The organism is Mycobacterium sp. NGS59, assembly GCF_059812345.1.
On sequence record NZ_JCALCN010000030.1, the window covers coordinates 1 to 46,435 of the forward strand.

Sequence of the window (46,435 nt, forward strand, 5' to 3'; positions counted from 1 at the left end):
ATGCCCCACACCCGTAAACCAAATTCAGACGCGTGACACTAGCTAGCCCTGCTCGACCACGTTGTTGCCGCCGCTCTTGCTGATCTTCGGCGAGCCGGAGTGGTAGGTGATCTTGTTGTTCAGGCCGGATGCGTCGATGGTGTCGGCCGTGTCTACGGTGACGATGTTCTGCAAGCCGGACACCGTGACCGTCGCGCAGTGACCGGTCAGGGTCACCGTGTTGGAGATGCCGCTGACGGTGACGGTGTTGCCATTGCAGGTCACGGTGCGGTTCTCGTTGATGCCCGAGACCACCACCTCCTGGCCGGCCGGTGCGGTCGCCGAAGGTGACGGCGCCGAACTCGGCGCGCGGGTCTTACCGGTTTGCGGTGCCGTGGCGCCGCCGGTGGCGGCGGTCGCCGACGTGGTAGGCGTGACGGCGGTTTCGGTGTCGGAGAACTGGCGGGCGACGTAGGCGGCGATGCCACCCACCAGCACCAGCACGCCGACGATGGCGACGGCGGCCAGAATCCAGAACCACCGGAACCCCGATGACGATCGGGGCGTCGCACCGGGGTAGGGGGTGGGGTAGCCATAGGGCGGGGGCCCACCGGGCCCCATCGATGCGTTGACCGGGGGCGGCACCGGCCCCGGCGGCGGCGGCGGCGGATAGCTGTAGCCGCCGCCGCTGTCAGAGCCCAGTTCGGATGCGCGCGCCGCGTCTGCCAGCGGCTGCTCCAGCTCGCGGATCCGGGCTTCCGGGTCGTCCTGCGGGTTCATGGGCAGATGTTCCCATATCCACAGCACGGGCGAATAGGCTCGCGTCCGTGCCCGCATTGCCGAATCGTCAGGTCCTGTTGCGCCGCCGTCCCGCTGGGCTCGTCCAGCCCGACGACACCGAACTGGTCACCCGTCCGGCGCCGGCGCCCGCGGCCGGGGAGGCACTGCTGCGCACCACCTACGTGGGCCTGGACGCTGCCGTCCGGACCTGGCTCGACGACCAGCCCAGCTACCTGCCGCCGGTGCAGATCGGCGAAGTCATCCGGGCCGCCGGAATCGGGGAGGTCGTCGAATCCCGTTGCGACGCATACGCTGTCGGCGACATCGTCACGACACTGACCGGCTTCCAGGAATACGTCATCATCCGCGATGACGTGTTCAGCACACCGATCCCGGGCGAGGACGACCAACTGGCCATCATGTCGGTGTACGGCCCCACCGGGGCCACCGCCTACTTCGGCATGACCGACATCGGCCGACCGCAGCCGGGGGAGACGGTGGTGGTCTCGGCCGCGGCGGGCGCGACCGGATCGGTGGCGGGACAGATCGCCAAGATCGCCGGGGCCCGGGTGGTGGGCATCGCCGGGGGCCCGGCCAAATGCCGAGCGGTGGTGGAGGACTTCGGTTTCGACGCCTGCATCGACTACAAGAACGACGACCTGGCGGCCGCGCTGAAGCAACACTGCCCGCGCCGGGTGGACGTCTATTTCGACAATGTCGGCGGACCGATCCTGGACGCGGCGCTCGGGCGGCTGGCACCCAAGGCCCGGGTCGTGCTGTGCGGGGTCATCTCCAGCTACCTCACGGGGGAGCACCCGGGACCGGCCAACTACGTCAACCTGCTGTCCAAGACCGCGCTGATGCAAGGGTTCAACGCACTGGACCAGTGGGGTCGCTTCGACGAGGCCTTCGCCAACCTGCGCAGCTGGGAAGCTCAGGGACGGCTGCGGCACCGCCAGACCATCTTCGACGGCATCGAATCGTGCGTCGACGCCCTCAACGGACTATTCACCGGGGCGAACATCGGCAAGACCCTGGTCAAGGTCAGCGATCCCGGCTGAGTCGCGCGGCACACGTCGCCAGACTCCGCGCAGCACCGGGCGGGCTGCTATCGTCCCTTGCCATGCCACAGATGGACCGTCGCCGCATGATCATGATGGCGGGATTCGGCGCGCTGGCAGCCGCGATCCCGACCCCCCCGGCGGGTGCAAGCCCGTCCCGACCGGCCGCTCCGGTCCCCGCGCCGGCCGCCCCGGCCGCGGGCGCGTCCGGCGCGTTCATCTGGCACGACGAGTTCGACGGTCCGGCCGGCTCGGCCCCCGACCCGTCCAAGTGGGCCATTTCCAATCACCGCACGCCGATCCGTAATCCGGTCGGCTTCGACCAGTCGCAGTTCTGGGGTCAGTACCGCGACAGTCGGCAGAACGTCTTCCTGGACGGCAACTCCAACCTGGTGCTGCGCGCCACGCGCGACGGCGGCGGGGTCTTCGGCGGGCTGGTCCACGGTCTGTGGCGGGGCGGCGTCGGCACCACCTGGGAAGCCCGGATCAAGATGAACTGCCTGGGGCCGGGCATGTGGCCCGCCTGGTGGTTGTCCAACGACGATCCGGGCCGCAGCGGTGAGATCGACCTGATCGAGTGGTACGGCAACGGCACCTGGCCGTCGGGCACCACAGTGCACGCCAACCCGGACGGGACGGCGTTCGAGACGCACCCGATCGGTGTGGACGGCGCCTGGCACAACTGGCGCGTCCGCTGGGACGTCACCGGCATGTACTTCTGGGTCGACTACACCGACGGCGCGCCGCCCTACTTCTCGGTGCCGGCCACCGGCATCGAGAACCTCGACGAGCCCTTCAAGGAATGGCCGTTCAACGACCCCGGCTACACCGTGTTCCCGGTGCTGAACCTGGCGGTCGGCGGATCCGGTGGCGGTGACCCCGCGGCCGGCAACTACCCGTCGGACATGCTCGTCGACTGGGTGCGCGTCTTCTAGTTACTCAGATACAGGTTCCACAGCCCGTCAGCGCCCTGGCGGCAATCCCAATGCGTGTAGGCGCCGTCGTTGTGCGTGATCTCGACGTGCGGGCCGTCGGCCTGGCACGCGGCCAGCGTCGAATAGGTGCCCTCTACCTGCACTTCGTCGGCGTTGGCAAGGCCGACCGCGGTGGTCATCAGCCCGCCTGCTGCCGCGAGGATGCCGGCGGCGACAACGGTCTTCATGGGAATCCCCTTCCGGACTTGTTGCTCCGATGAATTGCCCGAGCAGGGTCTGACGAAACCTGGGCCGGGATTTCGTTCGAACGTATGATCGACAAATGGGTCGCCTGGCGTCGATCGGATACAACGGGCAACCGCTGCGCGGCCCGTTCCGCGTGGTGCGTCCGCCCGTCGCGGTGCTGGTCGACCTGACCGCGCTGTTCCCGCGCGAACCACACCGGTCCGGCCGCTACCACCCCAGCGGTTTGCAGCTGCACAAGGTGGTGGAGGGCACGCTGAGCTGCTGGGGTATCTGCGAGCAGGGCGACTGGTGGGGGCTGGTGACCTATCCGGTGCAGTTCGGGGCCAGGCAGAAGGCGGTGACGCACTGGGTGCCGGCCTGGACCCTGCGCCGGAAAGGCGAACGGACGTGATCGTCCGGGTGGATGACCATCGAAACCTCGTCGCTGAGTCCGCATCCCGGCGATCCGAGCCGAATGCGCTGACGCGTTAAGGTTGGCCTGGTGAACCTGCGGCCGACGCGACCACTGCACAGCATCAAACAGATCACCCGCGGGCTGGGGGCGCTGGATCGCGAACTGTTCGAGGCCATCGCGGAGACTCCGACGCCGCTGCTGGACACGGCGATGCCGCCGTTGACCCGGGCGGCCGACCATTCCAAGCTGTGGTTTGCCATCGCCGCAGTCCTGCTCGCGACTGGAAAGCATTCGGCGCGGCGCGGCGCGGTGCGGGGACTGGTGACGCTCGGAGTGGCCAGTCTGTTCACCAACCAGGGCGCCAAGCGGATTCGGCAGCGCCCACGTCCGCGTTACGAGTCGGTCCCGCTGATCAGACGGCCGCGCCGCCGGCCGACCTCGAACTCGCTGCCGTCCGGGCACTCCGCCAGCGCCGCCGCGTTCGCGGTCGGTGTGGGTCTGGAAAATCCGCCGCTGGGCTTCGGTTTGGCCGTGCTGGCGGGTCTGGTCGGACTGTCGCGGGTGGCCACCGGCGCCCACTATCCCGGCGACGTCGTGATCGGCTTCGGCATCGGGGCCGGCATCGCCGTCGCGGGCAGTCGCCTGGTGCCGCCGATCGTCGAGACCTCGCTGCCGAAAACCGAACCGCTGTGGGTTCCGGTGCCGGAGCGGCCGGACGGCTCGGGCATCGTGCTGGTGGTCAACCCGGCCTCGGGCAGCGGCACCGGGGCCCGCGTCCTCGAACAGGTTCGTGCCGAACTGCCGCAGACCGAGATCGTCGAACTGGTGCCCGGTGAAGACCCGATACCGGTGCTGCGCGACGCCGCCGCACGTGCCGAGGTACTCGGTGTCGCCGGCGGCGACGGCACGGTGTCCGCGGCGGCGGCCGTCGCCGTCGCAGCGCAGCTGCCACTGGCGGTCTTTCCCGCCGGCACGTTCAACCACTTCGCGAAGGACATCGGCTGCGACACGGTGACCAAGACCGTGCAGGCGGTCCGTCGCGGCAGCGTCGCGGCGGTGGACCTGATGTGCCTCAACGAAAGCCACATGGTGGTCAACACCGCCAGCATCGGCGCTTACCCCGCGTTCGTGCGCAGGCGCGAAAAGCTGGAGCGGCGCATCGGCAAGCCGCTGGCCGGGTTCTACGCCATGCTGAGCACGCTGCGCAACGAACAGCCGGTGCGCATCCGCTACGACAACAAGACGCTGCAGACATCGCTGTTCTTCGTCGGCAATTCCCTTTATCTGCCAACGGGATTCGCGCCGGCCCGGCGGACCAGGATGGACGACGGACTGATCGACGTGCGCATTCTGGAAACCGGCCGGCGGCTGGCGCGCACCAGGATCGTGGCGGCCCTCGCGCTGGGACGGTTGCAACGCAGCCCGCTGTACCACGAGATGCAGGTGCCGCAGTTCACCTTCACCGCCGTGGACGGGCCGACGGTGATCGCCCACGACGGCGAGGTCGGCGACAAGTACGACGAGGCCACGTTCATGTCGAAATATCGGGCGCTTCCGGTTTATCGGCCGGGTGACTGACGCTCATGTCGACACCGTCGTTCACGCCGGCCGCAGGCGACCCGAAGTACACCAGGTATTACGACACGGTCATCGCGCTACTGACCCGTGAGCAGCGTTGGCGCTCGGCCGCGATCGCGCAACTCGGTCTGCAGTCCGGTCAGCTTGTTGTCGATATCGGCTGTGGCACAGCATCTTTGGCGATCAGAGTGAAGCAGGCGCAGCCGGACGCGCGGGTGATCGGGGTGGACCCCGACGCGCAGATCCTGGACATTGCGCGGGACAAGGTGCGCAAGGCCGGTGTGGACGTGGAATTCGTGCACGCCATGGGCGACCAGGCGGCCGAACGCGTCGGGCCGGGCAGCGCCGACAGAGCGGTGTCCAGTCTGGTGCTGCATCAATGCCCGGTGCCGATGAAGAAGGCGATCATCGCCAACATGTTCGCGCTGCTGCGGCCCGGCGGCGAACTCGTCATCGCCGACTACGGATGGCAGCGCAGCGCGCTGATGCGGTTTCTGTTCCGGGGCGTGCAACGCGTCGACGGCAAGGCCGATACCCAGCCCAACGCAGACGGCATCCTGCCGGAGTTGATCGGGCAGGCCGGCTTCGTGGACGTCGCCGAGAAAGCGGTTATTCCGACGGTGACGGGATCCTTCTCGATCTACCACGCGCGTCGGCCGGATTGAATGATCCGGCTATTCAAAACAGCCGAAATGCGCAAAGATCGTCCTAGCTGAACGCATATGTCGGGGGTGCGGCTCACGCGTTTCCAGCAACCGTGCGAAAGGACCCGCCCATGAAAACGATGCTGCGACTCGCCACACCCGCGCTGGCCGTCCTGGCCGTGGTCTGGGCGCCATCGGCGGCGGCCGACCCCAACAGCTTCCTCGACGAGCTGCAGGTCAACAACGTCCACCTGCCGAACAAGACTCCGGCCCAGACGATTGCCGCGGGCAACCAGGTGTGCAGCGACCTGCGCGGTGGTGCTTCGGTGCTGGACGAGATGACCAAGGTCGAACAGCGGTACGGCTTCAGCCAGGGAACGTTGTTCGTCAGCGCCTCGACGACCAACCTCTGCCCCGACTTCGCCAACCACTGATTCAGCGATGCGCTGTGGGCAACAACTGCAGCAAGACGCTGGCCGTGCTCTGCGCGCTGGTGTTGGTGTGCGCGGGGTGCAGTAAGGGCGGCAGCAACCAACCCGCCGCTTCCAGCCCGGGTTCGAGTGCCCAGCCGAGCGGCGGCAAACCCGGTGCCGGGGGACCGTTGTTCGACGGGAACCAGCCGTTCACCAACAACGTCAGCGGAGCCAAGGTCTCCGCGCGCAGTGCCGCCATCATCGCCGCGCTCAGCAACATGGGTGGTTGGGGCAACGACAACGTTTTCCAGGTCGACTTCTCCATTCCGCTGTTCTTCGCCGACAAGAACTCACCACGCATGCAGGTGGTCGCCGACGACAGTTACTGCGACGGCGGGCCGGACTGCGACAAGGTTCCGGCCAAGATGCCGGTGCCGGCCGGCGCCCATTTCGAGGGTTCGTCGGATTTGAGTTGCGACGTGACCGGCAGCACCGACGGCCAGAGCGACTGCCACCTGTTGGTCGCCGAACAGTGACGAGCACAAGCTGTACGAGATCTATCTGGGCGGCAAGAAGGGCGATTCGATAACCGCGCACGCCTTCTTCGTGTGGGATTTGAAAAAGAAGTACCCGGAGACGCTGCGGGGTGACCAGTGCACCAGTGCCGACGCCGCCGGGTTCCCGATCGCTGCGCTGCTGCCCACCGCCGACGAAGTCGCCGCGGGTGCGGTCAACCACCCGCTGCGATTCATCCTGCCCAATCCCCGGATGAAGGCGAAGGTGTACGTGCGTCCGGCGACGCACGCCGGCGGCCCGGACAGCGAGGACCCGAACGCTCCTCCCTACGGGGTGCGGTTCCGGCTCAAGGCCGACTTCGACGAGTCACCGTTCTCGGCCTCGGAGAAGGTGATCATCAAGGCGCTCAAGACATATGGGATGCTGCTGGCCGACGGCGGGCAGATACCCCTGACGTTCGCCGACGATTCCAACAACACCGCCAAATGGGAAAGCCTCGGGATCACCGCCCAGTCGTTCAGCAAGGTCGGGGTGGACAGTTTCGAGGTGGTGGAGTCGGGCCCGGAGGTTCCGCTGACCTACGAATGCGTGCGTAATCCCTGAAGCTGCCGAATCGAGTACCGCGCTACTCAGTCGATCCCGGATGCCGGACCGCACGCTGATGCGGTGTCCGACGTTCTGAGCGAGCGTGAGCAAGCGCTGCGCAAACTCCCGCTGCCGTACTCGCTGGCCCTGCGGCTGCGCGACGCCGGTGTCGCGCGGGAAGTGATCTGCGAATACGTCGGTGTCGAAAACGGTTCCCTCGACGGTGTCTATCGGCTGGCTGAGGCGAAACTCATTGCCCTGCAACAGTAGCGGCGCGAGGTTCAGAATCGGCTTCCGTCAGTTGCGTAGCGGGCTACGCTATCGGCGTGCGTCTTTCGTGGCCGCTGATCGGACGGTCGCAGGAATTGGCGGTCATCGAAGCCGCCATTTCCGACGCCACGGCGTCCGGAATCATCGTCTGGGGCACCGCCGGCGTCGGAAAGAGCCGGGTGGCGCATGAAGCACTCGCCGCGGCGGCCGCCGAAGGGTATGAGATCCGTTGGGCGGTCGGCAGCGCATCCGCGCGATCGCTTCCGTTGGGGGCCTTCGCTTCGTGGGTGAGTCTGCCGGATCCCGACCACAGCCAGCTGGTGCATCTGGTCCGCAACGTGATCGAGTCGCTGACCGCCGGAGCGCCCCGCACACCGGTGGCGGTCGCCGTCGACGACGCGCATCTGCTCGACGACTTGTCGGCGTTCGTCCTGCACCAGATCGTCGAACGTCGCGCGGCGAAAGTCCTACTGACCATCCGCAGTGGCGAGCCGGTTCCCGTTGCGGTGCAGGACGTGTGGCGCGGTGCCGCATTCGAACGGCTCGACCTGCAACCCCTCTCGGCCGACGAGGTCGCCACGCTGTTGTCGGCAACACTGGACGGTCCGGTGGATCCCGCTGCCGCGCAACGCATTTGGAAACTAACCCGCGGCAATGCGCTGTATCTGCGCAACATCGTCGAGCAAGAGGTGTCCGACGGACGGTTTGCTATACGGCACGGTTACTGGCGCTGGACTGGTGAACCCGTCGTGCCGCCCAGCTTGGCCGAACTGATCGAGTCGCGGATGGGCACCCTCCCGGGCGCGGTCGGCGAGGTGGTGGACGCGCTTGCGGTGGGGGAGCCGATCGAGCTGGCGTCCTTGTCGCGGATCACCGACCCGGTGGCCGTCGAGGAAGCCGACGTGCGCGGCTTGATCACGCTGGCCACGGTCGACGGCGGCGTGCAGGTCCGGCTGGCCCACCCGCTGTATGGCGAGCTGCGCCGCAAACGGGCCGCGCCCACCAGATTGCGCCGACTGCGGGGCCGGGTCGCCGAAGAGTTGGCCGCGTCCCCGGAACGCGACGAGGCGCGAATGGTGGTGCGGCGCGCGGTATTGAGCGTCGACTCCGACCTTCCGGCAGACCCGGGCTTGCTGCTCACCGCGGCCGAGGGCGCCATGTTCCTGGCCGATGCTCCGCTGGCCGACCGGCTGGCCGAAGCGGCGATCCAGGCGGGCGCGGGAGTGCAGGCCTACCACATCCGCTCGTTCGCGCTGGCGTGGCAAGGCCGCGGCGAGGAGGCCGACGCGGTGGTGGCCGCCACTCCGACCGAGGGCTTCAGCGTGGCCGACCACGTGTACCTGCTCGGGCATCGAGGCTTCAGCAAGCTGTGGGCACTCGCCGATCCCGACGGCGCGAAGCGACATTTCGACGAAGCCGCCGGGATGGCGACGGCGGACACGCGCAGCTGGTCCGACGCCTACCTGACCGTTTATTGGGCGTCGATGGCGCAGCCTGCGAAGGCCCGGGAGTTCGGCGCCGGCCTGGATCTCGAGCAACTGCCCGGAATCATGAGCTCGGCAGCGGCGTGGGCGCTCGCCGTGGCGCACGGGGACGCGGGGTGCGCTGCGGAGGCCAGCCGGGCGGCTGAAATCGGTTATGCCTATGCAGAGCGCGTGGGCACGGCCGCGCACATGCGGCTCCTGATCGTCGACCGGCATGTCGGCGCGCTGCTGCAGTGTGGCCGGTTGACTGAGGCGGGTTCGCTGGCCGAGCAGGCGCGCCGGCAGACGACCGACGTTCCCGGTGTCGCCCAGCAACTCAGCATGGGGATCCGGGGCCGGGTCGCCGCCGCGTCGGGCCGACTGGACGAAGCAAGGGCGCTGCTGGGGACCGTGGTCGAGTTGTTCATGGGCGATTCCAACGGATTTCGCTACCGCTACCTCGTTCCGCTCACCACGGCGCTGGCCATGTCCGGCCGGACCGACGAAGCGGCCGCCGCGCTCGACGCAGTCGAAACCGAACACCACCGAAGTTACGGCTTCGTCGAGTATGAACGAGAACTCGCCCGCGCCTGGCTGGCTGCCGCCCAGGGTGTCGTCAGTGACGCGATCAAGATCGCCTTGTCTGCCGCCGAAAAGACGTGTGCGAGAGGTCAATTCGGCTCCGAGGTGGTGTGCCTGCAGACCGCGGCGCAGTTCGGCGACGGCTCGGTCGCGGTCCGGTTGGGGGAGCTGGAAACGATCGTCGAGGGTCCCCGGGTAGCGGTGGCCGCCAGGTTCGCTGCCGCGTTGAATGCGGGTGACGCGGCCGGATTAACCTCGGTGTCTGAGGAGTTCGAAAAGATGGGCGACCTGGTGGCCGCGACGGATGCGGCTGCCCATGCGGCAATCACCTACCGCCACAAGGGGTTACGAGGATCGGCGCTGGGTTGCTCGACGCGGGCCGACGCGCTGGCCCAGCGCTGCGGCGGGGCGTCGACGCCCGCGCTACGGCAGGCCAGCACGCGCGTTCCGTTCACCGTGCGGGAGCATGAGATCGTGACGCTGCTGGGCGAGGGCCTGTCCAGCCGTGCGGTGGCCGAACGTCTGACGCTGTCGGTGCGCACCGTCGAGGGCCACATCTATCGAGCCATGGCCAAGACCGGCGTCTCCAGTCGCGAGGAACTCGCGGCCCTGCTACGACGCTGACGTCAGGACTCGTCGAGATATGCGTCGGCCCACGCGCCGATGATGCGTCCGGCCCGGCGAGCTTGGCCGCGGGCGGTGAGCAGATGATCGGAGCCCTCCAGGGAAACGAAGCTGCGCGGGTGACGGGCCAATCGGAAGATCTCGCTGGCGTTTTCGATGTCGACGGTGTTGTCGGTGGGTGAGTGCAGGATCAGCAGCGGCAGGCGCAGGCTCTTGATCCTGTCGTGCAGATGGGCCGCGCGGACGTCCTCGACGAACGCTCGTTTGAGGGTCAGTGTGCGCCCGCCCACCATCCATTCGGCTCTGCCCTCGGACAGACAGCGGTCCACCACCGCGTCGTAGTGCTTCTCCACGTGGCTGGGGTCCACCGGCGCGGCTACCGTTACGACCGCGCGGACACCGGGCACCTGGTGTGCCGCGGCGAGTACCGCGGCGCCGCCCCACGAGTGCCCTACCAGGATGTCGGCAGGCGTGCCGCGGTCCGCCATGAACTCGCAGGCCTTGACGATGTCGTCGACCTTGACGGTGAACGACCCGTCTCCCCAGTCGCCTTCGGAGCCATTGAGTCCCAGCGCGTCGAAGCGCAACATGCCGATCCCGTCGGAGGCCAGTTGCTTGCAGATGCGAGCCGCCGCCGGTGATTCCTTGCCCAGGGTGAAGCCGTGGGCGAACACACCCCAGCCGCGCGATTCCTGTTCCGGCGGGTCGACGATCCCGGCCAGGTTCGGGCCCGTGGAACTCTCGAAGGTGACGCGTTCGCCCATCGTCTATCGCCTGTGGTCGTACCGTGCTCGTGACAACGCGCGGCGTCAGTGCGTGGCCGCGCTGAGTGCGAAGAAACCCCGCAGCGCCTCGGCGATCTGGGCCCGGACGGGGGCTCCGGACACCACCATGTCGACCATCGTCAGCGACAGATGCGTGTGCCCCCTCGCCCGCACGAGCTCGGTCGGAACCCCGGCTGCCGCAAGGGCTTCCGCGTACGCGATACCTTCGTCGCGCAGCGGGTCGAACTCCGCCGCCACCACGACCGCCGGTGGCAGCGCCGACAGATCCGGGGTGCGCAACGGGGCGATCCTCGGGTCGGTGCGGACGTCCGGGTCGGCGTACTGGTCGAAGAACCAGGCCATCAGCGGGGCGGTCAGACCGTAGCCCTCGGCGTTCTCGAGGTAAGACGGTCGGGTCTGGTCGGAATCGGTGACCGGAGTGAGCAGGGCCTGCCCGAGAATGGTCGGCCGGGCCGCCTCCCTGGCGAATTGGCAGACCACGGCGGCGATTCCGGCGCCCGCGCTCCAGCCGCCGACGACGAGCTGGCCGGGAATGCCGCCGAGTTCTTCGGCGTGCTCGGCGATCCATTGCGCAGCGGCCCAGCCGTCTTCGAATGCCGCCGGGAATCGGTGTTCGGGGGCATGTCGGTAGTCCACTGACACGATGAGCGTGTCGCTGCGCACGCACAGGTCGCGGCACAGCGGCTCGTCGGATGCCGCGTCGCCGAGAACCCAACCGCCGCCGTGGAAATAGACGACGACGGGATGCGGACCCGGACTCGCGGGCCGGTACAACCGGTAGTTCAGCGGGCCGGCAGCGCCGGGTAGCGTTCCGTCGACTATTGCGCCGACGTCGGGGCCGGGTGGGCGCGCGAGGTTGGTCTCGTCCATGAAGGCCCGTATCCCGTCGACGCCGAGCGACTCCAACGGCGGCAGGTCCAACAACGCCATCTGCTCCAGCACCATCTGGACGTCGGGCTGCAAGCGGCGGATTATGCCGTCGTTGCATTGCGAACCGTCCTGGCCGGACAACCGGAAACCCAGGTAGTCGCGAGCCACCAACTCGTCGCACGCCACCCGGTAGAAGTCGACCCCGGCGGCGTAGGCCATGAACACCCGCGGCTTGCCGGGGATGTTGGCGCCGACGTACCACGAATTCGCTTGCGGGAACAGTGTTATGGCTGCCGCATCGGCCACGTGCTGCATCCAGCCGGCCTCGGCGAGCACGGTGGGTTCGATCCGGTCGAAGCCGCGGTTGCGCAGATACGTCAGCGTGTCGGCGACGAAGTCGACGTGTTGCTCGATCGACACCGCCATGTTCGACAGCACCGAGGGGCTGTTGGGGCCGGCGATCAGGAAGAAGTTCGGGAACCCTTCGGTGGTCAGCCCCAGGTACGTGTCCGGACCGTTCGACCATTTTGTCTTCAGCTCGAGTCCGTCGCGGCCGACGATGTCGATCGCCGCGACCGCGCCGGTGATGGCGTCGAAGCCGGTGGCGAACACGATCGCGTCGAATTCGAAAGACTCACCGGCGGTGTCGATCCCGGTGCTCGACACGCCCAGCAGCGGCTGCTGCTGCAGGTTGACCAGCCGCACATGGGGCAGGTTGAACGTGGCGTAGTAGCCGGTGTCCAGGCACAGTCGTTTGGCGCCGACGGGATAGGTGGTGGGGCACAACGTATCCGCCGTCTGTGGATCGTGCACGATGCCGCGGATCTTGGCGCGGACGAAGTCGGCGAAGTCGGCGTTGGCCAGCGGGTTGCTCATGGTGTCGGCGTAGAGATTGAGCACCTCCAGCAATTCGCCGCGCCGCCAACACTCTTCGTATCGTCGCTGCCTTTCCTCGAGGGGCACCGAGAACCACGGGGTGATGGTGCGTTCCACCGGCACCCCGCCGAACGAGTACCGGGCCGCCTGCCGGTAGGCACCGTCGTCGGCGAGCGCGGCCAGCTTGTCCGGTGCGATCGGACCGTTGTGCGCGGGGATCGAAAAGCACGGCGTCCGTTGGAATACCGTGAGCTGCGCGGCCTGCGCCGCGATCAGCGGGATCGACTGAATCCCCGACGACCCGGTGCCGATCACCCCGACACGTTTACCGGTGAAGTCGACCGGCTCATGTGGCCAGCGACTGGTGAAATACACCTCACCGGCGAAGTTCTCGATGCCGCGGATGTCGAGCTCTTTCGGCACCGACAGGCAGCCGGTCGCCATGATCAGGTAGCGGCAGGTGATTTCGCGGCCGTCGTCGGTGCGCACATGATACCCGGGCAGATCGTCGTCCCAGTGCGCGTGGGTGACCCGGGTGCCGAATTGCATGTCGCGACGAAGGTCGTGCTTGTCTGCGACGTGGTTCAGATACCGCAGGATCTCGGGCTGGGTGGCGTACTTCTCCGACCACTGCCAGTCCCGCGACCACTCCGGATCGAAGCTGAACATGTAGTCCAGGCTCGGTATGTCGACGCGGGCCCCCGGGTAGCGATTCCAATACCAGGTGCCGCCGATATCGTCGCCCGCCTCAAAGATGCGCATCGAATGGTCCGCGCACCGCAAGCGATACGCGGCGTACAGGCCCGCGAAGCCGGCGCCCACGACGACGACGTCCACATCGGTGTGGTGTACATCACTCATGCGCCCATCATTGGCCACTGGGGCGCGTTTTGGTAGAGCGCTCAGAACCCTCTGCCGACAATGCCGGCATTACGCGCCGCGCCCAGCCAATCCGGGAACTCCGTCATGACCTTGTCGTAGAACGCTTCGTCGCTCAGTGCCCGCACCTGCTCGACGGCGAAGAACCCGGCGTTGTCGATCTCGCGGCCGGTCAGTTCGTCGAGTTTGTGCAGGAACGGGAAGTCGCTTTCCCGCCCGATCGCCATGAACTGGATGAACATCGGCAACCCGGACGCGCGCAGGACGGCGTCCGCGGCGTTCTTACGGTCGCTGTTGCCGCCGTCGGTGATGAAGGCGACGTAGGTGGGCAGCCGGGCGCCGCGCTCCAGATTGCCGGCGATCTGCTCGATCGGCGGGGCGTACTTCGTCATGCCCCAGATGCCCTTGCGGTTGATGGCGCGGTCGGTCCAGCCTTCGCGGTTGGCCAGGGTGACGGGTTCACCTTCGTGCACGCGGTGATCGAACAGGAGGGTGTCGACGGTGCCGTTGTCGTCGAAAAGCAGTGCGAGAGCGAGGAACCGGTCGATGAGTTCCTGGTAGCTGCCGTTGCTGAACAACGGGCGCGACGAGCCGGAGACGTCGAGCACCAGGATCACCTCGGCGCGCTCGCCGAGGAATCCCCGCTTTTCCAGGGAGACGGTGGCGGCGTCGAATTTCTTCAGCAGTACCGGCGACTTGTCCGAGACGGCCTTGCGCAGGTTGATCTGTCGCTGCTTGTTCATGTCGATCGTCGGCGGCGCTTGCGGCGTTTGGGGCGCTTGGGGCGCGGGCGGCGGCGTGGCCGGTTTGTCGTCGACGGAGATCCCGAACTCGGTCGCGATGCCGGCCAGCCCCGTGTCGTAGCCCTGGCCGACCGCGCGGAACTTCCACGCGCCCTGCCGGCGGTACAACTCGCCGAAGATCAGTCCGGTCTCGGTGGTCAGCCCAGAGATCGAATAGCTCGCCACCGGTGTGCCGCCGGATGACACCTTGATCGACAGTCCGGGCAGTTGCGCGAATGACTGACGCTTGGCGGCGGCGTCGTGAATGGAGGCCACGAACGCGATGCGGTCGACGACGTCGGGGACGGCCGGTGCGTTGACCACCAGGCGGTCCCCGCCCGTCTGGATCGAACCGGTGTGCCGCACCGACCCGTCACGCGAGGTGGGCTGGTTGTAGAAGATGAGATCGGTGTCGTCGCGCACCTTTCCCGCCGTGGTCAGCAGCAGCGCGCTGGCGTCGGCATCGACTCCGGCGACGGCCTGCCAACTGACTTCGACGGTCAGCTCGGCAGTGGGTACCGGTGCGTTGGCGCCCTTGGTCAACTCGGCCATGACCCTCCGATTCGTCCGATCGTGGCTACAGCGTAAACGGGCGTGCGTAGGGTCGGCTGGTGCACAGGACCATCGACTGGGACGGCGATGCGGTCACGATCATCGACCAGACCGCGCTGCCGGTTGATTACCGCCTGTTGCGGCTGCGCACGGTCGACGAGCTGATCGACGCGATCCGTCGCCTGGCCGTGCGCGGAGCGCCGGCGCTGGGGGCGGCGGGCGCGCTCGGCGTGGTGCTCGCGGTCTGCGAGGGCGGCGACGTCCGGGCTGCGGCTCATCGAGTTGCGGCGGCCCGACCGACCGCGGTGAACCTCAGCTGGGGAGTGGCACGTGCGCTGGAGCGGCTGGACCAGGGTGCCGAAGCCGTGCTCGCCGAAGCCCTGGAAATTCTCGACGAGGACGAGCGGCTGAACCGGACCGCATCCGCTTGCGCCGCCGAGATCGTCCTGGAGTTGTGCGGTCGCCGGCCGCTGCGGTTGCTGAGTCATTGCAATGCCGGCCATCTCGCCACCGTGGCGTGGGGCAGCGCGCTGGGCGTCGTCTGGCATCTGCACGAGCGCGGACTGGTGGAGTCGGTGCTGGTCGACGAGACCCGACCACTGCTGCAGGGCGCCCGGCTCACCGCCTGGGAGCTGGCCCAGGCGGGTGTGCCGTACCGGGTGCAACCGGACGGCGCGGCCGCGGCGGCGATGGCGCGTGGCCTCGTCGACTGCGTGCTCGTCGGCGCCGACCGGATCGCGTCGAATGGCGACGTCGCCAACAAAATCGGCACCTACGGCTTGGCCATCGCGGCGCGTCACCACGATGTGCCTGTCGTCGTCGTGGCACCCTCGTCCACGATCGACGGGTCGCTTGGCACGGGTGCCGAAATCGCCATCGAGGAACGCGCGCCTGACGAACTGCGGACCTTTGCCGGGTCTGCCGTCACTCCGTTGGATGCCGCGGTGTTCAACCCCGCCTTCGACGTGACGCCGTTTGGATTGATCAGCGCGGTGGTCACCGAGCGCGGGCGCTACGCCCCGCCCTCGCTTTGACTGTGAAGCCTGGGCGTTGCGGGTGAAGCCTGGGCGTTGCGGGTGAAGCCTGGGCGAGGAATCGTCGATTTTTTCGCCCTGCGCTCACCGGCGAAGCCGTGGATTCACAATCAAAGCCGACGTTTCACACCGACGGGTCGATGTCAGCCCTCAATCTCGGCGAAACCCCACGATGTCGTGCTCTGAAGCGAGATCATGTATCTAGCCGCATATTGATCGCGGCGATTCCCCGGGGGGGCATGGCCTGAGCGCCATGGCGCACTGGGAGGTGTCCAATATGTCGTTTCTATTCGCAGCGCCAGAGGCGCTGGCAACGGCAGCAGCGAATCTGGCCGATATCGAATCGGCGTTGAACGCCGCCAACGTTGCCGCGAGAGCGCAGACGACGGCGGTACTGGCGGCGGGCGCCGACGAGATCTCAGCAGTAATCGCGACGCTGTTTTCCGGGCACGGCCAGGGATATCAGGCGATCAGCGCCCGGGCGGCGGCGTTTCATGATCAATTCGTGCAGACCTTGACTACCGGTGCGGCCTCGTATGCCAGTGCTGAAGCCACCGCCGCCACACCCCTGCAACCTGTCCTCACCGCGATCAATGCGCCCTTCCTGGCGCTGACCGGGCGTCCCCTGATCGGCAACGGAATCAACGGAGCCCCGGGCAGTGGGGCCAACGGCGGAGCCGGCGGAATCCTGATCGGCAGCGGCGGCAACGGCGGGTCCGGCGGGGCCGGTCAAAACGGAGGTGCCGGCGGCGCCGCGGGGCTGCTGGGCACCGGTGGGGCAGGCGGGGCGGGCGGTCCGGGCACCACCAACGGCGGCACCGGTGGAGCCGGTGGGCTCTTGTTCGGCGCTGGTGGCAGCGGTGGCGCCGGCGGATTCAACGCCGCGGGCTCCGGCGGCAACGGCGGCGCGGGCGGGGCAGGCGGGTTGTTCAGCTCGGGCGGCGCCGGTGGCGCGGGTGGCAGCGGTAACGGCGTCGGAGGCAACGGTGGGGCGGGCGGAGTCGGTGGCACCGCGGGGCTGTTCGGCAGCGGCGGGACTGGCGGGATGGGCGGGTACACCGAGACCGCCGTCGCGGGCCCGGGCGGTGCCGGCGGTGCCGGCGGGTTCGTCGGTAGCGGCGGTACCGGCGGCTTCGGCGGTGCGGGCGCCAAAGCCGGTGCAATCAACGGTGATGGCGGGGCCGGTGGCCACGGGGGCACCTTCGGCGGTGACGGCGGGACCGGCGGCACCGGCGGAGGCGGCGGCGCGATCAACGGTAGTGGCGGGGCCGGTGGGGCGGCCGGCATGTTCTTCGGCGATGGCGGGGACGGCGGCGCCGGTGGCGGTGGGGGCTTGTTTGCCGGTGACGGTGGGGCCGGTGGCGCGGCCGGCTTATTCGCCGGAGCCGGCGGCACGGGCGGTGCCGGCGGCACATCAGCCGCCATCGGCGGGAAGGGCGGGGCCGGCGGCCGCGCCGGCATGCTCATCGGAACCGGCGGCAGCGGTGGCGGCGGTGGTGCCGCCTCGAACGCCGCGATCGGCGGGGACGGTGGGGCCGGCGGCCAGGCGGGATTGCTCTTCGGCGAGGGCGGCGCCGGCGGCGCCGGCGGTACCAGCGCGATTATCGGTGGGAAGGGCGGGGCTGGTGGCACGGCCGGGCTGATCGGCAACGGCGGCCACGGTGGTGACGGCGGGATGAACGTCACCATCAACCCGAGCGGCGTCGGCGGCGACGGTGGTCAGGGTGGCAACGCCCTGCTGATCGGCAATGGCGGTGACGGCGGCAGCGGCGGCACCAGCGTCAACCCGGGCAAAGCCGGAAAGGCCGGCGCCGGCGGCACCGGCGGGGTGCTCGGTTTGGACGGATCGCCCGGGGTTCCGTAGTCCGATCCTGAGCTACTGCTGGTCTGCCGATGAATTTGCCTTCCGGTCGGAGTCTTACCAACCGGAAGGGAGGCACTCAATGCAGGTACAGCATGTGCTGGCGGTCGTTCCGGTGACCGACATCGAAGCGGCAACGCACTGGTACTCCGGCTTCTTCGGTGCGCCGCCTAGCAACAACCCGATGCCGACACTGGCCGAGTGGCGGTCGACCAGCACGGGCTGGATCCAGGTTTTCGCCGACGCGGAGAAGGCCGGCAGGACGGCGGTCAACCTCGCCGTCGAGGATTTGGATGCGGCGGTCGGTGATCTCGCCGAGCGCGGATACGCGCCGGGGGAGATCCAGGACGTGAACAAGGGAGTGCGGCTGTCGGCGCTGATCGACCCGGATGGCAACACGATCACCTTGATCAGCGGTTTTCGCGAAGTTTATTAACCGGCTATCGACCGAATATCACCGCGAGTTGACGCACGGCGGCGCGGCGACCCTCGACGGTCAGGGCTCCGGACGAGACCAAGTCGGCGAAATGAGCTGGATTCGTCGCTGCCGCAAGGGCTTCCACCGGGCCGCTCAAGGTGACGTCCGGCTCTGCCGTCGTAGGTTCGACGGTGTTCTCGTCGATGTGCAACGTGGTCGATCCCTCCGGCGTCGTCAGTTGCAGCACCAGGTCGACGCCGGGTCGTTCGGCTCGCACGTACGCCCGCACCGCCCTGGCGAGCCATTCGGGACGCACCTGATCGCCGGGATTGCGAGTGTGGAGCAGACGACGGCCCCATCGGGCGAACGCATTGACCACGTCCTCGAGCGCACGGCCCTCGTCGGTCAATTCGTAGACCTTCGCCGCGGCCGGTGGCGGCAGGTCGCGACGCGCGACCAAGCCGTTGTTTTCCAGATCCCGCAGCCGTGCCGCCAGCATGTCGGTCGCGATCGGTGACAGCCCATGCAGCAGATCGACATAACGGCGCGGACCGTCGAGCAGCTCCCGCACCACGAGCAATGTCCAGCGATCGCCAACCAGGTCAAGGCTTTTCGCCAGCGCGCAATGCTGACCGTACGACTTGGCTGCCACGCCATGACGGTATCAGATACTTGACTATTCCAAGTCGTCACTTTGATTTGCCAAGTGAGAGGCGTAGCTTCGGAGTGTCGGAAGGAACCACTATGACCGTCCTCGTCGATATCGACGCACGCCCGTCGCTGGAGCACTTGCTCGACATTCGCATCGAATTCGACCCGGTGCAGATCTTCCCGACGCCGGTCGGTACCCGATTCACCTACGTGGTCCGGCGTGGGCGCTGCGTGGGTCCCCGCATCGCCGGCGACATCTTGCCGGGCGGCGGCGACTGGATACTGTTCGGCACCGACCGGGTGGCACGACTGGATGTTCGGGCCACGCTGCGGACGGACGACGGGGCGCACATCCACGTCACCAACACCGGCCGGGTGCACATGAGTCGTGCGGCGGCCGACCGATTCACGGCGGGCGAGCTGATCCGGCACGACGAGATGATCGCCCGATCCAGCCCCCTGTTCGACACCGACGATCCCCGCTACCGGTGGCTCAACGCAATTCACACGGTGGCGATCAACGAGGTGTCGCTTTCTGAGGTCCGCTACCGGGTTTTCGCGGTCCGATGAGCGCGTTGCGCGCCCTCTACCGGCGCTACCTACTGGCCTGGGAGTCCCGCGACGTCGACGCGATCGTCGCGCTCCATGCCGCAGACACCATGTTCTGGCTGCATCACGGCCGAGGCCCGGTGACCGGTCGTGTCGCCGTGCATGACGAGTTCACGGCCATGTTCGCCGCACTCCCCGGCTTCGGGTTCGACGTCCACCGAACCCAATTCGGTTCTCGGCATTGGGTTTTGGATTGGACGCTGACGTGCTTGTTGCCGGAGGACGACGGACCCGGTCGGGCGGTCAGCTGGGACTGCATCGATCTGGTGACCGTGACCGACGATTGGCAGGTAGCGCGTAAAGACACATTCGTCGACGGTGTCGCCTTCGGGCGCCTGGTCAGCGCGCGAAAAACGTTTGTTGAGGATCGGGCTGCTTCCGCGCTGGTGGACACGAACCGTAGCGGCCACTAGAGATACCTTGAGAAGATGAGTGCTGTCGGCATCGTCCTCGTAGCACTCGCGATCGCCGTCGGAATCATCGGCATCGTGGTGCCGGTATTGCCGGGCACGTTGCTGGTGCTCGGTGCGATCGTGGTGTGGGCCGTCGTGGAGAACAACATCACCGCGTGGGTGACGCTCGGCGTGGTGGTCGTCCTGCTTGGTGCGGCGACATTTATCAAGTACACCTGGCCGGTGAAGCGGATGCGTGCCGCCGACGTGCGCACGCTGAGTTTGGCGGCGGGCGCGGGGCTGGGCCTCATTGGTTTCTTCGTGATCCCGGTGATCGGCCTGGCGATCGGCTTCGTGCTGGGCGTCTACGCGGCGGAGCTGGCCGCCCGCGGAGACCAGCGGCTGGCATGGGCTTCGACGAAGCACGCCGTGAAAGGTGTCGCGTTGTCGATGGGTGTCGAGCTCGCCGGCGCACTGCTCGCCACCGTTGCGTGGGCGTTCGGGATGGGCCTAACCCAGTTGGCATCGTGATTCATCTCGGCAACCGGAATGGACGTTCGTTGGCACAAAGTGAGCCCGTTCTAGCAATTCGGTATCGCACCACGTGCCGAGGCCAACCCCACGACGATGGCCGCGCTAGCCCGGATTTTTCGTGGAATGTCGCTTGTGGCGGTGTGTAGATAAGCGAAAGTGCCTGTCCTGCAAGGAATAATCGGACTTGTCTAAGGTTCGGATCGTTCCAGCTGGAAGGCACCTCGCAGGTGAAGAATATCGCGGCCTCTTCGCGGGTCAAAGTGTCGGCCGACGGCGGTGGTGTCGCGCAGCATGCCGGGATGGGCATGCTGCGCGAACTCGCCGATCGGACCGGGTTATCGGCGCAGGTCACCGCTGTGTTAGCGGTCCGTGGGTGTATGCACCTGGCGAGGTGTTCGCCGATCTGGCGGTTGCGGTCGCCGACGGGGCGGACTGCATCGACGGTGTCGGGCAGTTGTGCGGCGACCGTGAGGACGTGTGCGGGGCGAAGGCGTCGACGACCACGATGTGGCGTCTGGTCGATGAGCGCATCGACGCTGCGCACTTGCCCGGGTGCGTGGCGCACGGGCGGCTGCCCGCGCGGCGGCCTGGGTATCTGCTCGGACAACGCCGGCGCCGAACCGCTGTGGTCGACGTTCAAGCACGAGTACTACTACCGGCATACTTTCCACACAAAATCGGAACTGATTGCAGCAGTTGACAATTGGATGCGTTTCTACAATCACCGACGTAGGCATTCAGCGATCGGAATGCGCTCACCCATCACCTACGAGCAATCACTGAAAGTCACCCCGGAAGCAACCTAACCGCGTCCACTTTTTCTGGGGAACCCCACTCGGCGCCCCATAGTCGGCGGATGCCTTGTTGTTGACCTGCACAGCCCGCCCGGCGGGCCATCTTGGCTGCCCCGCCGACATCCCACCGCTGACGTGTCATAGTTACGGTGTCATCAGAAATTTGGGGGATTCATGGACGTGCTGAAGTCGTTACGCGTCGTCGCCGTATTGGTCGGAGTTGCGATAGCTGGGGCCGCCGGAGCCTCAGCCGGCCAATCACCAACCCTGGGCCGCGTCTGGGCATCGAACCAGCAGGGTTATGGGGCAGTGCAGCCGGCCACGGTCTACAACGGCGGTGACCCTACTGGCATGATCTGGGACATTACCTGGTCCTCATGGGGCGAAGAACAAGCTACAGGCGCCGGGACTGCCAACTGGGTGCCCCCTGGCGGCAACGTCGCACAGGCGGTTTCCCAACCGGCGACGATCGTCGCCTACAACCTCGGCACCTGCAACGGTCAACTGATGTACCAAGCGGCTAAATGGTATTTCCCGAGCAAAGGCGAGACATTCAACCCGGCTGGCCACTACAACATTTGCACCGGTGATTCTGTCCAAGGCAACTAGCTAGGCGCCTTGGCCTAGGAAAGTTCCCCCAGGTCAGTCGGTGTAACAGCCTGCGCACTGAATGGATCGGTTTCATCCTTTGGAGTGCGTCTACCGATTAATGACTTGCGGATTGCAGCTATCTGCTCCCCGGCAGTGTAGTACCTGCCCCTTTTCTCGCCATGCGGAATTAGCAGCCCGAGATTGGCAAGGCTTTGCAAGTCGCGTGTAGCAGTTTGATCGCTTATGGGCTCATTGCCCTGACTCTTCAGAATTGCTTTGTACACAGACCGCCGGACACGCATACGCATGGCCGCGTCGAACAGCGCATCAATAGTCCGCTCGGGAAGGCTGTGGCGTGTGATGACGCGGTCCAACTCAAGATAAAGAGTTTCGATTTCATTTGTACGACGGAGCATCGTTTTCGCGCTACGCAGGTGCGCGGTGAGGACGAAACGGACCCAGGGCCGTGGATCGTTCCATGGTTTCCACGATCCCCCACCAACCTGCGCTAACACATCGTAGTAGTCGCGGGTGTTGCGCCCTAGATACTCTTCGATGCTGGAGAAGACGGGCGATAAGATTCCATCACGTGCGAGGACCAACGTTTGGAGGCAACGTGCCATTCTGCCGTTGCCGTCCCGAAAGGGATGAATAAGTACAAGATTGAGATGCGCCATCGCGGCTTTAATGATAATGGGGCAGCTTTCATCAAGCTCAAGGTGGCGCACCAGTTCGTGCATTAGCGGGTTTACTTGCTCGACCTCAACGCCCTCGTAAACAATTTCACCGGTCTCTCCCTTCTGCACGTATACCGGCCCACTACGCCACCGCCCGGGGCGATTTTTGAGGTCGTACTGCGTCATCATAAAGTGCAAGCTTTTGATCAGCTGCTCGCCGAAGTGGAAGTTGGGTTCCTCTGCCAGTTGCAAGACGTATGTCATCGCGTCTCGGTAGCCTCGGATAGCCAAGCTCGTTTCTACGCTCGCGTCGAGCGCTGGTTCTCCCATTTCGATAGCTATGGCGTCGTCGAGCTTGGCCTCATATCCTTCGATGCTGTTCGAACCTTGTACCGCGCGGGCGAACTGAACGCGGCGCAGTGAGCCCGTCCACCGCCTTGGTTCGTGAAGCCGGTGGCGAAGGCTCTGTCGCAGTTGCTCGGTCTCTGCGATGACCTCTCGCTCGCGGGCATCGAGATCAGGAGCTTCGAATAACGTGATGCTTATCTCCTAACAAACCATCATGATGATAAATAATAACGCTCACCGTGAGGGTATGACAATGTCAATGACTCGTGCACCAGGTCGGGCCCCGTGCGGGCCGGGGCTGCGGCCGGCCCAAACGCCACCTGCCGCGCGAGACTGCGGACCGATCGCGGGCCTACGACCCCTCGGCGATTAAAGATCGACGCTTCAGTCCAGCTCAATTTGGAGCCGATGACGGGAATCGAACCCGCGTATTCAGCTTGGGAAGCTGATGTTCTGCCATTGAACTACATCGGCGATAAGGACTCTGACCTGCGTATATGACCTTGAATGTCCGACATCAAACGAGTGCCGAGATTGCACTCAATGTTGCAAAGCATTCGTGGCGACGTGCAGGGCGTCGTCTTGCGAGTGAGCATACAACCGCATGGTGAGCGCCCGGATCGCAGTGTCCGATGTATGCGACGGGGACGCCGTCCGGGGTGTTGCCGCGGTGTGCGATCTGGATGTGAATGACGGGGTAGCAACACTGGCGATTGCCAGAAGGCCCCATGCCAAGGATGGGACGCAGGGCTGACCGGGTTCGGCGAATCAGAGCTGTACTGTTGCACCGCCGCTGAACGCGGAGTCGTGCAGTTCAATAGAAGTTGGGACTGTCCCTGGCGGAACGTCGAACGACACTACTGTGTCGACGCCAAGCCCTGGGTTCAGGGAATCGCTATCTCCCTTGACACCCAATACCGATGCGGCATCGAACTTCTTGCCGTTCACGATGAGCTTCTGATTTTGGGCGAAGTATGACTGCGCCTCATCTCCGATGTTCTTTACCGACAAGTGCACGTTGACGTACTCGCCTTGCGCGGTGGACTGCATGAACTCGTTCGTAGGATCGCCGGCGATCTTCGACCGGTCAACGGAAGTCACGATGAACTCAAACTTCCCATCGCGTACCGGGGTTCCGATCCTGGCTGCCGGTTGCCTCGCTGCTGAACTGGATTTGCTGGACGTTGTAGCCGTTCCGCAGCCCGACAGCATGAGGAAGCTTGCGGCAAAAATTGCTACGACGACGTTCCTGTAGAACAAGTGATACCTCCTGGTAGGTGGGTGTGAGTGTAGGCAGTATCGGCGTCTAGCGGTACCGAACCTCAAATAATCGACTGCGCTTGCCACGTGCTGTCGCTGATTGGACACTACGTCGGTCGCTGGTGTTGCCTCAGAGGTTCCGCATTTGGCTATGCACATAGTGAACCCTCTTGAGCGAAGCCGCGTCCTTGACGGTAAGCGAGCAGCGCGGGCCCATCACCGAGGTGGACGTACCCCACCATATTCCGGCCCGGCACGGACCGACCCCCGTGATCAGACGTGACGCAAATAACTGGAACGGATCTGTTGGGGCAGACCTGGGTGCTGGAGTTGGCCGGCGGAGGCAGCATCCGGGAGACCGTCGTCGCCGTGGATGAGCCACACGAGTGGCGATACAACATCACCGACTTCAAGGGTCCTCTCCTCACCAAGATCGACGGGGAATTCTTGTTCACCCCGGCTGCACCGGCACCCGAATCACGTGGCGCTACAACATGTTTCCGCGCTCATGACCGGCAGCGTCGACGATGCCGGCCTTCGGCTGGTTCTGGCGCGGATACGCCCGTCAGATGCTCGAGGAACTGTCTAACTGGCTCGCGAGCCAACCGGCCTGACGAGCGCAGAATCACCCGCAAGTAATTTGCCGGGCTAATAGACAATCGCTCCGTGCAAATCCCCAGAATGGGACGTTTACCCTTTCGTTATCATTCGTAATCTCGTATCGTGACCTTCCGTGGGCAGGCACGCATTAGCCAGGAAGCGGTCGAAAGCGCCAGCGATGCTGGCTGCAGCCATCGGTCCGGTCGCCGTCCTCTTCGCGGTGGGCGGAGCGCTCGGTGGAGATGTCAATCCCGCGACCACGCGCATCGTTGCAAAGCCGACCGTCCCGGACCCGTCGTCCGAATGCTGCCTGCAGATTGCGGCTTCGGATGCCGGCGCCGCGCTGGACACGTCGCGCCTGCGCTTCAGCGTCGAGGAAATGGCTCCCGCCGAGCGGTCGCGGGCCGACCGGTCTCGCCCCGCCGCAGGGTCGACCATCTTGGCCGCGGGCGTCGCGCCGGAACAAGGACTGCAGGTCAAGACCATCTTGGTGGCGCGAGCCATCAGCGCCCTGTTCCCCGAGATCCACCAGATGGGCGGCGTCCGCCCCGACGCTCTGCGGTGGCATCCGGAGGGCTTGGCCGTAGACGTGATGATCCCCAACCCGAGCTCCGACGAGGGCATCGAACTGGGCAACGCGATCGTCACGTACGTCTTGCAGAACGCCGACAAGTTCAGCATCCAGGACGCCATCTGGCGGGGCACCTACTACACGCCCGGGGGCGGCGCCCAAGCAGGCGGGTACGGGCACTACGACCACGTCCACGTCACCACCCTCGGCGGCGGATACCCCAGCGGAGACGAGATCTACGTCCGCTGACCGGCAGCAGATACGCTCACACGCGTGCTGCTCTCCGACCGTGACCTCAAGGCCGAAATTTCCGCCGGCCGGTTGCAAATCGAGCCCTTCGACGACGCCCTGGTGCAGCCGTCCAGCATCGACGTGCGGCTCGACACGCTGTTCCGCGTCTTCAACAACACCCGCTACACCCACATCGACCCCGCCAAGCAGCAGGACGAGCTGACCACGCTGGTGCAGCCCGCGGACGGTGAACCGTTCGTGCTGCACCCCGGCGAGTTCGTACTCGGCTCGACGCTGGAGCTGGTCACCCTGGCCGACGATCTCGCCGGACGGTTGGAGGGCAAGTCCTCGTTGGGCCGGCTGGGGCTGTTGACGCACTCCACGGCGGGTTTCATCGATCCGGGTTTCAGCGGCCACATCACGCTGGAACTGTCCAACGTCGCCAACCTGCCAATCACGCTGTGGCCGGGGATGAAGATCGGTCAGCTGTGCATCCTGCGGCTGACCAGCCCGTCGGAACGGCCCTACGGCAGCGCTGGCGTCGGGTCCAAATACCAGGGTCAGCGCGGGCCCACCCCGTCGCGTTCCTATCAGAACTTCATACGGACTACATAGCTGCAACAGCGGTCCCAACTTGGTTAGCGCGACTACCCTTTTGGTTGAAGCGAAGACCGTGGGAGGGGCTTTGGACGTCGTACTCGGAGTTTCGATGGCGCCGACGGCGGCCCAGATCGCGCTGATTGAGGGTGCCGACGCCAACGGCGTCATCGTCGACGAGGACCGGTTCCGGCTCGGGACTGACCCGGCCACAATGCGCTCGTCCGAACAAGTGATCCAGGCCATCCTGGGCACGCGCGAAGGCGCGGTCGAGGCCGGCCTGCGGCTGTCCTCCATCGGGGTGAGCTGGACCGATCAGCTGCAGGCGGCGGCGCTGCGTGACGCGCTCGCCGCCCGCAGGATCGAGAACGTCATGCTGGTCTCCGCGTTTCTGGCGGCGGTCGCGATGGGACAGGCGGTCGGTGATTCCGTCGGCTACGCGCGGACCGGCGTGCTGTTCGTCGAACCCGACAGCGCCACGTTGGCGGTGGTGAAGACCGCCGACGGTTCCCTGTGCGACGTCCGGCGCCGGCAACTGGCCGCCGACGACGGCGCTGCGGTCGGCCAGCTGGCCGAGATGCTGGCCGATGTCGGATCGATGGCGGCCCGACCCGACGGCATCTATGTGGTCGGCTCCGGTGTCGACGTCGCGATGATCAAGCCGCTGCTGGACGCGGCCACCCCGCTGACCGTGAGTGTGTCCGAAGAACACGAGATGGCACTGGCTCGAGGCGCGGCGCTCGCGTCGGCCAACTCCCCGTTGTTCGCGTCGAGTACGGCCGCGTTGGCCTATGCGCAGGACCCGGGTGGTCCCGGCGAGCTCGCCTACAGCGCCGTTGCAGACGAAGCCGTCGACGGCCGACGGCGCAGGTCCGCGATGTTGATCGGCAGCGGCGTGGCGGTCATCACGGCCGCTGCGGTGGTAGCGCTGGAGGTGGCGTTGGCTATCAACGTCCGCCCGACGGTCGCGCTGGCTCCGACGCCCCGGCAGAACCATTTCGTTGCGCCGACGGTCGAGGCGCCTCCGCCCGCCCCGGTGGCAGCGCCGCAGCCCAAGATCGACGTGCCGGCTCCGCCGTCGGCGCCCAGAGCGCTGCCGCCGCAACTACCGACCCAGATCCCGGCCGCGGCGCCGGCTCCGGTCGCTCCAATCGTTCCGGCACGGGTGGTACCCGACCTTCCCGAGATGCCGGCTCCGGCTGCTCCGGCGCCGCGGTTGCCGGAGCCGGAAGTGGTCGCTCCGGTGGTCCCGATCATCATTCCGCCCATCCAGATCCCCAGCCCAGGGACGGTTCTGCGGCCACCGCAAGCCCGGGTACCGCGCCAGGCGCCGGCACCGCGCGTGCCAATCCCGGCCGCCCCGCCGCGGGTGGAGAACCCGGCTCCCCGGGTGCCGGTCGTCCAGCCCCCGCGGTCGGGTCCTTCGCCGAAACCGGGTCGAGGGCCCATCGGAGGTAATCCCGGTCGCGGACCGTTCGGCGGGGATGGTCCTGGTGGGCGTGGCCCCTTCGGCGGCGGTGGCCGCCCAGGTGGCGGCGGCCCGGGCGCGCACGGTCCAGGCGGCGGGCATGGACCCTTCGGAGGCGGCGGCGGTCACGGTCCCTTCGGAGGCGGAGGCGGAGGCGGAGGCGGCGGTCACGGTCCCTTCGGAGGCGGCGGCGGGGGCCGTGGGCACAGGTAGCTCCGTCCACCGGCCTGAGGTCCGGTGATCTGCGTTACAAATCAAACTCAGATGGAAAGCATCCGGTGGTCTGGGTACGTTGTTGATAACGGGTTGGGGGACATCCGAGCATTCGATTGGGGGAGTTGTGGACACCGTCCTTGGTGTGTCGATGGCACCAGCGGCAGTCCGAATGGTGCTGGTCGAGGGTGAAAACGGCGACGGTGCCCTCGTCGAGGAAGAGAAGTTCGAGGTCGCGGCCGACCCCGATGCGACGATGTTCAACGCCGCCGAGCAGGTCGTCTCGGCGATCCTGGGGACTCGAGAAGGCGCGGCCGAGGGTGGCTACCAGCTGGCGTCGACCGGTGTGACCTGGCGGGACCCCGAGCAGGCCGCCGCGCTGCGTGACGCGCTGGCCAACCGCAAGATCGAGAACGTCATGCTGGTCTCGGCCTTCCTGGCCGCCGCAGCGCTGGCGCAATCGGTCGGTAACGAGACCAACTACGCGCAAACTGCGCTGCTCTTCGTCGAGCCCGACACCGCGACTCTGGCCGTGGTGCACACCGCCGACGGGTCGATCGCCGACATTCATACCCAACCGCTACCCGACGACGACGACGCGGCGGTGGCTCAATTGACCGAGTTGGTGTCGGGCGCCGAGTCGCTCGCCACCCACCCGGATGCGGTGTTCGTCGTCGGCTCCGGCGTCGACATCCCGCTGATCAAACCGGCGCTCGAGGCGGCGACCACGCTGCCGGTGACCGCGCCCGAGGAACCAGAAACCGCACTCGCCCGGGGAGCGGCCCTGGCGTCGGCGAACACGCCGCTGTTGTCGTCGTCGACCGCCGCGCAGGCCTACGCGCAAGACCCCGGCACCGGCGTCCAGCCACCGTTCGCAGTCGACCCGGTGCACTTCGAGAACGTCGAGAGCGGCTTGGCCTACAGCGCCGTCGAGGACGAGCAGGACGATCGCAAGCCTTTTGCGCTGATCGGCAGCATCCTGGCGTCGATCTTCGTCATCGGGGTGGCATCGCTGGTCGTCGCGCTGGGCATCAGCATTCGCACCACCTCGGATACGCGGCCGCAGACCGGCCAGGCCGCCGTCGCGCCGAACACGCCGGCGCCCGAGGCGCCCGCGCCGACTCCCCAGGCGCCCGCTCCGACTCCCCAGGCTCCGGCACCCACTCCGGCGCCGCAGCAGGTTCCGGTCCCTGAGCAGGCTCCGACGCAGCAGGTCCCCGAGCAGGTCCCGGCCCCTGCCCCCCAGGTCCCGGTGCAGGTTCCGCAGGCACCGCAGGCGCCGACGCCCAAGGTTGAGGCGCCCGCCCCGGCCGCACCCGCTCCGGCTCCGGCCGCACCGGTTCCGGTGATCGTGCCGGTGCCGGTGATCCCGCCGATCCTCACGCCGCAATCACCCGGGCGCGGCGGTGGCGGCAAGCCGCCGAGCATCGGCAAGGGTCCGGGCGGCAAAGGCCCCGGCGGCGGCGGTGGGGGCCGCGGCGGTGGCCGAGGTGGCGGCGGCGGCCGCGGCGGATTCAACATCCCCTTCGTCCCCGGCATCTGATCTCGCCGGATAGCCGTCACTTACCGTTCAGGGTCGCGATGGCGTTCGCTCATCGCAGCCACCTACACACAGTGGTATGCGATGCACGGTTTTCGGAACCGGTTACTTAGGTGCCACCCACGCGGTCGGAATGGCGGAGTTGGGACATGACGTCGTCGGGGTCGATATCGACCCGGGCAAGGTCGCCAAGCTGGCCGGGGGTGATATCCCGTTCTACGAGCCTGGCCTGCGAAAGATGTTGCAGGCCAACCTCACTGCGGGGCGGCTGCGCTTCACCACCGATTACGACATGGCCGCCGAGTTCGCCGACGTGCACTTCCTGGGCGTCGGCACGCCGCAGAAGAAGGGGGGAGTACGGCGCCGACCTACGGCATGTGCACGCCGTCGTCGACGCGTTGGTGCCCCGGCTGACCCGGGCGTCGGTGCTGGTCGGAAAGTCGACGGTGCCGGTGGGTACCGCCGCCGAACTGGGCCGGCGGGCGGCCGCGCTGGCACCCGAGGGCGTCGACGTGGAGATCGCCTGGAATCCGGAGTTCCTGCGCGAGGGTTACGCGGTGCACGACACTCTCAACCCGGACCGCATTGTGCTTGGCGTGCAAGACGATTCAAAACACGCAGAGCCGGCGGTACGGCAACTGTACGGACCGCTGCTGGACGCTGGGGTGCCGTTCATGGTGACCGACTTGCAGACCGCCGAACTGGTCAAGGTCTCCGCGAATGCGTTTCTGGCGACCAAGATCTCGTTCATCAACGCCATCTCCGAGGTGTGCGAGGCCGCCGGCGCGGACGTCAGCGTGCTCGCCGACGCGCTCGGCCACGACCCGCGCATCGGACGCCAATGCCTCAACGCGGGCTTGGGTTTCGGAGGCGGCTGCCTGCCGAAGGACATCCGCGCGTTCATGGCCCGTGCCGGTGAGCTGGGTGCCGACCAGGCCCTGACGTTCCTGCGTGAGGTGGACAGCATCAACATGCGCCGGCGCACTCGCATGGTCGAACTGACCAGCGCGGCGTGCGGAGGATCGCTTTTGGGCGCCAACATCGGGGTGCTCGGCGCGGCGTTCAAGCCCGAATCCGACGACGTGCGCGACTCGCCGGCGCTCAACGTCGCTGGGCAGCTGCAACTCAACGGCGCCGGGGTCAACGTCTATGACCCGAAAGCCCTGGACAACGCGAATCGGTTGTTTCCGACGCTGAACTACGCAGTGTCGGTCGAGGAAGCGTGTGAACGGGCGGATGCCGTGTTGGTGCTGACCGAGTGGCGGGAATTCGTCGACCTCGACCCGGAAAGGCTTGCCGACCGGGTGCGCGCCCGAGTGGTTGTCGACGGCCGCAACTGCCTCGATGTCGCTCGCTGGGAGGGTGCCGGCTGGCAGGTGTTCCGGCTGGGAGCTCGGCGACCCGGACGGTAGACTGGACATTATTGACTGACTGTCCAGTCAGCTCGTACGATGAGTCCGTGACGGCGGTGGCATTCCGGAAGATGCGTTTCGACATCGACGAATCGGTGCCGTTTCGATGGAACACCGCCAATCCCGCTGCGGCGTTGATGTCCAACCTGATCTCGTTTTTCGCGGTCGGGTTCGAGCGCTACATCGTGCTGGTCGTCAAAGACGCGCTCAAGGTCATCGACGACGCGGACCTGCGGGCCGAGGCCGAAGTCTTTCTCGCCCAAGAGGCCCAGCATTCGGCCGCGCACCGTAAGCACGTTAACTCGCTCATCGCGCAGTATCCCGCGCTCGCAGACACCCTCGACGACGTCATCACGTCCTATGAGGCTTTGTATGCGGCCCAACCGCTGAAGTTCCATCTGGCGTACATCGCCAGCCTGGAGGCCACCTTCCCGCCGCTGTTCACCTTCATGATCGAGAAGCGAGATGTGTTGTACGACGGGGACTCTCGGGTGGCTTCGCTGTTTCTGTGGCACTACATCGAGGAGATCGAACACCGGAGTTGCGCCGACCTGATCTTCGACGGCGTGGTGGGCAGCAGATGGTATCGGCTGCGGTCTCTGCGTACCTCTATGGCCCACGTCAGCAAGATCGCGACGCTGATCGCCGACGGCATCGCCGCGGCGGTTCCGGCCGAAGACATCGGAGTCCCGCCCGAAGTGGCCACCGTCGCGGTGTGGAGCATCGAACTTCGGCAGCACCTGCCCGTCGTCGGCAGGTACTTCAAGCCGGGATACCACACCACCTTCCGGGACATCTCGGGCTGGCGGCTATTGAAACTCGTTGCCGGACTTGTTCGTTCGCAGTGGCCGACGCATCATCCCGCCGACGAAAAGGTGCCGGACTGGTTCCACACCTGGATGGCCAGCCACGCGGCCGGCGAAGACATGGCGCACTACTACGGCAGGGCCGCGAGCTAGCCTGTCACGCCGGCACCGCCCGCGGCACATTGCGCGGCGTGCCGTCGGCTCGCAGGAAGCCGCCGGTGCGCTCGCGGCCCAGGATCTCCGTCGGCTGCCCGTCCCGGAACAGCGCCCGGCCGGAGACGAACACCGCCTGAACCGTCTCGTCGTTGCGATTCACCATGCGCGAAAGTCCGCCGTAGGCTTCGACATTGGCCTCGTGATAGGAATCCAGCGACTCGTCCAGACGCTTGGGGTCCAAGATCACCAGATCGGCCCAGTCGCCCACCCGCAGGTGGCCGGCATCCAGTCCGTACCAGTCGGCCAGTTCGCCGGTCAACCGGTGCACGGCCTGCTCGGGCGACAGGAACGGCCGGCCCGCCTTTTCGGCATCCCTGACGTGGCGCAGCAGACGCAGACCGGAGTTGTAGAACGCCATGTTGCGCAGATGCGCCCCGGCGTCCGAGAAACCGATTTGCAAGCCCTCCATCCGCGCCAGCCGTCGCAGCATCGTGGGCCGGTGATTGGAAATCGTTGTGCGCCAACGGACGGCGGTGCCGTGCTCGAGTACCAGATCGAGGAACGCGTCGACCGGATGCAATCCACCACGGTCGAGGCCGACCTGGCCGAACGACTTGCCGACCACCGACTCGTCGGGGCAGGCGACGATCTCGGCGTCGAAGAAGTCCCGGTGCCACGCGCGCGGACCGAACTTGGCGTCGTAGTCCTTGCGGAATTGGCGGCGGTACTCCTCGTCGCGCATGAGTGCGTTGCGTTCGACTTCGTCCTTGAGGTGCAGCGCGGCGGCCCCCGCCCCGAATTCCTCGAACACCACCAGGTCGATCCCGTCGGCGTACACCTCGAACGGCACCGGCAGGTGCTGGAAGCGGAAGTCGCCACCGAACCGGTTCACGACGGCCGCCAGGAAGCTGGTCAGCCACACGCTGCCCGGCGCCGACTTCATGTCTGCGGCGGCCAACAGGCTGGTCTTGAGGTGCGGCCGGCGGATGCCGAGGGACTGCAGCGCCTGCGACACGATGTTCTGCGGGTGGCTGATGTCGGGACCCGATTGCAGGGCCCGGCCGGTGCGGCGCAGCAGGTTCTTCAGGCGCCGCAGTTCGCGGCCCTTGGCGTACGTCGAGGGCAGCGTGCGCGACCGGCAGGTGTCACCGTCGATCTTGTCGAAAAGCAGTTGCTGCGAAGACATCCCGAGGAACCCGGCGTCCAGCGCCTCGGTCAGCATCCGTTCCATCTTGTCTTGCTCGGCGGCGGTGGGCCGCACGTCGTCGCGCGTCGACCGGTCCAGGCCCATCACCGCTGTCCGCATGTCGGAGTGCCCGATGAAGGCCGTCACGTTGGGGCCCAGCGGCAGCGACTCCAGCGCGTCGATGTACTCACTCGCGTTCGTCCACGACTTGTGCTCGCCGACGATGCGGACCACGTGCTCGTGCGGGATCGCCTCGACCCGGCCGAACAGGTCGGCGGCTTCGCCGGCGTCGACATGGATGGTCGACAGTGAGCACGATCCCATGACGATCGTGGTGACGCCGTGGCGCACCGACTCGGACAACTCAGGTGCGGCCAGCACTTCGGCGTCGTAATGGGTGTGGATGTCGATGATGCCGGGGATCACCCACTTGCCTTGCGCGTCAATCACATCGGGGCAACCGTCGGTGTCCAGCGGTGCCGCCGACACGGCGACCACCCGGCCGTCCCGGATGCCGATGTCGCGGGTGGCCGACGGCGCTCCGGTGCCGTCGAACCACCTGCCGTTTGCGACCACTGTGTCGAAAGTCAATGTGCTCACCTCACTCGAGTGGACAGCTTACCGATACCGTCCAAGCACGGCGCTGCGGCTACTGCGGCGTTGTTTCCGGCTGCCGGGCTTTGGCCAGCTCGGAGGTGAGCGTGGGCGCGACCCAGCGGCGCAGATAGGTCCTCAATACTTCGCCGGTTCGCGGGGGACGGCCCGGGTCGATCATGAACGACTGCAATATCCGCAGCATGTATTCGGCGAGATCGTCGAGATCGTCGTCCTGGACCCCGACGTCCGCCCAGTCGACGTCCAGGCCCGCCAGGATGCCGTGGCCGAATTTGATGCCCATCTCCGAGGTGACACCGGTTGAGGCCTTGGTGAAGTTGTGCACCAGCATCAATTGCACGTGCCGATCGTTCGGTAGCCACTCCAGTGTGAAAGCCAGGCTTTCCACCAGCGCGTCGACGGGATCGGTCATGCCGGCCAGGTGTTCGGCCAGCCGCTCCAGGAACCTCATGCCGGAGCGGGTGGCGGCGGCCTCCACGAGTGTGTTGGTGCCGGGGAAGTAGTTGTAGACGGTCTGACGGGAGACGCCCAGCGTTCGTGCCACGTCGGCAATCCGCATGTCCCCACCACGCTGGTCGATAGCCTGGCTGGCCGCGTCGAGGATGCGTTCGATCGCCTCTTCGTCGGTCGCGGGCTTGGCACCGCCCCAGCCGTGGGTGCGCATGGTTGAGACGTTACGGCCTCGGCGGGGCGTGTTTTCAGGCGGTGCGCTCCGCCTTCAGGTCGATTTCGTTGAGGGCGCGTTCGGCGTCGATCCGGTATTCGCGGACCTGGGCGCGGGTGCGTCGCCGGATCGGCATCATCACGCTACGGATGTTGCAGTCTGCTTGCGGCGCGGCGACGACCCGAGCTGATCCGGTGGGCCGGCTCAGGGTGGGAAACAGCAGCCGGCTCCCGGGGCGGGTCGCATAGGTATGCCCGGTCGGAGCGGTCCAGATGATGGTGCCGTCTGGTAGTTGCCGGTCCCGCCACCCGGGTGGCCCGATCCAAAAGGTCTTGAGCAGGTGATGTTTTCGGCACAGACAGCGCAGCACGGACGGGTGGGTGGACCCGAACGGGTAGGCGATGCCATGGTCGAGGTCGCAGCCGACGGCAGGCCGGTCGCAGCCGGGAAAACGGCAGGTCATGTCACGGCAGCGCACGAAGCGGGCCATCGCAGCGGGAATGCGGTAGCCGGGCGCGGCTTCGGTGGGATGGGTCAGGGGCAAGGCCTTGGCGCCGGCCGCGATCAGCTCCGCCAGCAGTGAGGCGGGCACGGTTTGTCCGGCGATGATCTGCCCGGACGGTCGCCACAGCGTGGGTGGTTCGGGATCGGGCTTGGGCACCGCGCGAAGCGGGTTGTCCGGGTCGATCGGCGTCAGCGGTATCTCACCGTGGATTTGAGGGTCGGGTTCGGCGTCGAGGGAGGCGGCGTCGGCGACGACGTGGATGACCACCGCCTCCGCGCGGGCGTCGGACACTTTGGCAGGGCAGTCGGCGTCCTCACAGCAGCACGCCAGCCGGTCACCACCGGCGGCCAGTGTGCCGAGCGCGTCGGCCCGGCGCTGGCCCAGCGTGCGCGGATCATCGGCACACACCTGCCGTGCCATGTCATCGAGGCGGCGGTCCAGCACCGCGGCATCGGTGGCCAGCAACGATCCCCACAGGTCGGCGGTGCCGTCGTCACCTGGTCTGATCACCACGTCCCGGCCGCGGGCGCTGTCGCGGTAACGCCGTACCGCGACGGGGTCGTAGCGGTCGATGATGGCGTCGATCGCCCGTGCGGTCTTCGACGACGAGAGCGGCCCGTAATGCAACGCGTCATTTGCCAGGATCGCGTCCACCACGCCCAGCACGGTGGGGTCTTTGATCAGGCTGGTGTGCCAGAGGATCGTGCTGACGAGCCGCAGACTCAACCGGCCTTGACCGAACAACGCGGCGACCGCCGGAAGCCGCTGGTGCAGTTCCATGGCCTGATACATCTGGCTGGAGGCCAGATTGTGGCTGATATTCAGCGCGGCGCCGATCTGGGCGGCGATCGCGTCCCAATGGTCGCAGGACCAGCGCCCGGTGGCAGTGGGTCCAGGGGCGTGACGCTCCACGAGCTCGGCGATGGCCGCGAACCGCCGTGCCGCCTCGACGGCTTCGTCCCGCGTGGCGGCGTCCATGATCGACACCAACGTGGCGTCATCAGCGCCCTTCAAGTCATCGAACATACTTTCGAATATAGCGATCTCCACCGACAAGTGGCGGCAGGTCGACACCGGATGTGGATGAATCGCCATGTGTGGATAAACCAGCGACGAGTAGCGTCGTCCGAGTGGATTACGCCTCGGCCTACCTCGGGGAGACCCGTGCGTTCGGGGAGCTGATCCGCGGCGCCAATCAGTCCACGCCGGTGCCGACCTGCCCCGGCTGGAGCATCGACCAACTTTTTCGCCATGTCGGTCGTGGTGACCGCTGGGCCGCGCAGATCGTGCGTGACCGGATGGACAGCTTTCTGGATTTCCGCAGCGTCGAGGGCGGCAAGCCGCCGCCGGGCCTCGATGACGCGATCTCCTGGCTGAACGGCGGTGCCCGACTCCTGGTCGATGCCGTCGATCAGACGGGCGCGGAGACGCAGGTGTGGACCTTCCTCGGGCCGCGGGCCGCACGTTGGTGGATCCGCCGCCGGCTGCACGAGAACGTTGTGCATCGCGCCGATGCCGCGATCGCGATCGGCAGCACCTTCACGCTGGACGCTGCCGTGGCCGCCGACGGCATCGACGAATTCCTCGAGCGCATCGTGATTCGGGCCGGAAGCGACGGTGCGCCAATGCCACTCGAGGACGGCGACACCGTGCACCTGCACGCCACCGACCCCGGATTGGGTGAGGCCGGCGAATGGACGGTCCGGCTGCGCGAAGGTCAGATCGCGTGGTCACACGAGCACGGCAAGGGCACGGTGGCGTTGCGCGGCGGCGCCACCGATTTGCTGCTCGCGATGACCCGCCGAGTCGCGCTGGCCGACACCGGAATCAACCTCTTCGGCGACGACGCCGTATGGCAACGATGGCTTGATCGCACCCCTCTCTAGACTTGCAGGCCATGACCACTTCGGAGATCGCAACCGTTCTGGCGTGGCACGACGCCCTCAACGCCGCTGACATCGAGACGTTGGTCAGCTTGTCCAGTGACGACATCGATTTCGGTGACGCCCACGGCGGCGCGCAGGGTCACCAGGCCCTGCGTCAGTGGGCGGGCTCCCTCGCCACGACGGCGGAGCTGGGCCGGATGTATGTGCGCGACGGTGTGGTGGTGGTCGAGCAGACGATCAACGGTCGCAAGGACGGTGCAGCCATCACCACGAATGCGTCGGCGTTCCGGGTGGTTCGCGACCACGTGACCTCGGTGTTCCGACACGAAGATCTGCAGTCGGCGCTGGCGGCGACCGAACTCACCGAAACCGATCGGGTCGACTGAGCATGCGTGGAATCATCCTGGCCGGCGGTTCGGGCACCCGCCTGCACCCGATCACCATCGGAATCAGCAAGCAGCTGCTGCCGGTCTACGACAAGCCGATGATCTACTACCCGCTGTCCACACTGATGATGGCCGGCATCCGCGACATACTTGTGATCACCACTCCGCATGACGCGGCCGGTTTCCGTCGGCTGCTCGGGGACGGTTCGCAATTCGGCATCAACCTCAGCTGGGTGACGCAGGACAGCCCGGACGGACTGGCGCAGGCTTTTGTCCTGGGAGCCGACCACATCGGCAATGATTCGGTGGCATTGGTGCTGGGAGACAACATCTTCTACGGTCCGGGCTTGGGAACCCGCCTCAGTCGTTTCCAAAACGTCTCAGGCGGAGCGGTTTTCGCGTACTGGGTCGCCAACCCGTCGGCTTACGGTGTGGTGGAATTCGATGCTGGTGGCATGGCGGTGTCGTTGGAGGAGAAGCCACAGACGCCCAAGTCGAACTATGCGGTGCCCGGCTTGTACTTCTATGACAACGACGTGATCGAGATAGCCAAGGGCCTGAAGAAGTCGGCGCGTGGCGAGTACGAAATCACCGAAGTGAACCAGATCTATCTGAACCGTGGTCAGCTTTCGGTGGAGGTGATGGCGCGCGGGACGGCGTGGCTTGACACCGGGACATTCGACTCGCTGCTGGACGCCTCCGACTTCGTCCGCACACTGGAACTGCGGCAAGGACTGAAAGTCAGTGTGCCCGAAGAGGTTGCGTGGCGACGGGGCTGGATCGACGACGGGCAGCTGGAGCAACGGGCCCGCGCGCTGACCAAGTCCGGATACGGTGGTTATCTGCTGGAGTTGTTGCAGCGCAGCTAGTTTCGCTGCTGAACAACTACTGGCGGTAGCTGGTCAAGAAGTTGCCCAACCGCTCGATGGCCGACGCGAGGTCACGTGCCCACGGCAGGGTCACGATTCGCAGGTGATCCGGTGCGGGCCAATTGAATCCGGTGCCCTGGGTGACCAGGATCTTCTCCTGCAGCAACAGGTCGAGGACGAGCTGCTCGTCGTCGTCGATGTCGTAGACCTCGGGGTCGAGCCGCGGAAACGCATACAGCGCACCCTCGGGCTTGGTGCAGGACACCCCGGGGATCTCGTTGAGCTTGTTCCACGCGACGTCGCGCTGCTCGAGCAGCCTGCCGCCGGGCAGCACCAGATCGTCGATGCTCTGATATCCGCCCAGCGCAACCTGAATCGCGTGCTGCGCAGGGACATTCGGGCACAGGCGCATGTTGGCCAGCAGGCTGATCCCCTCGATGAAGCTGCTGGCGTGGTCCTTGGGACCGGTGATCGCCAGCCAGCCGGCGCGGTATCCGGCGACCCGGTAGGCCTTGGACAGGCCGTTGAAGGTCAGGCACAACATGTCCGGCGCCAGCGTCGCGAGACTGGTGTGCTTGGCGTCGTCGTAGAGGATCTTGTCGTAGATTTCGTCGGCGAGCAGCAGCAACTCGTGTTTGCGTGCCAAAGCGACCATCTGCGTGAGGATTTCGCTGCTGTAGACCGCCCCGGTCGGGTTGTTCGGGTTGATCACCACCAGCGCCTTGGTGCGCTCGGTGATCTTCGACTCGATGTCGGCGATATCCGGCTGCCAGTCCTGGGTCTCGTCGCACAGGTAGTGCACCGGGGTGCCACCCGCCAGCGACGTCGACGCCGTCCACAGCGGGTAGTCGGGAGCGGGGATCAACACCTGGTCGCCGTTGTCCAGCAACGCTTGCAGCGTCATCGTGATCAACTCGGAGACGCCGTTCCCGAGATAGACGTCGTCGACGTCGAATTTCGGGAAACCGGGGACCAGTTCGTAGCGGGTGACCACCGCGCGACGGGCCGGCAAAATGCCCTTGGAGTCCGAATAACCCTGCGCATACGGCAGCGCCTGGATCATGTCGCGCATGATCACGTCGGGAGCCTCGAACCCGAACGGCGCCGGATTGCCGATGTTGAGCTTGAGGATTCGGTGCCCCTCGGCTTCCAGCCGGGCGGCGTGCGCGTGCACCGGACCGCGGATCTCGTACAGGACATCCTGCAACTTGGACGACTGCGCGAACGCGCGCTGCCGGTGATGGCCGGAGGTGTGCGCGGTGAATTGGTGCGTAGTCACGTCACCCATGCTGCCATCGCTGTCCACTGATATTTGCTGATCGGTGTCAAACCGTGATCAGCGCTTACCGGGCGGACGCGCGCCCTTGGCCAGTCCGAGGCCCTTGACCGGCGCGGCGGGAGTCGCCGGGGCAGCCGGCTCGCCGTTGGACGGCGCCGACGGCTCCGACTCGGACTTTGCTTCGGGTTCGGGTTCGGGTTCGGGTTCGGCTTCGGGTTCGGGCTCGGCGGGCGTGGCGGGTTTGGCGGCCGGGCTCTTCTTGGCGCCGGGCCGCTTGGCGCCGGCCGCTATGCCCAGGCCCTTGACCGGTGCCTCGGGTTTCGACGGCTTGGCCTCCTCAGCCGTGGGCGCCTCGCCACCCCCGACCGCCGCGTCTTCGGTCGGCGCTTGCGGCTTCGCCGGCCCAGGACGCTTGGCTGTCTTCTCGCCGGGACGCTTGGCGCCGGCGGCCAGACCCAACCCCTTGACCGGCGCGGCGGGTTTGGGGGGTTCGCCTTCCTTGGGTTCGGACGCCTTGGTCGCTTCCGGCTCTGCCGGCGTGGCGGCCGTCTTCTTGGCGCCGGGCCGCTTGGCGCCAGCTGCCATGCCCAGCCCCTTGGCCGGTGCTGTCGGGGTTTCGGTTTTCGAAGGCGCTTCGGCTGTAGTGGCGGCCGGGGCTGCCGTCTTCTTGGCGCCGGGCCTCTTCGCCCCACCGGCCATGCCCAGCCCCTTGACCGGCGCTGCCGCGGCCGGCTTCTCGGCGGGGGCCTCGGCCGGTTCTTCGGCCTCGGGCTCGGCCTCGACCGGAGCGGCGGGGGCAGCGGCTTTGGGCTCCGCCTTCTCCACTTTCGCGGCCCGCTCTTCGGCTTCTTTGGCTGCGGTGCCCTTCTCCGGCAGTTTCACGCTGTCGCGGTCGATCGACCCGAGCAGTACCTGAGCCACGTCGAGCACCTCGACGCCGCTGCGGCCCGCTTCTTCCTGCCGGTCGTTGACACCGTCGGTCACCATCACCCGGCAGAACGGGCATGCGACGGCGACGGTGCTGGCATTGGTGGCCAGCGCCTCGTCGACGCGCTCGTGGTTGATGCGCTTACCGATGTGCTCTTCCATCCACATCCGCGCGCCGCCGGCGCCGCAGCAGAAGCTGCGCTCGGCGTGCCGCGGCATCTCGGTGAGGGTGGCTCCCGCGGCGCCGATCAGCTCGCGCGGCGCTTCGTAGACCTTGTTGTGGCGGCCCAGGTAGCACGGGTCGTGGTAGGTGATTTCCTGGGACACCGCATTCACCGGCACCAGCTTGTCGTCGCGTACCAGCCGGTTCAGCAATTGGGTGTGGTGCAGCACGGTGTAGTTGCTGCCCAACTGCCGGTATTCCTTGCCCAGGGTGTTGAAGCAGTGCGGGCAGGTGACGACGACCTTGCGGTCGACGGTCTCCACACCTTCGAACACCCCGTCGAGGGTTTCGATGGCCTGCTGGGCCAGCTGCTGGAAGAGGAACTCGTTGCCCGAGCGGCGCGCGGAATCGCCGTTACACGTCTCGCCGGTGCCCAGCACCATGAACTTCACTCCGGCGATCGAAAGTAGTTCGGCGACAGCCTTTGTGGTCTTCTTGGCTTTGTCGTCGTAGGCACCGGCGCAGCCGACCCAGAACAGATACTCGTAGCCTGCGAAGCTTTCGACGTCCTCGCCGAACACCGGGACGTCGAAGTCGACCTCGTCGATCCAACTGGTGCGCTCAGAGGCGTTCTGCCCCCACGGGTTGCCCTTGTTCTCCAGGTTCTTGAACAACACCGACAGCTCGGACGGGAACTCCGACTCCATCATCACCTGATAGCGCCGCATGTCCACGATGTGATCGATGTGCTCGATATCGACCGGGCACTGCTCGACGCAGGCGCCGCAGGTTACGCAGGACCACAACACATCCGGGTCGATGACACCGCCCTGCTCGAGGGTGCCGACCAGCGGCCGCGTCGCCTGCTCGGGTCCGGAGCCCATGATGCGGCCGAAGCCGGACTCGGGGACGTGATGTTCCTCGGCGTGCTTTTCGCCGCGCACTTCTTCGCCGATGCCCCCTTCCGGGGTGCTCTCCAGCGGACTCGGCTTCTCGCCAAGGATGTAGGGCGCCTTGGCCATCCAGTGGTCGCGCAGGTCCATGATGACGAGCTTGGGCGACAACGGCTTGGCGGTGTTCCACGCCGGGCACTGCGACTGACAGCGCCCGCACTCGGTACAGGTGGCGAAGTCGAGCATGCCCTTCCAGGTGAAGTCCTCGATCTTGCCGCGGCCGAATTCGGCGTCGTCGGGCGGGTTTTCGAAGTCGATCGGCTTGCCGTCGGCCTCGATCGGCAGCAGCGGACCCAGCCCGTCGGGCAGTCGCTTGAACGTGACGTTGATCGGCGCCAGGAAGATGTGCAGGTGCTTGGAGTTCAGCACGATCACTAGGAAGACAAGCGCAACCGCTATGTGAGCCAGCAGCGCGACGGTTTCGATCCATTCGTTGACCGGTACGCCCAACGGGCTCATCAGTGCGCCCATGGCATGGGAGAAGAACGCGCCGCCCCCGTAGGGCAACGTTCCGGTGACCGCCGACGCGCCACGGAAGATCGCGAAGGTCAAGATGACCAGGAAGATCATGAACAGGATCAGCCAGGCGCCGCCTGTGTGTGAGCCGTAGAACCGTGACGAACGACCATATTCCTTTGGCTCGGAGCGCAACCGGATGATCGAGAACGTGATGATGCCGGCCAGGACGCTGAGCGCAATGAAGTCCTGCAGGAAGCCCAGCGCGTTCCAGCGGCCGACGATCGGGATGTGGAAGTGGGAGTCGAAAAGGGCGCCATAGGCCTCGACGTAGACCGTGGCCAGGATGAAGAAGCCCCACATTGTGAAGAAGTGCGCCAGTCCGGGGATGGACCACTTGAGCAGTTTGCGTTGTCCGAACACTTCGGAGATCTGCGCCCAGACGCGGGTACCGATGTCGTCGGTTCGTCCGGTGGTCGGCTGTCCGGACATCACCAGCCTGTACAGCCACCAGACGCGTCGCAGAGCCAGCGCGGCTACGATCGCGGTCATACCCAGGCCCACAACGAGCCTGATGATGGTCTGGTGGTCCACGGAAGGTCACCTCATTCATCGTCACTCAGAAGGGCAGCAACGCGTTAGAGGCGCCTTTGCTGCTTAACCAGCCCATACTGACACCTTTGTGGCATGCGCCGCGAGAAAGGCAAACCTAAGTTTGCGCAGATCACCAGCCCGGAGGGGCTGCGGTGTGATCAGACAAACAACCGGCGGCTCATGGTTCCGGGACCAACATCGCGCGCAGCATCGAGAGCATCTCGGAACGTGACCCCGCGCCGAGTCGGCGGCGGATGCGGGCAACGTGATGCTCGACCGTCTTCGCCGAGATGAACAGCTGGGCGCCGATGTCGCGGTAGGGCATGCCCAACAGCAATAGTTCGGCGACTTCGCGTTCGCGGTCCGACAACGGGGAACCCGACGGGGGCTGACGCGGCGCCGACATGGGCTCGGCGGTGTGCGCCGGCTCGCCCGCGCCGGCTAGCGGCTCGCTGAAACCGGTTCCCAGCTTCAGGTCCCGCGCGAGTTGGAGCATCGCGCCCGAGACCCGGGCATCGGGTGTTCGCAGGGCCGCCTGGCCGGCCAGCCTGGTCGCATCCGAGGTCAACCCCACGTGGGAAAGGGCCCGCGCGGCCGCGGTGACCTCGTCGGCGTCGACGTGATCGGCCAGGACGCGCAGCCAGGTTCGGCCGGCCGCGGAAAGTGCTTGTGCGAGAGAGCTGTACGGTGCCGCCGTGCTCAATGCCTGCCCGTGTGGTGCGACGGATTCCGGCGAGTTGGCCAGGATCGCCGCGTGTACGCCGGCCCAGTGCAGCGAGTTCGACCACAGCGCAGGGTTTCCGAGCGAACTGAGCAGCATGAAAGCCTGATCCAGGCTGTGTTGCAGTTGGTCGACGTGTCGCATCCGCGCGGCTGCGACCCATAATTCGCCCAATGGGAGTAGGCCGAACAGGTCGAGGGAGTATTCGGCCAGCACCTCCATCGCGTTGTACCAATTCTTTTGCAGCGCACCGGTATCGCCACTGCGTCGAGCGATCGCGGTTTGTAAGGCACCGGCCCACAACGCATCCCGCCGGTTCAGATCCCCCCCGACGGTGGCCGCGGCGACGTCGGCGCCGGCTGATGCCAGTTGTCCTTCCTGCATCTTGATCCACCCGCACAACAGCAGGTGTCGACGTCGGAACAGCACATCGCCCCCGGCGCGGACGGCACGACCGATCACGCTGTGTGCGCGCACCGGATCGCCGCCGTGGATGGCGGCCAGGGTGACCAACGCGGCCCGACTGTCCGGAAAGGCACCGCTGATGGAGTGTTCGACGGCGATGGCTTGACTGAGCTTTGCCATCGCAGTGGGGTACGGCTGTTCCAAGGTCAACAGCAGACCTTCCGCCAGACTGCGTGAGGCACGCGCGGCCATGTTCGGCGGTCCGGCGTCTTTGAGCTGCAGCGCGGCGCGAGCTGTCGTCAGGTCACCGGTCCCGGTCAGCACGATCGTGGCCGCAGCCGCCACCACGGCGTCCGGGTACGGGCCGAGCCAACCGAACAGGTCCGCTGCCTGCGCAGAGTTGCCGTTTTGCGTCGCGACGCTGGCCGCGATCCGCACCGCCGCCGCGCGTTCGGCGGCATCGGGTGAGGCGAGCAGACCATCGGCCAACGCCGCAGCCGCGGCACAGTCCCCGGTTTCGACGAGCGCGTCTGCCAGACGGGGCTTCAGCCCTTCGGCCCCCGCTTGGACCGCCGCCCGGTAGAGCCGCGCTGCATGGGCGGAATCGGCGTGCGTGTCGGCGGCATGTTGGATGAGGATGCCAGCCAGGCGTTCGTCGCGGAGTCCATGTTCGGCCAGCCGCAGTGCCAGACCCGGCGTGACCGTCGAGATGTCGAGTTGTGAACGCAGCAGCGAGGATTCGACCTCCCGGTGGTGCGCGTTGCCGACGATCTGGGCTACCGCGTCGTGCACAAGTTGCAGAAACGCGGGCGGGTGCGACGGCTGGGCGAGCCCGCTGGCCCGGGTTCGGTCGACGAGGATTCGGGCGTCCGCCATCGAAATACCAAGCGCTGCAGCCACATCGGCAGGTCCCAGCTCCTGGGCCAAGGACATGATGAGCAGCGTGTCCAGTGCGGGCTCGTCGATTCGTCGCAGCCGCTCGGCAAGCGCCAGTCGAGCCGATTGCTCTGGCGACCCATCGCCGTCGGACACCGCGTGGAGCAAGAGGGGCAGACCAGCGGTGCAATCCAGCAAGTGCTGGTCGACAGGTACCGGACCCAGGGAGATACGCGGTCGGTCGCGCTCGATTGCCATCGCCAGCGACCGCAACGCCGGCCGGTGCTCGTGGGTTTCGGCGGTGGCGACGACGGTCGAGTGTCTGTCGGTGACTCGATCAGTCAGTTGGCGCAACTCGGTATCGGTAAGCAGATGGGCGTCGTCGACGAGCAGCGCCGCGTCAGGTGGGTCGTCGTCGCGGGGCGGGCGGGAGAGTGTCGGGACTCCGGCGCGCTGCAAGGCGTCTTTGACGGCGCTCAGCGTGGTGGTCTTGCCGCTGCCGATGCCGCCCGCCACGAAGGCTCGCACCGGGACAGTCGAGGCATCAGCGACATCATCGATCAGCATGCGCGCGGGTCGCGGGATGTGGGTCCGGTAGTCGGTCATGGATGCGTCGTCCACCCCCTATGTCCCACCGTGGTCAGCAGCGGTTTCCTCACCATAGCCGCTTATTGCCCCGTAACCCCGGTAATCCCCTAACGTCACATCCCCTAACGATGGCGTGGGGCGGGCGGGATTCGTACCGAACACGCGAGTCGGTGTAACCGATAGCATCTGGCTAACGCAGGATTCAGGTGGGCCGGGGCGGCAAGGAGGTGCGTGGTGGCAAACTCGTTGCTCGACTTCGTCATCTCCCTGGTGCGTGACCCCGACGCCGCGGCGCGCTACGCCGCGAACCCTGCTCAAGCCATCGCCGACGCCAATCTGACGGACGTGACCAGCACTGACGTCAACAACCTCATTCCGATGGTGTCGGATTCGCTGTCGATGTCCGGTCCCGCTGTCGGAGCTCCGGTCGCCGATCACGGCAACGTCTGGGCAAGCGGGGCAGCGACGGCCGCCTTCGATGCGTTCACGCCCCACATCCCCGCCCCTGCGGTGCATGACCAGGCCCCGGTCAGGGGTGTCATCAGTCATTCGGTTGTGCCTGAGCCAGGCGATGTGCCGGCGAGTCCCCAGCCCGCGGGCATCGGTCAGCACGAGCCGTCGGCGCTGTTCAGCGGAGGTGATTCGGCGCATATCGGCTTCGAACATGCGGCGTTCCCGGTGAGCGACCCCGGTATCTGGGATCACGCGATCATTCATCCGGATGCCCATCCCCACGACGGCCAGCCCGATCATCACGACTTCGGCATCCACGGCTGATTACTTACCCCCGTCTGCGCCGTCAGAGATGGCTGTTGACGTGCGCAAACGGTTGTCAGTAGGGCGGTATCCGGGCTCGGGATAGGGAGCCCGAAATTCCCCTAACCCCCTAATGGGGTAGCCCCCGGTATCCCGATAAGTCTCCAACAGGCTGGGGGAACTGACCCCGATTTGCTGAGCCCACAAAATCCATACGGTTTATGACAGAGCGCCGGTCACTTCGGCGAATGCTTCACGGTTTCGATTGAAGGGAAACAACAATGACCTCGCTTGTCGACTACATCCTTAGCCTGTTCCGCAACGAAGAGGCGGCGCGGTCATTTGTCGCCGCTCCCGGACAGGCCATGACCAGCGCCGGACTGGTCAACGTGTCCCCGACCCAGATCTCCTCGGTGGCCGCAGACGCGGTGCCTGGCCTGAACATCTCCTCGGACGACCCGATTGGCGGGTTGCAACAGGCGGTAGCGGTTCAACACGGCTTTGCACCGCCGACTTTCGCGGGCCCGGATGCCGGCCCAGTTTTCGGTGCCGCCGCGCCGATCGTCGGCGACGCCGGCGTCGTGGCGAACGACGTCGGGTTCATCGCTACCGACGCTGCGCTGGCTGCCGGCGACGTCGGCTTCGGAGTGGCCAACGTCGTCGCGGCGGATGCCGGACTTGTCGGGCCGAACGTCGTGGGTCCGGTCGTGGGTGCTCCCGGACTGCCCGTTGTCGGACCGACGGGCGGATTGGTGGCCGGAGCGGGTGTGGGCGCTCAGGCCGGTCTGGATGTCGAGTTCGGCGTGCAAGCCGGAATTGGTGCCGGTGTCGGTCTCGGCGTGGGGACCGGAGTCGGTGTGGGCGCGCAGGCCGGCGTCGGTGTCGGCTTTGAAGTAGAAGCGGGATTCAACGCGCAGGCGGGTGTTGTCGGCGGAATTGGCGGACAGGCCGGTGTTGGTCTCGGTGGCGGCATTGGCGGCGGATTGGGCGTCGGTGGCGGCATCGGTGCTGGCATCGGTGGTGCCGTGG

42 protein-coding genes, 1 tRNA gene and 2 pseudogenes are annotated in these 46,435 nt (G+C 66.5%); 30 read left to right on the forward strand and 15 right to left on the reverse strand.

Features of this window, described 5'->3' with window-relative positions:
- Window positions 1–42 precede the first annotated feature (42 nt).
- Window positions 43–759 carry a DUF3060 domain-containing protein gene (locus tag AC5Y46_RS23050; RefSeq protein ID WP_499993268.1) on the reverse strand — a complete coding sequence of 239 codons (717 nt, stop codon included), beginning with the start codon at window positions 757–759 and terminating at the stop codon, window positions 43–45.
- A 47-nt stretch (window positions 760–806) separates the two neighbouring features.
- On the opposite strand from AC5Y46_RS23050, the gene AC5Y46_RS23055 reads away from it, so the two are divergent.
- On the forward strand, window positions 807–1,820 hold the full coding sequence (locus AC5Y46_RS23055; RefSeq protein WP_499993269.1) for an NADP-dependent oxidoreductase: 1,014 nt from the start codon (window positions 807–809) through the stop codon (window positions 1,818–1,820).
- A gap of 62 nt (window positions 1,821–1,882) precedes the next feature.
- Window positions 1,883–2,755, forward strand: a complete 873-nt coding sequence (locus tag AC5Y46_RS23060; RefSeq protein WP_499993271.1) for a glycoside hydrolase family 16 protein — start codon at window positions 1,883–1,885, stop codon at window positions 2,753–2,755.
- Here AC5Y46_RS23060 and AC5Y46_RS23065 read toward each other — a convergent pair.
- On the reverse strand, window positions 2,752–2,982 hold the full coding sequence (locus tag AC5Y46_RS23065) for a hypothetical protein (RefSeq protein ID WP_499993273.1): 231 nt from the start codon (window positions 2,980–2,982) through the stop codon (window positions 2,752–2,754). The genes AC5Y46_RS23060 and AC5Y46_RS23065 overlap by 4 nt on opposite strands.
- 95 nt (window positions 2,983–3,077) lie before the next feature.
- Between AC5Y46_RS23065 and AC5Y46_RS23070 the strand changes: the two genes are divergently transcribed.
- From AC5Y46_RS23070 to AC5Y46_RS23105, 8 genes are all read left to right on the forward strand, one after another.
- Complete coding sequence (locus AC5Y46_RS23070; protein ID WP_499993275.1) at window positions 3,078–3,392, forward strand: hypothetical protein; 315 nt, start codon at window positions 3,078–3,080, stop codon at window positions 3,390–3,392.
- Window positions 3,393–3,482: 90 nt separating this feature from the next.
- On the forward strand, window positions 3,483–4,973 hold the full coding sequence (locus AC5Y46_RS23075; RefSeq protein WP_499943938.1) for a bifunctional phosphatase PAP2/diacylglycerol kinase family protein: 1,491 nt from the start codon (window positions 3,483–3,485) through the stop codon (window positions 4,971–4,973).
- Between the two features lie 5 nt (window positions 4,974–4,978).
- Window positions 4,979–5,638, forward strand: a complete 660-nt coding sequence (locus AC5Y46_RS23080) for a class I SAM-dependent methyltransferase (RefSeq protein WP_499993276.1) — start codon at window positions 4,979–4,981, stop codon at window positions 5,636–5,638.
- A gap of 110 nt (window positions 5,639–5,748) precedes the next feature.
- Window positions 5,749–6,051, forward strand: a complete 303-nt coding sequence (locus AC5Y46_RS23085; RefSeq protein ID WP_499943936.1) for a DUF732 domain-containing protein — start codon at window positions 5,749–5,751, stop codon at window positions 6,049–6,051.
- Between the two features lie 14 nt (window positions 6,052–6,065).
- Window positions 6,066–6,566 carry a hypothetical protein gene (locus tag AC5Y46_RS23090; RefSeq protein WP_499993277.1) on the forward strand — a complete coding sequence of 167 codons (501 nt, stop codon included), beginning with the start codon at window positions 6,066–6,068 and terminating at the stop codon, window positions 6,564–6,566.
- Window positions 6,567–6,636: 70 nt separating this feature from the next.
- Complete coding sequence (locus AC5Y46_RS23095; protein WP_499993278.1) at window positions 6,637–7,149, forward strand: hypothetical protein; 513 nt, start codon at window positions 6,637–6,639, stop codon at window positions 7,147–7,149.
- A gap of 63 nt (window positions 7,150–7,212) precedes the next feature.
- Complete coding sequence (locus AC5Y46_RS23100; RefSeq protein ID WP_499943934.1) at window positions 7,213–7,401, forward strand: hypothetical protein; 189 nt, start codon at window positions 7,213–7,215, stop codon at window positions 7,399–7,401.
- Window positions 7,402–7,457: 56 nt separating this feature from the next.
- Window positions 7,458–10,070 (forward strand): LuxR C-terminal-related transcriptional regulator, encoded by a 2,613-nt coding sequence (locus AC5Y46_RS23105; RefSeq protein WP_499943933.1) that lies wholly within the window; start codon window positions 7,458–7,460, stop codon window positions 10,068–10,070.
- 2 nt (window positions 10,071–10,072) lie between these two features.
- Here the strand turns inward: AC5Y46_RS23105 and AC5Y46_RS23110 are convergent, their stop codons facing one another.
- Genes AC5Y46_RS23110 through AC5Y46_RS23120 form a run of 3 tightly spaced genes read right to left on the reverse strand, consistent with a single transcriptional unit; the run spans window position 10,073 to window position 14,814 of the window.
- A complete protein-coding gene (locus tag AC5Y46_RS23110; RefSeq protein ID WP_499943932.1) occupies window positions 10,073–10,834 on the reverse strand; it encodes an alpha/beta hydrolase family protein in 762 nt (253 codons plus the stop codon).
- 45 nt (window positions 10,835–10,879) lie between these two features.
- Window positions 10,880–13,462 carry a flavin-containing monooxygenase gene (locus AC5Y46_RS23115; protein ID WP_499943931.1) on the reverse strand — a complete coding sequence of 861 codons (2,583 nt, stop codon included), beginning with the start codon at window positions 13,460–13,462 and terminating at the stop codon, window positions 10,880–10,882.
- 41 nt (window positions 13,463–13,503) lie between these two features.
- Window positions 13,504–14,814: a VWA domain-containing protein gene (locus tag AC5Y46_RS23120; RefSeq protein WP_499943930.1), complete on the reverse strand. Its 1,311-nt coding sequence runs from the start codon at window positions 14,812–14,814 to the stop codon at window positions 13,504–13,506.
- Between the two features lie 59 nt (window positions 14,815–14,873).
- Between AC5Y46_RS23120 and mtnA the strand changes: the two genes are divergently transcribed.
- The 3 genes from mtnA (at window position 14,874) to AC5Y46_RS23135 (ending at window position 18,145) form a co-directional block, all read left to right on the forward strand.
- Window positions 14,874–15,848 carry an S-methyl-5-thioribose-1-phosphate isomerase gene (gene mtnA / locus AC5Y46_RS23125; protein ID WP_499943929.1) on the forward strand — a complete coding sequence of 325 codons (975 nt, stop codon included), beginning with the start codon at window positions 14,874–14,876 and terminating at the stop codon, window positions 15,846–15,848.
- Between the two features lie 277 nt (window positions 15,849–16,125).
- Entirely contained in the window at window positions 16,126–17,712 is a 1,587-nt protein-coding gene (locus AC5Y46_RS23130) for a PE family protein (protein WP_499943928.1), read from the forward strand.
- A gap of 79 nt (window positions 17,713–17,791) precedes the next feature.
- Complete coding sequence (locus AC5Y46_RS23135) at window positions 17,792–18,145, forward strand: VOC family protein (RefSeq protein WP_499943927.1); 354 nt, start codon at window positions 17,792–17,794, stop codon at window positions 18,143–18,145.
- A gap of 4 nt (window positions 18,146–18,149) precedes the next feature.
- Here the strand turns inward: AC5Y46_RS23135 and AC5Y46_RS23140 are convergent, their stop codons facing one another.
- On the reverse strand, window positions 18,150–18,779 hold the full coding sequence (locus tag AC5Y46_RS23140) for a winged helix-turn-helix transcriptional regulator (RefSeq protein ID WP_499943926.1): 630 nt from the start codon (window positions 18,777–18,779) through the stop codon (window positions 18,150–18,152).
- A gap of 92 nt (window positions 18,780–18,871) precedes the next feature.
- Here AC5Y46_RS23140 and AC5Y46_RS23145 point away from each other — a divergent pair, with 92 nt between their 5' ends.
- The 6 genes and pseudogenes from AC5Y46_RS23145 to AC5Y46_RS23170 all read left to right on the forward strand — a co-directional run bounded on the left by AC5Y46_RS23145 (window position 18,872) and on the right by AC5Y46_RS23170 (window position 21,716).
- A complete protein-coding gene (locus tag AC5Y46_RS23145) occupies window positions 18,872–19,348 on the forward strand; it encodes a DUF3237 domain-containing protein (protein ID WP_499993282.1) in 477 nt (158 codons plus the stop codon).
- Entirely contained in the window at window positions 19,345–19,800 is a 456-nt protein-coding gene (locus tag AC5Y46_RS23150) for a nuclear transport factor 2 family protein (RefSeq protein ID WP_499993285.1), read from the forward strand. The genes AC5Y46_RS23145 and AC5Y46_RS23150 overlap by 4 nt, the downstream gene beginning before the upstream one ends.
- A 15-nt stretch (window positions 19,801–19,815) precedes the next feature.
- Entirely contained in the window at window positions 19,816–20,310 is a 495-nt protein-coding gene (locus AC5Y46_RS23155) for a DUF456 domain-containing protein (RefSeq protein WP_499993287.1), read from the forward strand.
- A 230-nt stretch (window positions 20,311–20,540) separates the two neighbouring features.
- Window positions 20,541–20,919 (forward strand): annotated as a pseudogene (locus AC5Y46_RS23160) (IS1380 family transposase); the annotation flags it as partial.
- 17 nt (window positions 20,920–20,936) lie between these two features.
- A complete protein-coding gene (locus tag AC5Y46_RS23165) occupies window positions 20,937–21,119 on the forward strand; it encodes an integrase core domain-containing protein (protein WP_499993323.1) in 183 nt (60 codons plus the stop codon).
- Between the two features lie 162 nt (window positions 21,120–21,281).
- Window positions 21,282–21,716, forward strand: a complete 435-nt coding sequence (locus AC5Y46_RS23170) for a hypothetical protein (RefSeq protein WP_499993290.1) — start codon at window positions 21,282–21,284, stop codon at window positions 21,714–21,716.
- 14 nt (window positions 21,717–21,730) lie between these two features.
- On the opposite strand, the gene AC5Y46_RS23175 is transcribed toward AC5Y46_RS23170, so the two are convergent.
- From AC5Y46_RS23175 to AC5Y46_RS23185, 3 genes are all read right to left on the reverse strand, one after another.
- Complete coding sequence (locus AC5Y46_RS23175) at window positions 21,731–22,639, reverse strand: Fic family protein (RefSeq protein WP_499993291.1); 909 nt, start codon at window positions 22,637–22,639, stop codon at window positions 21,731–21,733.
- A gap of 484 nt (window positions 22,640–23,123) precedes the next feature.
- A tRNA-Gly gene (locus tag AC5Y46_RS23180) sits at window positions 23,124–23,197 on the reverse strand.
- Between the two features lie 294 nt (window positions 23,198–23,491).
- Window positions 23,492–23,983, reverse strand: a complete 492-nt coding sequence (locus AC5Y46_RS23185; protein WP_499993293.1) for a DUF4352 domain-containing protein — start codon at window positions 23,981–23,983, stop codon at window positions 23,492–23,494.
- A gap of 733 nt (window positions 23,984–24,716) precedes the next feature.
- On the opposite strand from AC5Y46_RS23185, the gene AC5Y46_RS23190 reads away from it, so the two are divergent.
- The 6 genes and pseudogenes from AC5Y46_RS23190 to AC5Y46_RS23215 all read left to right on the forward strand — a co-directional run bounded on the left by AC5Y46_RS23190 (window position 24,717) and on the right by AC5Y46_RS23215 (window position 31,574).
- On the forward strand, window positions 24,717–25,403 hold the full coding sequence (locus tag AC5Y46_RS23190) for a VldE C-terminal domain-containing protein (protein ID WP_499993295.1): 687 nt from the start codon (window positions 24,717–24,719) through the stop codon (window positions 25,401–25,403).
- A gap of 24 nt (window positions 25,404–25,427) precedes the next feature.
- On the forward strand, window positions 25,428–26,000 hold the full coding sequence (gene dcd, locus AC5Y46_RS23195) for a dCTP deaminase (RefSeq protein ID WP_499946600.1): 573 nt from the start codon (window positions 25,428–25,430) through the stop codon (window positions 25,998–26,000).
- A 70-nt stretch (window positions 26,001–26,070) separates the two neighbouring features.
- Entirely contained in the window at window positions 26,071–27,663 is a 1,593-nt protein-coding gene (locus AC5Y46_RS23200; RefSeq protein ID WP_499993297.1) for a DUF7159 family protein, read from the forward strand.
- Window positions 27,664–27,790: 127 nt separating this feature from the next.
- Window positions 27,791–29,206 carry a DUF7159 family protein gene (locus AC5Y46_RS23205; protein WP_499993298.1) on the forward strand — a complete coding sequence of 472 codons (1,416 nt, stop codon included), beginning with the start codon at window positions 27,791–27,793 and terminating at the stop codon, window positions 29,204–29,206.
- Between the two features lie 76 nt (window positions 29,207–29,282).
- Window positions 29,283–30,615, forward strand: a pseudogene (locus AC5Y46_RS23210) (UDP-glucose dehydrogenase family protein).
- A 47-nt stretch (window positions 30,616–30,662) separates the two neighbouring features.
- A complete protein-coding gene (locus AC5Y46_RS23215) occupies window positions 30,663–31,574 on the forward strand; it encodes a metal-dependent hydrolase (RefSeq protein WP_499993299.1) in 912 nt (303 codons plus the stop codon).
- Window positions 31,575–31,578: 4 nt separating this feature from the next.
- On the opposite strand, the gene AC5Y46_RS23220 is transcribed toward AC5Y46_RS23215, so the two are convergent.
- Genes AC5Y46_RS23220 through AC5Y46_RS23230 form a run of 3 tightly spaced genes read right to left on the reverse strand, consistent with a single transcriptional unit; the run spans window position 31,579 to window position 35,573 of the window.
- Complete coding sequence (locus tag AC5Y46_RS23220; RefSeq protein WP_499993300.1) at window positions 31,579–33,354, reverse strand: N-acyl-D-amino-acid deacylase family protein; 1,776 nt, start codon at window positions 33,352–33,354, stop codon at window positions 31,579–31,581.
- A 58-nt stretch (window positions 33,355–33,412) separates the two neighbouring features.
- On the reverse strand, window positions 33,413–34,042 hold the full coding sequence (locus tag AC5Y46_RS23225; RefSeq protein ID WP_499946606.1) for a TetR/AcrR family transcriptional regulator: 630 nt from the start codon (window positions 34,040–34,042) through the stop codon (window positions 33,413–33,415).
- Between the two features lie 34 nt (window positions 34,043–34,076).
- Entirely contained in the window at window positions 34,077–35,573 is a 1,497-nt protein-coding gene (locus AC5Y46_RS23230) for an HNH endonuclease signature motif containing protein (protein ID WP_499993302.1), read from the reverse strand.
- A 104-nt stretch (window positions 35,574–35,677) separates the two neighbouring features.
- On the opposite strand from AC5Y46_RS23230, the gene AC5Y46_RS23235 reads away from it, so the two are divergent.
- From AC5Y46_RS23235 to rfbA, 3 genes are read left to right on the forward strand one after another with little or no spacing between them, the layout of a single operon-like run.
- Window positions 35,678–36,433 carry a maleylpyruvate isomerase family mycothiol-dependent enzyme gene (locus AC5Y46_RS23235; protein ID WP_499993305.1) on the forward strand — a complete coding sequence of 252 codons (756 nt, stop codon included), beginning with the start codon at window positions 35,678–35,680 and terminating at the stop codon, window positions 36,431–36,433.
- A gap of 11 nt (window positions 36,434–36,444) precedes the next feature.
- A complete protein-coding gene (locus tag AC5Y46_RS23240; RefSeq protein WP_499993307.1) occupies window positions 36,445–36,819 on the forward strand; it encodes a nuclear transport factor 2 family protein in 375 nt (124 codons plus the stop codon).
- A gap of 2 nt (window positions 36,820–36,821) precedes the next feature.
- Window positions 36,822–37,688, forward strand: a complete 867-nt coding sequence (gene rfbA, locus AC5Y46_RS23245) for a glucose-1-phosphate thymidylyltransferase RfbA (RefSeq protein WP_499993309.1) — start codon at window positions 36,822–36,824, stop codon at window positions 37,686–37,688.
- 16 nt (window positions 37,689–37,704) lie between these two features.
- Here the strand turns inward: rfbA and AC5Y46_RS23250 are convergent, their stop codons facing one another.
- The 3 genes from AC5Y46_RS23250 to iniR all read right to left on the reverse strand — a co-directional run bounded on the left by AC5Y46_RS23250 (window position 37,705) and on the right by iniR (window position 44,668).
- Window positions 37,705–38,994, reverse strand: a complete 1,290-nt coding sequence (locus AC5Y46_RS23250) for a pyridoxal phosphate-dependent aminotransferase (protein ID WP_499993312.1) — start codon at window positions 38,992–38,994, stop codon at window positions 37,705–37,707.
- A 30-nt stretch (window positions 38,995–39,024) separates the two neighbouring features.
- Window positions 39,025–42,018 (reverse strand): (Fe-S)-binding protein, encoded by a 2,994-nt coding sequence (locus AC5Y46_RS23255; protein WP_499993324.1) that lies wholly within the window; start codon window positions 42,016–42,018, stop codon window positions 39,025–39,027.
- A gap of 220 nt (window positions 42,019–42,238) precedes the next feature.
- On the reverse strand, window positions 42,239–44,668 hold the full coding sequence (iniR, locus tag AC5Y46_RS23260) for an isoniazid response ATPase/transcriptional regulator IniR (protein ID WP_499993314.1): 2,430 nt from the start codon (window positions 44,666–44,668) through the stop codon (window positions 42,239–42,241).
- A gap of 216 nt (window positions 44,669–44,884) precedes the next feature.
- On the opposite strand from iniR, the gene AC5Y46_RS23265 reads away from it, so the two are divergent.
- Complete coding sequence (locus tag AC5Y46_RS23265; protein ID WP_499993316.1) at window positions 44,885–45,427, forward strand: Rv0340 family IniB-related protein; 543 nt, start codon at window positions 44,885–44,887, stop codon at window positions 45,425–45,427.
- Between the two features lie 260 nt (window positions 45,428–45,687).
- On the forward strand, window positions 45,688–46,435 hold a 748-nt coding region (locus tag AC5Y46_RS23270; protein WP_499993320.1), incomplete at its 3' end, for an IniB N-terminal domain-containing protein.

Coding starts and splice junctions, on each gene's coding strand:
- AC5Y46_RS23050 (WP_499993268.1), bottom strand. CDS start 759: ATGAACCCGCAGGACGACCCGGAAGCCCGGATCCGCGAGCTGGAGCAG.
- AC5Y46_RS23060 (WP_499993271.1), top strand. CDS start 1,883: ATGCCACAGATGGACCGTCGCCGCATGATCATGATGGCGGGATTCGGC.
- AC5Y46_RS23065 (WP_499993273.1), bottom strand. CDS start 2,982: ATGAAGACCGTTGTCGCCGCCGGCATCCTCGCGGCAGCAGGCGGGCTG.
- AC5Y46_RS23070 (WP_499993275.1), top strand. CDS start 3,078: ATGGGTCGCCTGGCGTCGATCGGATACAACGGGCAACCGCTGCGCGGC.
- AC5Y46_RS23080 (WP_499993276.1), top strand. CDS start 4,979: ATGTCGACACCGTCGTTCACGCCGGCCGCAGGCGACCCGAAGTACACC.
- AC5Y46_RS23085 (WP_499943936.1), top strand. CDS start 5,749: ATGAAAACGATGCTGCGACTCGCCACACCCGCGCTGGCCGTCCTGGCC.
- AC5Y46_RS23110 (WP_499943932.1), bottom strand. CDS start 10,834: ATGGGCGAACGCGTCACCTTCGAGAGTTCCACGGGCCCGAACCTGGCC.
- AC5Y46_RS23115 (WP_499943931.1), bottom strand. CDS start 13,462: ATGAGTGATGTACACCACACCGATGTGGACGTCGTCGTCGTGGGCGCC.
- AC5Y46_RS23120 (WP_499943930.1), bottom strand. CDS start 14,814: ATGGCCGAGTTGACCAAGGGCGCCAACGCACCGGTACCCACTGCCGAG.
- AC5Y46_RS23130 (WP_499943928.1), top strand. CDS start 16,126: ATGTCGTTTCTATTCGCAGCGCCAGAGGCGCTGGCAACGGCAGCAGCG.
- AC5Y46_RS23135 (WP_499943927.1), top strand. CDS start 17,792: ATGCAGGTACAGCATGTGCTGGCGGTCGTTCCGGTGACCGACATCGAA.
- AC5Y46_RS23145 (WP_499993282.1), top strand. CDS start 18,872: ATGACCGTCCTCGTCGATATCGACGCACGCCCGTCGCTGGAGCACTTG.
- AC5Y46_RS23150 (WP_499993285.1), top strand. CDS start 19,345: ATGAGCGCGTTGCGCGCCCTCTACCGGCGCTACCTACTGGCCTGGGAG.
- AC5Y46_RS23155 (WP_499993287.1), top strand. CDS start 19,816: ATGAGTGCTGTCGGCATCGTCCTCGTAGCACTCGCGATCGCCGTCGGA.
- AC5Y46_RS23170 (WP_499993290.1), top strand. CDS start 21,282: ATGGACGTGCTGAAGTCGTTACGCGTCGTCGCCGTATTGGTCGGAGTT.
- AC5Y46_RS23175 (WP_499993291.1), bottom strand. CDS start 22,639: ATGACATACGTCTTGCAACTGGCAGAGGAACCCAACTTCCACTTCGGC.
- AC5Y46_RS23225 (WP_499946606.1), bottom strand. CDS start 34,042: ATGCGCACCCACGGCTGGGGCGGTGCCAAGCCCGCGACCGACGAAGAG.
- AC5Y46_RS23230 (WP_499993302.1), bottom strand. CDS start 35,573: ATGTTCGATGACTTGAAGGGCGCTGATGACGCCACGTTGGTGTCGATC.
- AC5Y46_RS23240 (WP_499993307.1), top strand. CDS start 36,445: ATGACCACTTCGGAGATCGCAACCGTTCTGGCGTGGCACGACGCCCTC.
- rfbA (WP_499993309.1), top strand. CDS start 36,822: ATGCGTGGAATCATCCTGGCCGGCGGTTCGGGCACCCGCCTGCACCCG.
- AC5Y46_RS23255 (WP_499993324.1), bottom strand. CDS start 42,018: ATGACCGCGATCGTAGCCGCGCTGGCTCTGCGACGCGTCTGGTGGCTG.
- iniR (WP_499993314.1), bottom strand. CDS start 44,668: ATGACCGACTACCGGACCCACATCCCGCGACCCGCGCGCATGCTGATC.